The sequence below is a fragment of the Nocardioides sp. Z21_20 genome (genome assembly GCF_059766585.1).
Genome location: NZ_JCBAJX010000004.1, coordinates 54,717 through 110,470 on the forward strand (window position 1 = coordinate 54,717; position 55,754 = coordinate 110,470).

The 55,754-nt window shown below is 72.0% G+C and carries 58 protein-coding genes, 1 tRNA gene and 1 pseudogene (2 of these 60 cut by a window edge); 43 read left to right on the forward strand and 17 right to left on the reverse strand.

Features of this window, described 5'->3' with window-relative positions; genetic code table 11:
• The 3 genes from AC6EH9_RS08960 to sodN all read right to left on the reverse strand — a co-directional run.
• A protein-coding gene (locus tag AC6EH9_RS08960; RefSeq protein ID WP_498422370.1) for an RNA polymerase sigma factor SigF crosses the window boundary here: on the reverse strand, positions 1-41 show its start. Its footprint begins 820 nt before the window's first position; only the first 41 of its 861 coding nucleotides appear in the window; its start codon is at positions 39-41; the stop codon falls past the left edge of the window.
• Position 42: 1 nt separating this feature from the next.
• On the reverse strand, positions 43-438 hold the full coding sequence (locus tag AC6EH9_RS08965) for an anti-sigma factor (RefSeq protein WP_498422371.1): 396 nt from the start codon (positions 436-438) through the stop codon (positions 43-45).
• Positions 439-589: 151 nt separating this feature from the next.
• Positions 590-991 carry a superoxide dismutase, Ni gene (sodN, locus tag AC6EH9_RS08970; protein WP_498422373.1) on the reverse strand — a complete coding sequence of 134 codons (402 nt, stop codon included), beginning with the start codon at positions 989-991 and terminating at the stop codon, positions 590-592.
• 52 nt (positions 992-1,043) lie between these two features.
• Here sodN and AC6EH9_RS08975 point away from each other — a divergent pair, with 52 nt between their 5' ends.
• The 4 genes from AC6EH9_RS08975 to AC6EH9_RS08990 all read left to right on the forward strand — a co-directional run bounded on the left by AC6EH9_RS08975 (position 1,044) and on the right by AC6EH9_RS08990 (position 4,587).
• On the forward strand, positions 1,044-1,382 hold the full coding sequence (locus AC6EH9_RS08975; protein WP_498422374.1) for a S24/S26 family peptidase: 339 nt from the start codon (positions 1,044-1,046) through the stop codon (positions 1,380-1,382).
• Between the two features lie 194 nt (positions 1,383-1,576).
• Complete coding sequence (locus AC6EH9_RS08980) at positions 1,577-2,794, forward strand: NAD(P)-dependent malic enzyme (RefSeq protein ID WP_498422375.1); 1,218 nt, start codon at positions 1,577-1,579, stop codon at positions 2,792-2,794.
• A gap of 117 nt (positions 2,795-2,911) precedes the next feature.
• A complete protein-coding gene (locus AC6EH9_RS08985; protein ID WP_498422376.1) occupies positions 2,912-3,880 on the forward strand; it encodes a zinc-binding dehydrogenase in 969 nt (322 codons plus the stop codon).
• Positions 3,877-4,587, forward strand: a complete 711-nt coding sequence (locus AC6EH9_RS08990; RefSeq protein WP_498422377.1) for an SDR family oxidoreductase — start codon at positions 3,877-3,879, stop codon at positions 4,585-4,587. Before AC6EH9_RS08985 ends, AC6EH9_RS08990 begins: the two co-directional genes overlap by 4 nt.
• A 12-nt stretch (positions 4,588-4,599) precedes the next feature.
• Here AC6EH9_RS08990 and AC6EH9_RS08995 read toward each other — a convergent pair whose 3' ends face one another.
• From AC6EH9_RS08995 to AC6EH9_RS09010, 4 genes are all read right to left on the reverse strand, one after another.
• The gene (locus AC6EH9_RS08995) at positions 4,600-5,259 is read right to left on the reverse strand and encodes a TetR family transcriptional regulator (RefSeq protein WP_498422379.1); all 660 of its coding nucleotides are present in this window, start codon (positions 5,257-5,259) and stop codon (positions 4,600-4,602) included.
• Between the two features lie 36 nt (positions 5,260-5,295).
• Positions 5,296-5,880 carry an acetoacetate decarboxylase family protein gene (locus tag AC6EH9_RS09000; RefSeq protein ID WP_498422380.1) on the reverse strand — a complete coding sequence of 195 codons (585 nt, stop codon included), beginning with the start codon at positions 5,878-5,880 and terminating at the stop codon, positions 5,296-5,298.
• 73 nt (positions 5,881-5,953) lie between these two features.
• Positions 5,954-6,130 carry a DUF6104 family protein gene (locus AC6EH9_RS09005; protein WP_498422383.1) on the reverse strand — a complete coding sequence of 59 codons (177 nt, stop codon included), beginning with the start codon at positions 6,128-6,130 and terminating at the stop codon, positions 5,954-5,956.
• Positions 6,131-6,137: 7 nt separating this feature from the next.
• Positions 6,138-9,914 carry a multifunctional oxoglutarate decarboxylase/oxoglutarate dehydrogenase thiamine pyrophosphate-binding subunit/dihydrolipoyllysine-residue succinyltransferase subunit gene (locus AC6EH9_RS09010; protein WP_498422385.1) on the reverse strand — a complete coding sequence of 1,259 codons (3,777 nt, stop codon included), beginning with the start codon at positions 9,912-9,914 and terminating at the stop codon, positions 6,138-6,140.
• Between the two features lie 166 nt (positions 9,915-10,080).
• On the opposite strand from AC6EH9_RS09010, the gene AC6EH9_RS09015 reads away from it, so the two are divergent.
• Both AC6EH9_RS09015 and AC6EH9_RS09020 read left to right on the forward strand, forming a co-directional pair.
• The gene (locus AC6EH9_RS09015; protein WP_498422387.1) at positions 10,081-10,665 is read left to right on the forward strand and encodes a hypothetical protein; all 585 of its coding nucleotides are present in this window, start codon (positions 10,081-10,083) and stop codon (positions 10,663-10,665) included.
• Entirely contained in the window at positions 10,665-11,585 is a 921-nt protein-coding gene (locus tag AC6EH9_RS09020) for an LCP family protein (RefSeq protein ID WP_498422389.1), read from the forward strand. Before AC6EH9_RS09015 ends, AC6EH9_RS09020 begins: the two co-directional genes overlap by 1 nt.
• Positions 11,586-11,616: 31 nt before the next feature.
• Here the strand turns inward: AC6EH9_RS09020 and AC6EH9_RS09025 are convergent, their stop codons facing one another.
• The 4 genes from AC6EH9_RS09025 to AC6EH9_RS09040 are packed head-to-tail and all read right to left on the reverse strand — an operon-like array spanning position 11,617 to position 15,528.
• The gene (locus AC6EH9_RS09025) at positions 11,617-12,426 is read right to left on the reverse strand and encodes an ABC transporter ATP-binding protein (protein ID WP_498422390.1); all 810 of its coding nucleotides are present in this window, start codon (positions 12,424-12,426) and stop codon (positions 11,617-11,619) included.
• Complete coding sequence (locus tag AC6EH9_RS09030; protein WP_498422392.1) at positions 12,423-13,457, reverse strand: FecCD family ABC transporter permease; 1,035 nt, start codon at positions 13,455-13,457, stop codon at positions 12,423-12,425. Before AC6EH9_RS09030 ends, AC6EH9_RS09025 begins: the two co-directional genes overlap by 4 nt.
• Positions 13,454-14,506: a FecCD family ABC transporter permease gene (locus AC6EH9_RS09035; protein ID WP_498422394.1), complete on the reverse strand. Its 1,053-nt coding sequence runs from the start codon at positions 14,504-14,506 to the stop codon at positions 13,454-13,456. The genes AC6EH9_RS09030 and AC6EH9_RS09035 overlap by 4 nt, the downstream gene beginning before the upstream one ends.
• Positions 14,503-15,528, reverse strand: coding sequence for an iron-siderophore ABC transporter substrate-binding protein (locus AC6EH9_RS09040; protein ID WP_498422396.1), 1,026 nt, complete (start codon positions 15,526-15,528; stop codon positions 14,503-14,505). The genes AC6EH9_RS09035 and AC6EH9_RS09040 overlap by 4 nt, the downstream gene beginning before the upstream one ends.
• Before the next feature lie 148 nt (positions 15,529-15,676).
• Here AC6EH9_RS09040 and AC6EH9_RS09045 point away from each other — a divergent pair, with 148 nt between their 5' ends.
• From AC6EH9_RS09045 to AC6EH9_RS09055, 3 genes are read left to right on the forward strand one after another with little or no spacing between them, the layout of a single operon-like run.
• Positions 15,677-16,456 (forward strand): siderophore-interacting protein, encoded by a 780-nt coding sequence (locus tag AC6EH9_RS09045; protein ID WP_498422399.1) that lies wholly within the window; start codon positions 15,677-15,679, stop codon positions 16,454-16,456.
• Positions 16,453-18,249 carry an ABC transporter ATP-binding protein gene (locus AC6EH9_RS09050; protein WP_498422401.1) on the forward strand — a complete coding sequence of 599 codons (1,797 nt, stop codon included), beginning with the start codon at positions 16,453-16,455 and terminating at the stop codon, positions 18,247-18,249. The genes AC6EH9_RS09045 and AC6EH9_RS09050 overlap by 4 nt, the downstream gene beginning before the upstream one ends.
• Positions 18,246-19,988, forward strand: a complete 1,743-nt coding sequence (locus AC6EH9_RS09055; protein ID WP_498422403.1) for an ABC transporter ATP-binding protein — start codon at positions 18,246-18,248, stop codon at positions 19,986-19,988. Before AC6EH9_RS09050 ends, AC6EH9_RS09055 begins: the two co-directional genes overlap by 4 nt.
• Positions 19,989-20,057: 69 nt before the next feature.
• On the opposite strand, the gene AC6EH9_RS09060 is transcribed toward AC6EH9_RS09055, so the two are convergent.
• Positions 20,058-20,132, reverse strand: a tRNA-Arg gene (locus AC6EH9_RS09060).
• Between the two features lie 71 nt (positions 20,133-20,203).
• Here AC6EH9_RS09060 and argS point away from each other — a divergent pair.
• The 27 genes from argS (at position 20,204) to AC6EH9_RS09195 (ending at position 46,933) form a co-directional block, all read left to right on the forward strand.
• Positions 20,204-21,868 (forward strand): arginine--tRNA ligase, encoded by a 1,665-nt coding sequence (gene argS / locus AC6EH9_RS09065; RefSeq protein WP_498422405.1) that lies wholly within the window; start codon positions 20,204-20,206, stop codon positions 21,866-21,868.
• 7 nt (positions 21,869-21,875) lie between these two features.
• Positions 21,876-23,282, forward strand: coding sequence for a diaminopimelate decarboxylase (lysA, locus tag AC6EH9_RS09070; RefSeq protein ID WP_498422703.1), 1,407 nt, complete (start codon positions 21,876-21,878; stop codon positions 23,280-23,282).
• Positions 23,279-24,619 (forward strand): homoserine dehydrogenase, encoded by a 1,341-nt coding sequence (locus tag AC6EH9_RS09075; protein WP_498422406.1) that lies wholly within the window; start codon positions 23,279-23,281, stop codon positions 24,617-24,619. Before lysA ends, AC6EH9_RS09075 begins: the two co-directional genes overlap by 4 nt.
• Complete coding sequence (thrC, locus tag AC6EH9_RS09080; RefSeq protein ID WP_498422407.1) at positions 24,616-25,707, forward strand: threonine synthase; 1,092 nt, start codon at positions 24,616-24,618, stop codon at positions 25,705-25,707. The genes AC6EH9_RS09075 and thrC overlap by 4 nt, the downstream gene beginning before the upstream one ends.
• Before the next feature lie 17 nt (positions 25,708-25,724).
• A complete protein-coding gene (gene thrB, locus AC6EH9_RS09085; protein WP_498422408.1) occupies positions 25,725-26,657 on the forward strand; it encodes a homoserine kinase in 933 nt (310 codons plus the stop codon).
• A gap of 336 nt (positions 26,658-26,993) precedes the next feature.
• A complete protein-coding gene (gene rho / locus AC6EH9_RS09090; RefSeq protein ID WP_498422409.1) occupies positions 26,994-29,099 on the forward strand; it encodes a transcription termination factor Rho in 2,106 nt (701 codons plus the stop codon).
• A gap of 204 nt (positions 29,100-29,303) precedes the next feature.
• Entirely contained in the window at positions 29,304-29,672 is a 369-nt protein-coding gene (locus tag AC6EH9_RS09095; RefSeq protein WP_498422411.1) for a response regulator transcription factor, read from the forward strand.
• Positions 29,672-31,213 carry an ATP-binding protein gene (locus tag AC6EH9_RS09100; protein ID WP_498422412.1) on the forward strand — a complete coding sequence of 514 codons (1,542 nt, stop codon included), beginning with the start codon at positions 29,672-29,674 and terminating at the stop codon, positions 31,211-31,213. Before AC6EH9_RS09095 ends, AC6EH9_RS09100 begins: the two co-directional genes overlap by 1 nt.
• Positions 31,210-32,430 carry a multidrug effflux MFS transporter gene (locus tag AC6EH9_RS09105; protein WP_498422414.1) on the forward strand — a complete coding sequence of 407 codons (1,221 nt, stop codon included), beginning with the start codon at positions 31,210-31,212 and terminating at the stop codon, positions 32,428-32,430. The genes AC6EH9_RS09100 and AC6EH9_RS09105 overlap by 4 nt, the downstream gene beginning before the upstream one ends.
• Before the next feature lie 116 nt (positions 32,431-32,546).
• Entirely contained in the window at positions 32,547-32,765 is a 219-nt protein-coding gene (rpmE, locus tag AC6EH9_RS09110) for a 50S ribosomal protein L31 (protein ID WP_498422415.1), read from the forward strand.
• Positions 32,766-32,846: 81 nt separating this feature from the next.
• A complete protein-coding gene (gene prfA, locus AC6EH9_RS09115) occupies positions 32,847-33,920 on the forward strand; it encodes a peptide chain release factor 1 (protein WP_498422418.1) in 1,074 nt (357 codons plus the stop codon).
• Positions 33,917-34,774 carry a peptide chain release factor N(5)-glutamine methyltransferase gene (prmC, locus tag AC6EH9_RS09120; protein ID WP_498422420.1) on the forward strand — a complete coding sequence of 286 codons (858 nt, stop codon included), beginning with the start codon at positions 33,917-33,919 and terminating at the stop codon, positions 34,772-34,774. Before prfA ends, prmC begins: the two co-directional genes overlap by 4 nt.
• 29 nt (positions 34,775-34,803) lie before the next feature.
• The gene (locus AC6EH9_RS09125) at positions 34,804-35,463 is read left to right on the forward strand and encodes an L-threonylcarbamoyladenylate synthase (RefSeq protein WP_498422421.1); all 660 of its coding nucleotides are present in this window, start codon (positions 34,804-34,806) and stop codon (positions 35,461-35,463) included.
• Between the two features lie 4 nt (positions 35,464-35,467).
• Positions 35,468-36,649, forward strand: a complete 1,182-nt coding sequence (locus tag AC6EH9_RS09130; RefSeq protein ID WP_498422423.1) for a glycosyltransferase family 4 protein — start codon at positions 35,468-35,470, stop codon at positions 36,647-36,649.
• Between the two features lie 70 nt (positions 36,650-36,719).
• The gene (locus AC6EH9_RS09135; RefSeq protein WP_498422425.1) at positions 36,720-37,214 is read left to right on the forward strand and encodes a hypothetical protein; all 495 of its coding nucleotides are present in this window, start codon (positions 36,720-36,722) and stop codon (positions 37,212-37,214) included.
• 30 nt (positions 37,215-37,244) lie between these two features.
• On the forward strand, positions 37,245-37,526 hold the full coding sequence (locus AC6EH9_RS09140; RefSeq protein WP_498422427.1) for an AtpZ/AtpI family protein: 282 nt from the start codon (positions 37,245-37,247) through the stop codon (positions 37,524-37,526).
• A gap of 22 nt (positions 37,527-37,548) precedes the next feature.
• A complete protein-coding gene (gene atpB, locus AC6EH9_RS09145; RefSeq protein WP_498422429.1) occupies positions 37,549-38,373 on the forward strand; it encodes a F0F1 ATP synthase subunit A in 825 nt (274 codons plus the stop codon).
• 60 nt (positions 38,374-38,433) lie between these two features.
• A complete protein-coding gene (locus AC6EH9_RS09150; protein ID WP_275887100.1) occupies positions 38,434-38,637 on the forward strand; it encodes an ATP synthase F0 subunit C in 204 nt (67 codons plus the stop codon).
• 34 nt (positions 38,638-38,671) lie between these two features.
• On the forward strand, positions 38,672-39,220 hold the full coding sequence (locus AC6EH9_RS09155; RefSeq protein ID WP_498422431.1) for a F0F1 ATP synthase subunit B: 549 nt from the start codon (positions 38,672-38,674) through the stop codon (positions 39,218-39,220).
• Complete coding sequence (locus AC6EH9_RS09160; protein WP_498422433.1) at positions 39,220-40,035, forward strand: F0F1 ATP synthase subunit delta; 816 nt, start codon at positions 39,220-39,222, stop codon at positions 40,033-40,035. The genes AC6EH9_RS09155 and AC6EH9_RS09160 overlap by 1 nt, the downstream gene beginning before the upstream one ends.
• A gap of 53 nt (positions 40,036-40,088) precedes the next feature.
• Positions 40,089-41,729 (forward strand): F0F1 ATP synthase subunit alpha, encoded by a 1,641-nt coding sequence (gene atpA, locus AC6EH9_RS09165; RefSeq protein WP_498422434.1) that lies wholly within the window; start codon positions 40,089-40,091, stop codon positions 41,727-41,729.
• A gap of 2 nt (positions 41,730-41,731) precedes the next feature.
• Positions 41,732-42,664 (forward strand): F0F1 ATP synthase subunit gamma, encoded by a 933-nt coding sequence (locus AC6EH9_RS09170; RefSeq protein ID WP_498422437.1) that lies wholly within the window; start codon positions 41,732-41,734, stop codon positions 42,662-42,664.
• Positions 42,665-42,669: 5 nt separating this feature from the next.
• Positions 42,670-44,130, forward strand: a complete 1,461-nt coding sequence (gene atpD / locus AC6EH9_RS09175; protein WP_498422438.1) for a F0F1 ATP synthase subunit beta — start codon at positions 42,670-42,672, stop codon at positions 44,128-44,130.
• Positions 44,131-44,192: 62 nt separating this feature from the next.
• Complete coding sequence (locus tag AC6EH9_RS09180; protein WP_498422440.1) at positions 44,193-44,585, forward strand: F0F1 ATP synthase subunit epsilon; 393 nt, start codon at positions 44,193-44,195, stop codon at positions 44,583-44,585.
• Between the two features lie 79 nt (positions 44,586-44,664).
• Positions 44,665-45,105 (forward strand): DUF2550 domain-containing protein, encoded by a 441-nt coding sequence (locus tag AC6EH9_RS09185; RefSeq protein WP_498422442.1) that lies wholly within the window; start codon positions 44,665-44,667, stop codon positions 45,103-45,105.
• A gap of 92 nt (positions 45,106-45,197) precedes the next feature.
• Positions 45,198-46,124, forward strand: a complete 927-nt coding sequence (locus tag AC6EH9_RS09190; RefSeq protein ID WP_498422444.1) for an ATP-binding cassette domain-containing protein — start codon at positions 45,198-45,200, stop codon at positions 46,122-46,124.
• Positions 46,121-46,933 carry an ABC transporter permease gene (locus AC6EH9_RS09195; RefSeq protein WP_498422445.1) on the forward strand — a complete coding sequence of 271 codons (813 nt, stop codon included), beginning with the start codon at positions 46,121-46,123 and terminating at the stop codon, positions 46,931-46,933. The genes AC6EH9_RS09190 and AC6EH9_RS09195 overlap by 4 nt, the downstream gene beginning before the upstream one ends.
• Positions 46,934-46,936: 3 nt before the next feature.
• On the opposite strand, the gene AC6EH9_RS09200 is transcribed toward AC6EH9_RS09195, so the two are convergent.
• Positions 46,937-47,509, reverse strand: coding sequence for a cob(I)yrinic acid a,c-diamide adenosyltransferase (locus AC6EH9_RS09200; protein ID WP_498422447.1), 573 nt, complete (start codon positions 47,507-47,509; stop codon positions 46,937-46,939).
• A 237-nt stretch (positions 47,510-47,746) separates the two neighbouring features.
• Here AC6EH9_RS09200 and AC6EH9_RS09205 point away from each other — a divergent pair, with 237 nt between their 5' ends.
• The 6 genes from AC6EH9_RS09205 to AC6EH9_RS09230 all read left to right on the forward strand — a co-directional run bounded on the left by AC6EH9_RS09205 (position 47,747) and on the right by AC6EH9_RS09230 (position 53,519).
• Positions 47,747-48,049: an STAS domain-containing protein gene (locus tag AC6EH9_RS09205; protein ID WP_498422448.1), complete on the forward strand. Its 303-nt coding sequence runs from the start codon at positions 47,747-47,749 to the stop codon at positions 48,047-48,049.
• An 82-nt stretch (positions 48,050-48,131) separates the two neighbouring features.
• Positions 48,132-50,198 (forward strand): protein meaA, encoded by a 2,067-nt coding sequence (locus tag AC6EH9_RS09210; protein ID WP_498422449.1) that lies wholly within the window; start codon positions 48,132-48,134, stop codon positions 50,196-50,198.
• Positions 50,199-50,337: 139 nt separating this feature from the next.
• A complete protein-coding gene (locus AC6EH9_RS09215; protein WP_498422451.1) occupies positions 50,338-50,520 on the forward strand; it encodes a hypothetical protein in 183 nt (60 codons plus the stop codon).
• 24 nt (positions 50,521-50,544) lie between these two features.
• Entirely contained in the window at positions 50,545-51,069 is a 525-nt protein-coding gene (locus AC6EH9_RS09220) for a ferritin (RefSeq protein ID WP_498422453.1), read from the forward strand.
• A gap of 31 nt (positions 51,070-51,100) precedes the next feature.
• On the forward strand, positions 51,101-52,036 hold the full coding sequence (locus AC6EH9_RS09225) for an FAD-dependent oxidoreductase (RefSeq protein WP_498422456.1): 936 nt from the start codon (positions 51,101-51,103) through the stop codon (positions 52,034-52,036).
• A gap of 10 nt (positions 52,037-52,046) precedes the next feature.
• Complete coding sequence (locus tag AC6EH9_RS09230; RefSeq protein WP_498422458.1) at positions 52,047-53,519, forward strand: PAS domain S-box protein; 1,473 nt, start codon at positions 52,047-52,049, stop codon at positions 53,517-53,519.
• A gap of 6 nt (positions 53,520-53,525) precedes the next feature.
• Here AC6EH9_RS09230 and AC6EH9_RS09235 read toward each other — a convergent pair whose 3' ends face one another.
• The 4 genes and pseudogenes from AC6EH9_RS09235 to nucS all read right to left on the reverse strand — a co-directional run bounded on the left by AC6EH9_RS09235 (position 53,526) and on the right by nucS (position 55,139).
• A complete protein-coding gene (locus AC6EH9_RS09235) occupies positions 53,526-53,741 on the reverse strand; it encodes a hypothetical protein (RefSeq protein ID WP_498422459.1) in 216 nt (71 codons plus the stop codon).
• A 1-nt stretch (position 53,742) separates the two neighbouring features.
• A pseudogene (locus AC6EH9_RS09240) lies at positions 53,743-53,952 on the reverse strand (endonuclease NucS domain-containing protein); the annotation flags it as partial.
• A gap of 19 nt (positions 53,953-53,971) precedes the next feature.
• Positions 53,972-54,439: a WapI family immunity protein gene (locus AC6EH9_RS09245; RefSeq protein ID WP_498422460.1), complete on the reverse strand. Its 468-nt coding sequence runs from the start codon at positions 54,437-54,439 to the stop codon at positions 53,972-53,974.
• Between the two features lie 7 nt (positions 54,440-54,446).
• The gene (gene nucS / locus AC6EH9_RS09250) at positions 54,447-55,139 is read right to left on the reverse strand and encodes an endonuclease NucS (protein ID WP_498422462.1); all 693 of its coding nucleotides are present in this window, start codon (positions 55,137-55,139) and stop codon (positions 54,447-54,449) included.
• 102 nt (positions 55,140-55,241) lie between these two features.
• On the opposite strand from nucS, the gene AC6EH9_RS09255 reads away from it, so the two are divergent.
• Positions 55,242-55,754 carry the 5' portion of a 3-hydroxyacyl-CoA dehydrogenase family protein gene (locus AC6EH9_RS09255; protein ID WP_498422464.1) on the forward strand. Its footprint extends 1,290 nt past the window's final position, so 513 of the gene's 1,803 nt are visible here — the first part of the coding sequence; the start codon lies at positions 55,242-55,244; the stop codon falls past the right edge of the window.

A 55,754-nucleotide genomic window follows, 5' to 3' on the forward strand; every position in this document is an offset into this window, starting at 1 on the left:
GTCGAGGCGCCGGGCCGCCCGGCTACGGGATCGGGAGTCATCTCAGAGGCCGGATCCCGACCGCAGCGTGAGGCTGACGGTGAGCTGCTGGTCGTCGACCTCGGAGGAGGCCTCCGCGAGGGTGCTCAGCACCTGCCACGCGAAGCTGTCCTGGTCGATCGGGTGGGCGGATCCCTCGACGCTCACGCTGACGGTGAGCACGCCGGGAGCCAGGAAGAAGCGGCACAGCATCGAGGAGCCCGGGGCGGACTCGGGGAGCACCAGCGCGCTGGCCTCGCCGACCGCGATCCGCAGGTCCTCGATGTCGTCGATGGTGAAGTCCAGGCGTGCGGCCAGCCCGGCGGTGGTGGTGCGCAGCACCGAGACGTAGGCGCTGTCGGCCGGCAGGCGCAGCTCGACGTCCGCGAGGCGCTCGCGCTGTAGTCCACCCATAGCCATGTCTGCCCGTCCTTCGAGACCGAGTGTGTCACCTGCGGGGACAGGCTAGCGGCGAGACTAGTCGGGGCCGAGGCCCTGGTGTGTCACCAGGGCCCCGGCCCCGACCGTGTCGTTGCGCGAGCGCCGCTCCTGCCCGCGGGCAGGGGGTGGTTCAGGCCTTCTTGGTCGCCCAGAAGATCTCGGCGATCTCGTCGATCTTCGCGAGCAGCTTGTCGGCCACCTCGGCGTCCAGGACGCCCTTGGTGCCGGACGCACCGGCCAGCTTGGTGGCCTCGTTGAACAGCGTGTGCAGCTGCGGGTACTTCTCGAAGTGCGGAGCCTTGAAGTAGTCGGTCCACAGCACCCACAGGTGGTGCTTCACCAGCTCGGAGCGCTGCTCCTTGATGAGCACGGCACGCGTGCGGAAGTCGGGGTCGTCGTTGTCGGCGACCTTGGCGATGATGGCCTTGATCGACTCGGCCTCGATACGGGCCTGGGCCGGGTCGTACACGCCGCAGGGAAGGTCGCAGTGTGCGGAAACCTCGACGGTCGGTGCGATGAGTCGCGCGAGCATCCGGGGTCCTCTCGTTGTCATGGGTCGGTGATCGACTGCGACACTACTCCGCGTGGAAGAGGTGGCACAGACGGGCCGACCGCCCCTCGGTCTGGCGCGGGTGCGCGGACGATCCATGCAGCCGACGCTGCGTGAGGGCGATCTGCTGCTGGTGCGCCACCGAGCCGCGGTGCGGCCCGGCGCCCTGGTCGTCGCCCGGTTCGTGGACGGGACCGTCGCGGTCAAGCGCGCCGTCGAGCGTCGTACGACACGGACCGGGGCCCCGGCCTGGTGGCTGCTCAGCGACAACCCCGCGGAGGGCGTCGACTCGCGCCACCGCGGCCCGGTGCCCGACGACGAGGTCCGGGCGGTCGTGCTCGGGCGGCTCTGGCCGCGGCCCCGCCCGCTGTGAGCCTGCCCGGGCCGGCGGTTTTGTCTGCTGCGCCACATGGGCGGGCCGAACCGGACGCGGGGCGGCGGGCTGTGTCACACTTGCCCGCGGGAGACCCCCGGTCCATGTAGTTCCGCGACACACCTCTCGCGTCGAGCTGCGCCCACCCGTTCGCCGAACGGCCAGCTGGCCACCCAGGAGAGTTCTGATCCGTCATGTCTGCTGACGCCACCTCGCCCGACCTCGCCCCCGCTCCCGTCGTCCCCGCGCACCCGCATGCCGGGGACCCGGTCTTCGACCTCCACGTCGGCGGCAAGATGGAGATCCGCTCGCAGGTCGCGCTGGCCGGCAAGGACGAGCTCTCCCTCGCCTACACCCCGGGCGTGGCCCGGGTCTGCGAGGCGATCGCGGCCGACCCCGAGCTGACCCAGCACTACACCTGGGTGCCCAACACCGTCGCGGTCGTCACCGACGGCACCGCGGTGCTGGGCCTGGGCGACATCGGCCCCGCCGCCGCGATGCCGGTGATGGAGGGCAAGGCGGTGCTGTTCAAGCAGTTCGGCAACGTCGACGCCGTCCCGATCTGCCTGGCCACCACCGACGTCGAGGAGATCATCGAGACCGTCGCCCGGCTGGCCCCGAGCTTCGGTGGCATCAACCTCGAGGACATCTCGGCGCCGCGCTGCTTCGAGATCGAGGACCGGCTCAAGGCCATGCTCGACATCCCGGTCTTCCACGACGACCAGCACGGCACGGCGGTCGTCGCGCTGGCCGCGCTGAAGAACGCGCTGGTGATCACCGGCCGGGTCATGGAGACCACCCGCGTGGTGATCTCCGGGGCCGGCGCCGCCGGCGTCGCCGTCGCCAAGATCCTGCTCGCCGCGGGCGTGCGCGATCTCGCGGTCATCGACCGGCAGGGCGTGGTCACCTCCCAGCGCAGCGACCTGACGCCGGTCAAGCGCGCCCTGGCGGCCGAGACCGCCGACAAGACCGGCCGCGCCGGCTCGCTGGCCGACGCCCTGGACGGGGCGGACGTCTACATCGGCGTCTCCGGCGGCACCGTGCCCGAGGAGTACGTCGCCACGATGGCCGACGACGCGATCATCTTCGGCCTCGCCAACCCCACCCCCGAGGTGCTCCCCGAGGTCGCCCACCGCCACGCCCGTGTGGTGGCGACCGGCCGCTCCGACTTCCCCAACCAGATCAACAACGTGCTCGCCTTCCCGGGGATCTTCCGTGGCGCGTTCGACGTGCACGCCACCGCGATCACCGAGGGCATGAAGCTCGCCGCCGCCAACGCGCTGGCCGAGCTGGTGGGCGAGGAGCTGAGCGAGGAGATGATCATCCCCTCGCCGTTCGACCCCCGGGTCGGCACCGCCGTGGCCACCGCGGTCGCCGAGGCCGCTCGACGCGACGGGGTCGCCCGCCGCTGATCCGCCCCGCCGGCGCCGCGCCCCTCGGGTGCCCGCGCCGGTCCGGGTCGGCTCGCAGTGTGGACGTGCCGCGTCCGCACGCGCCCGAGGTTGTGCTCTGCCGCTAGCGTGAGCGTCATGTTCGCCGTCTACGCAGAGTCCTTCTCCTCCGACGACCCGCTGAGCGGCCTGGTGGTGGGGGAGCGCCCCGATCCGGTCGCCCCCGACGGGTGGACCACGGTCACCGTCAAGGCCGCCTCGCTCAACCACCACGACCTCTGGTCGCTGCGCGGGGTCGGGCTCAAGGAGGAGTCGCTGCCGATGATCCTCGGCTGCGACGCGGCCGGGCTCGACGAGGACGGCAACGAGGTCGTCGTGCACGCGGTCGTCAGCGACCCCTCGTGGACCGGCGACGAGACGCTGGACCCGCGACGCTCGCTGCTCTCCGAGCGCCACCAGGGCACCTTCGCCGACAAGGTCGTGGTGCCCCGGCGCAACGTCGTGGCCAAGCCGGCGTCGCTCTCCTTCGAGGAGGCCGCCTGCCTGCCGACCGCCTGGCTGACCGCCTACCGGATGCTGTTCGTGCAGGGCGGGCTCAAGGCCGGCGACTGCGTGCTGGTGCAGGGTGCCGGCGGCGGCGTGGCGACGGCGCTGATCGTGCTGGCCCGGGCCGCCGGGCTGCGGGTGCTCGCCACCAGCCGTGACGAGGCCAAGCGGGCCCGGGCGCTGGAGATCGGCGCCCACGAGGTGTACGAGAGCAACGCCCGGCTCCCGCGCAAGGTCGACGCGGTGATGGAGACCGTCGGGCGGGCCACCTGGTCGCACTCGGTGCGCGCGCTGCGTCCCGGCGGCGCGATCGTCATCTCCGGCACCACGTCCGGGCCCAAGCTCGACGACGCCGAGCTCACCCGGATCTTCTTCCTGCAGCTGCGGGTGATCGGCTCGACCATGGGGACCCGTGGCGAGCTGGCCTCGCTGGTGGAGATGCTGGACGCGACCGGCACCCGCCCGCTCGTCGACCGGACCCTGGCGATGACGGACGCGCGCGAGGGCTTCGCGGCGATGGCCTCCGGCGACCTCTTCGGCAAGGTCGTCTTCACCCGGTGAGCGCGCCGCGCACCCACCTGATCACCGGCGCGAGCTCCGGCATCGGGGCCGGCCTCGCCCGAGCCCTGCACGAGCGCGGCGACCGGCTGGTGCTGCTGGCGCGCTCGGCGGCGCGGGCCGACGAGCTGGCGGCCTGCTACCACGGCGCGCTCACCGTGGTGGCCGACCTGTCCGACGCCGACTCCCTCGACGACGCCGTCCTCGCCGGCCTGGCCCACCACGACATCGAGCTCCTGGACACCGTGCTGCAGGTGGCGGGCGTCGTCGAGCTGGGCACCGTCGGCGAGCTCTCCACCCGGGCCTGGCGCGCCCAGCTCGACGTCAACCTGCTGGCGCCGGCGGTGCTGACCCGGGCCTGCCTGCCGGCGCTGCGGGCGGCGAGGGGGCAGGTGCTGTTCGTGAACTCCGGCGCCGGGCTGAGCGCGAACCCGCAGTGGTCGGCCTACGCCGCCTCCAAGTTCGGGCTGCGGGCGCTGGCCGACGCGCTGCGCGCCGAGGAGCACGCGCACGGCGTACGGGTCACCAGCGTCTATCCCGGCCGCACCGCGACCCCGATGCAGGAGCTCGTGCACCGTCAGGAGGGCAAGGACTACGACCCCGGGCAGTGGATCGACCCGGCCTCGGTGGTCGCCACGGTGCTGCACTGCCTCGACCTGCCGCCCGACGCCACGATCCCGGACGTGACGGTGCGCCCCGGTCCCCGCTGAGGCCGCCCCCGGTCACCGCGCCGGGGCGTCCTCCGGGGGCGAGCGCCAGTGGGCGGCGCCGACCAGCATCATCCGCAGCTGGGTGCGGGCGTCGTCGGCGATCGTGCTCTCCGCCTCCGGGTCGCCGTCGGCGCGCAGGATCGCCTCCACGATGGCGACCATCGCGGTGACGATCAGGTTGGCGAGGACTCCGGCGTCGCGCGCGGAGTAGCGCCCGGTGCCGACGATCTCGACGACGTCGGCGGCGAGCTCCTGCTCGACGAGGTCGATCTGGTGGCGTACGGCGTCGCGCACGGCCGGCGGGCCCGCCGTGCGCTCGCGGGAGATGAAGCCGAAGTGTGCCCGGTGGGCGTGCACGTGCGCGAGCAGCACCGTCACCGAGCGGTCGGTGACGCCGAGCAGGTCGGTGTCGCCGCGGCGTACGTCGCGCAGCATCGCGCGCAGGGAGGCGAACGACTCGGTGACCAGCTCGAGGCCGAGGTCGTCGAGGGAGGCGAAGTGCCGGTAGAACGCCGTCGGCACGATCCCCACCTCGCGGGTGACCTGGCGCAGGGTCACCGTCGCGAACGTGTGCTGCTCGGAGAGGGTCAGGGCGGCCTCCAGCAGCGCCTGGCGGGTCAGCTCCTTGCGCTCGACCCGGGAGGCGCGCGGGGCGCTCTCGGTACCGCTCACCTGAGGATCGTAGCCCGCGCGCGGGCGCCGCTCTCCTCAGCGGAAGGACATCCGGAAGTCCACCATCCGCACCGTCGCCAGCGGTCGGCTCCCGTGCAGCCAGCCCAGCGGACCGTCAGCGGCGAACTCCCAGTGTCCCCGGGCCGGCAGCGAACGGGCCGACCCGGTGAGCTGGGCGACCACCGGGCGCCCGTCCTCGTGGCGCTGCCAGGTGCTGCCCGCGAACGGCACCCGCACCGCCAGTCGGGAGGCGTCGCGGAACGTCGCGGAGACGATCGGCCGCTCGCCCAGTGAGGCGGACCAGCGGGCGCTGACCAGCGGCCCCAGCCGGGTGGTCTCGTGGCGGAAGTCGGCCAGCTCCTTGGGGATCGCCCACAGCGCGCGCCCGCCCTGCATGGAGGCCGCCGAGTCGACCCAGATGTCGCTGATCGTCACCCGCCGGTGCCGCCCGTCCTTGACCAGCCGGGCCACCAGCAGCTCGTGGTAGGTGAGCGGGCTGCCCGGCCGGTAGTCGACCAGCGCCACGCCGCACACGCCGTCGGGACGACCCGCGACACCGCGCACGCGGAACAGCGAGAGCCACAGGTCGCCGACCATGTTCCAGGGGGGAGACGGAAACATGCCCGCAGCCTTGCGGCTGCGGGCATGTCCGGGCGAGGGGCCTTCTCAGATGCCGGGATCGGCTGGGGTGGAGCTAGTCGTCCGGATCGTCGAGGCGGGCCAGCCAGGTGGCGAAGCGCTCCACCGGCGTCTCGAACTCCGGGTGGGTGTCGGTGAACTCCTGCAGACGCGCCGCCACCCACGCCAGGGTGACCTCCTCGTCACCCCGGCGCTTCTCGAGCTCCTCGATCCCGCGATCGGTGAAGTACACGACCGACCTAGCCCGCGAACGCCCGGTCGAGCAGGTCGCGCTGCTCCTCCTGGTGGCGCTTGATCGTGCCGACCGACGGCGACGACGAGGCGGTGCGGGTGACCGGCTCGACGGTGACGTCCAGATCGGTCCACAGGTTCAGCTGGTAGTGCGGCCACGGGCCCATGTTGGCGGGCTCGTCCTGCACCCAGCGGACCCGCTTGAGGTTCGGGTACTTGGCGATCTCGGCGCGGATCTCCGCCTCGGGGCGCGGGTAGAGCTGCTCCACGCGACCCACGGCGAACGTCTCGGCGTTGTCGAGCTTGGCCCGCTGGACCATCAGGTCCCAGGTCACCCGGCCCGAGCACAGCAGCAGCGTCTCCACCTTGTCGGGGTCGGCGTTGTCGTCGCCGATGAAGGGCCGGAAGGAGGTCCCCTCGGTGAAGTCCGACGGCTTGGAGGCCGCCTCCTTGCGCTTGAGCATCGACTTCGGGGTGAAGACGATCAGCGGCTTGTGCTCCTCGCCCAGCGAGTGGCGACGCAGCAGGTGGAAGTACGACGCCGGCGTGGACGGCTGGGCCACCACGAAGGCCTCGTCGGCCGCCATCATCAGGAACCGCTCGATGCGCGCCGAGGAGTGGTCGGGTCCCTGACCCTCGTAGCCGTGCGGCAGCAGCAGCACGACACCCGACTGCTGGCGCCACTTGGTCTCGCTGGAGCTGATGAACTCGTCGATGATCGTCTGCGCGCCGTTGACGAAGTCGCCGAACTGCGCCTCCCACAGCACCAGCGCCTCGGGACGGGCCACGGAGTAGCCGTACTCGAAGCCGAGCGCGGCGTACTCGCTGAGCAGCGAGTCGTAGACGTGGAACTTCGCCTGGTCCTCGGTGAGGGTGGCCAGCGGGGTCCACTCGTCGGCGTTGGTGCGGTCGATGATCGTCGCGAAGCGCTGCACGAACGTGCCGCGGCGCGAGTCCTGGCCGGCCAGGCGCACCGGGCGCCCGTCCATCAGCAGCGCGCCGAAGGCGAGGATCTCGCCGGTGCCCCAGTCGATCGGGCCGTCGGTGATGGCGGCGGCCCGGCGCTGCAGCTGCGGCATCACCTTCGGGTGGACCGTGAAGCCCTCCGGCGGAGTGATGTAGGCGTCGGAGATGCGCTTGAGCACCTCGGCGGAGATGGCGGTCTTGGTCTCGCCGGCGGGCTTCTCCGGATAGTCCGGGACCGTGGTCCACTCCGAGGGCTGGCCGGTGGCCTCGCGGACCTCGGTGAAGACCCGCTCCAGCTGCTGCTGGTAGTCGCGCAGGACCTGCTCGGCCTCCTCGACGGTGATGTCGCCGCGACCGATCAGGGACTCGGTGTAGAGCTTGCGCACCGAGCGCTTCTGCTCGATCAGGTCGTACATCAGCGGCTGGGTGTACGACGGGTCGTCGCCCTCGTTGTGACCGCGCCGGCGGTAGCAGACCAGGTCGATGACGACGTCCTTGTTGAACGCCTGGCGGTACTCGAAGGCCAGCCGCGCCACTCGGATGCACGCCTCGGGGTCGTCGCCGTTGACGTGGAAGATCGGCGCCTGGACCATCCGGGCCACGTCGGTGCAGTACAGCGACGAGCGCGAGGAGCCGGGGGAGGTGGTGAACCCGACCTGGTTGTTGACCACCACGTGGATGGTGCCGCCGGTGCGGTAGCCGCGCAGCTGCGAGAGGTTGAGCGTCTCGGCGACCACGCCCTGGCCCGCGAAGGCCGCGTCGCCGTGCACGAGCAGCGGCAGGACGGGGTAGGCCGCGCCGCGGTCGAGCACGTCCTGCTTGGCGCGGGCGATGCCCTCCAGGACCGGGTCGACCGCCTCGAGGTGCGAGGGGTTCGCGGCCACGGAGACCTTGATCTTGTCGCCGGACCCGGCCACGAACTCGCCCTCGGCGCCGAGGTGGTACTTCACGTCGCCGGAGCCCTGGACGGTGCGCGGGTCGATGTTGCCCTCGAACTCGCGGAAGATCTGGGAATAGTTCTTGCCGACGATGTTGGCGAGCACGTTGAGCCGGCCGCGGTGGGCCATCCCGATCGCGACCTCGCTGAGCCGCGCCTCGGCGGCGGCCTCGCAGAGCTCGTCGAGCAGCGGGACGGTGGTCTCGCCGCCCTCGAGGCTGAACCGCTTCTGGCCGACGAACTTGGTCTGCAGGAACGTCTCGAAGGCCTCGGCCTGGTTGAGCTTGAGCAGGATCCGCAGCTGCTCCTCGCGCGGCGGCTTCACGTGCGGCTGCTCGACGCGCTCCTGGATCCAGCGGCGCTGCTCGGGGTCCTGGATGTGCATGTACTCGATGCCGGTGGTGCGGCAGTAGGAGTCGCGCAGGATGCCGAGGATGTCGCGCAGCTTGAGGAAGCGTCGGCCCTCGCCACCGAAGGAGCCGGTGGCGAACTCGCGGTCGAGGTCCCACAGGGTGAGCCCGTGCGTCTCCACCTCGAGGTCGGGGTGGCTGCGCTGGCGGTACTCCAGCGGGTCGGTGTCGGCCATCATGTGCCCGCGCACCCGGTAGGCGTGGATCAGCTCGAGGATCCGGGCCTGCTTGCTGATCTCGTCGTCGTGGGTGGCCGCGATGTCCTTGGCCCAGCGGATCGGCTCGTAGGGGATCCGCAGCGAGCGGAAGATCTCGTCGTAGAAGTCGTCCGCGCCGAGCAGCAGCTGGTGCACCTTGCGCAGGAACTCGCCCGAGAGCGCGCCCTGGATCACCCGGTGGTCGTAGGTGGACGTCAGCGTCATCACCTTGCTGACCGCGTTGCGGGTCAGCGTCTCGTCGGAGGCGCCCTGGTACTCCGCGGGGTACTCCATCGCGCCGACGCCGATGATCGCGCCCTGGCCCTTCATCAGCCGCGGCACGGAGTGCACGGTGCCGATGCCGCCGGGGTTGGTCAGCGACATCGTGGTGCCCTGGAAGTCGGCCACGGTCAGCTTGTTGTCGCGCGCCTTGCGCACGATGTCCTCGTAGGCGGTCCAGAAGGCCGCGAAGTCCATCGACTCGGCCGCCTTGATGGAGGGCACCAGCAGCTGGCGGCTGCCGTCGGGCTTGGGTACGTCGATGGCCAGGCCGAGGTTCACGTGGGCGGGCGTGATCAGGTTGGGCTTGCCGTCGACGGTGTCGAAGCCGACGTTCATCTCGGGGATCGCCTTGAGCGCCTGGACCAGGGCGTAGCCGATGATGTGGGTGAACGACACCTTGCCGCCGCGGGCGCGCGCGAGGTGGTTGTTGATCACGGTGCGGTTGTCCCACAGCAGCTTGACCGGGACCGAGCGCACCGAGGTCGCGGTGGGGACGCTCAGCGACTCGTCCATGTTCTTCGCGGTGCGGGCCGGGGCCCCGCGCATGACGGTGTACGTCGGCTGGTCGCTGGCCTCGCTGCGCGCGGCCGGGGCCGACTCCTTGGCGACCGGCGGGGTGTTGCTCCGAGCCGGCTCGGCGGCAGCGGCCGGCGGACGGGGCGTCGCCTTGGGGGCGGGCGCCGGGGCCTTGGCGGGAGCCTTGGCCGGAGCCGGTGCGGTGCTGGGCGCAGCGGCCGCGGGCTCGGCGGCCGGTGCGGCCGGGGGAGTCGCCGCGGGCTGGGCGGCGGGCGAGGAGGTCGCGCTGGCGGCGGTGCTACCGTTCCCGGCGGTTCGGCTCGGGTCGCCGTTGGCGGCGAAGAACTTCGCCCAGACCGGGTCGACGCTGTTGGGATCCTTGCGGAACTGCTCGTACATCTCGTCGACGAGCCACTCGTTGGCTCCGAAGTCGGCGGTGGGATTTTCGTGAGACTGGCTGCCTGGGGACTGCGGCACGGCTGTGTTCGCCCTCTTCCGGTACGCGCGCGGGGTGTGAGTACTAAGGCTCAAGGCTAGTCGCAGGGATCAACAATTGCAGGCTCCGGGGTCCGAACTGGCGCCGTGGCGTGGTGGCAGGGTCCCGCGCCGCTCCCCGGGGTCCTCGACGGAAGGAGGCACACGGATGAGGACGACACGACTCAGGCGGGTGTGCGTCGGCGCTCTGGCCCTCCTGGTGGGTGTGACCGGGGTCGCCTGCTCGGGTGACTCCGAGGAGCCCGACCGGGAGCCGGCGCCCTCCGCGAGCGCCGCGAGTGCGGAGCTCAGCACGCAGTCGCGACTCGGCGAGGTGGCCGGCAGGCTCCCCGCCCGCAGACGGGGCCCGGTGGTGCGTGCGGTCACCTCGGTGGTGGAGGACTGGACGGACGCGGCCTTCCTCGCCGGCGACTACCCGCGGGCGTCGTTCCGGGCCTTCTCCGGGTTCACGCCCGGGGCGCGCAAGCAGGCCGTGCGCGACGCCGCGCTGATGAGCAACGCCGACATCGGGGAGCGGATCGAGAGCGTCACCGGAGTGCGCCGGGTGGTGGCCGTCGACGTGCTCGCCAGCCGCTCGCGCGCCGTCGGCGCCACCGCGCGGGTGCTGCTGCGCTTCGACACCGCCGGCGAGGTGGAGCGCCGGGTCACGCTGCGGGGGCGGCTGATGCTCACCCGGGGCCGGGACGGCGCCTGGAAGGTCTTCGCCTACGACATGAGCAAGGGGAGCCGCTGATGAGGTCCAGGACGCGTGGGATGACCGGCCGGGCGCTGCGCGGGGTGGTGCTCGCCGTGGTGCTGGGCGTGACGGCGCTGGTGGTCCCGGACGCCTCGGTGCACCGCGCCGAGGTGGCCCTGGTCAAGGTGGAGCGGGCCTCCGGGGTCGACCTGAGCCCGGACGTGGTCTGGATCCTGGCGGTCGGCTCCGACGCCCGGCCGGGCCAGGACATGCTCCGCAGCCGGGGTGACGCGCTGCAGCTGGTCGGGGTCAACACCCGCACCGGCGCCGCCAGCGCGATCGGCATCCCGCGCGACTCGTGGGTGCCCATCCCCGGGCACGGCTCCAACCGGGTCAACGCCGCGCTGTACTTCGGCGGACCGCAGCTGATCGGGCGCACCGTCGGCGACATGATCGGCATCCAGCCCGACTACGTCTTCGTCACCCGGTTCCCGTTCTTCGAGGACATGGTGGACGCCATCGGCGGCATCGAGGTGCGCAACCCGCGTGCCTTCAGCGACGCCGACCTCAAGCAGGACGGCTTCAAGCGGGGCCGGATCAAGCTCGACGGGTACGGCGCGATGGCGTTCTCGCGGATCCGCAAGTCGCTGCCCGGTGGGGACTTCGAGCGCTCGGCCAACCAGCAGCGCACGCTGCGCGGCATCCACGCCAAGCTGCACGCCAAGGCCGCCCGGCCCGGGTTCCTGGAGAAGGGGGTGCTCAGCGCGATGCGGAACCTGCACACGAACCTCCCGCCTGCGGAGCTGTTCCGCATCGCCCAGGCGGTGGCCCAGGTCCAGCCGCGCCGGATCACCACCTGCGTCGTGCCGGGCAGCACCGGGATGGCCGGCAGCGCAAGCGTGGTCTTCGCCGACCTCGCCACGGCCCGCCGCTACGGCGACCTCGCCCGCAAGGACGCCACCATCGAGCGCTGCTGACGCCCCGGCGGCCCCGGCTCAGCCGGGGAGCTCAGCCGGGGACGCCGGCGTGGTGGCGCCCGATCGGCAACATCAGCGGGCGCCCGGAGACGGGGTCCTCGATGACGCTGCACTCCAGGCCGAAGACCGCGCGCACGGTGTCCTCGGTGAGCACGTCGTGGGGGTCGCCGGCGGCGTGCAGCCGGCCACCCGCCAGCGCGATCAGCCGGTCGGCGTAGCGGGCCGCGAGGTTGAGGTCGTGCAGGACCATCACGATCGTGGTGCCGCGCGCCCGGTTGAGGTCGGTGAGCAGGTCGAGGACCTCCACCTGGTGGCTCACGTCGAGGAACGTGGTCGGCTCGTCGAGCAGCAGGATGTCGGTCTGCTGCGCGAGCGCCATCGCGATCCACACCCGCTGACGCTGCCCGCCGGAGAGCTCGTCGACGGGGCGGTCGGCGAGCGCCACGGTGTCGGTGGCCTCGAGCGCGCCGGCCACCGCGGCGTCGTCCTCGGCGCTCCAGCGCGCGAGCATCCGCTGGTGGGGATGGCGCCCGCGCCCGACCAGGTCGCTGACGGTGATGCCCTCCGGTGCGAGCGGGGACTGGGGGAGCAGACCGAGGGTGCGGGCCAGCTCCTTGGCGGGCATCCGGTGCACCTGCTTGCCGTCGAGCAGCACGTGCCCGGCGCGGGGACGCAGCAGTCGCGACATCGAGCGCAGCAGCGTCGACTTGCCGCACGCGTTGGCGCCGACGATCGCGGTCACCGCGCCGCTGGGCACCAGCAGGTCGAGGGACTCGATGACGGTCCGCTCGCCGTAGCCGAGGGTGAGGTCCTCGACGGTGAGGGTGTGGTGGGCGGTCACAGTGAGCCTCCGACGCGGTTGGTGCGGACGATGAGGTAGACGAGGTACGGGGCACCGAGCACGCCGGTGACCACGCCGACCGGGTAGCGGTGGCCGAAGGCGTACTGGCCGCACAGGTCGGCGACCAGGACGAGCAGGGCCCCGACGAGCGCGGAGGGCACCAGCAGCGAGGCCCCGGGGCCGACCACGCGCGCCGCGATCGGGCCGGCGAGGAACGCGACGAAGGCGATCGGTCCGGCGGCCGCGGTGGCGAAGGCGACCAGGCCGACCGCGGCGACGATCACCACGAGCCGGGTGCGCTCCACGCGCACGCCGAGCGCCGAGGCGGCGTCGTCGCCGAGCTGGAGCATCTCCAGGTCGCGCATCCGCGAGAGCAGCAGCGGGCCGAGGACGACCAGTGCGAGCGCGGTGGGCACCACGTCGTCCCACCCGGAGCTGTTCAGGCTCCCGGTGAGCCAGCGGGTGGCCTCCTGCAGGTCCCACTGGGCGGCCCGGCTGAGGATGTAGGCGGTGACGCTCTCGAGCATCGCCGCGATGCCGATGCCGATCAGGATCAGCCGGGTCCCGGCGACGCCGTCGCGGAACGACAGCACGTAGATCAGCAGCGCGACGCCGAGCCCGGCGAGGATGGCGATGACCGAGACGTTCGGGCCGGACAGGCCCAGGGTGACGATCGCGAACGCCGCCGCGGCGCTCGAGCCGGCGCTGATCCCGATGATGTCGGGGCTGGCGAGGGGGTTGCGCAGCATGGTCTGGAAGGTGACGCCGGCCAGCCCGAAGCTGAGCCCGACCAGCAGCGCCAGCACCGCCCGGGGCAGCCGGAGCCGGCCCACCGTGAAGGACGCGCCGGGCACGTCGTGCCCGGCGATCACGGCGAGGACGTCGCCCGGCGGGTAGAACGTCCGTCCCACCATCAGGCTCGCCGCGAAGAAGGCGACGACCAGCAGGCCGAGCACGGCGACGACCGTACGGCGCCGGCGGCCGCGGCGGGCGCGACCGGCGCTCACCCGCTCGAGACTGGTGAGGCTCACAGCGCGCGCACCTTCTGACGACGGACGACGTGGATGAAGAACGGGGCGCCGACCAGCGCGGTGATGATCCCGACGTCGACCTCGCTCGGGCGGGCCACGATCCGCCCCACCACGTCCGCGGCGGTGAGCAGCCCGGCGCCGGTGATCGCCGAGAACGGCAGCAGCCAGCGGTGGTCGATGCCGACGAGCATCCGGCACAGGTGCGGCACGACGAGCCCGACGAAGCCGATCGGCCCGGCCGCCGCCGTGGCGGCGCCGCACAGCAGCACGGCGCCCAGCGCGGCCGTGCCGCGGGTCAGCGCCACCCGCTCGCCCAGGCCGGCGGCGACCTCGTCGCCGAGGGCCAGGGAGTTGAGGCCCTTCGCGCAGAGCAGGCAGATCGCCAGCCCGGCCAGCAGGAACGGCGCGACCAGGCGGATCGTCTCCGGCGACGCGCCGCCCACCCCGCCGACCTGCCAGGAGCGCACCGCCCCGGCGATGTCGCCGCGCGGCAGCGAGACCGCGGTGATGAAGGAGGCGAACGCCGCGGAGGTGGCGGTGCCGGCCAGGGCCAGCTTCAGCGGGGTCGCCCCGCCGCGGCCGAGCGAGCCGACGGCGTACACGAACGCCGCGGAGAGGCCGGCGCCGGCGATCGCGACCCAGACGTAGCCGGCGGCCGTGGAGAGGCCGAACCAGGCCATCGCGGTGATCACCGCCAGCGACGCGCCCATGTTGACGCCGAGGATGCCGGGGTCGGCGAGCGGGTTGCGGGTCACCCCCTGCATGACCGCGCCGGCCAGGCCGAGCGCGGCGCCCACGGCGAGGGCGAGCAGGGTGCGCGGGATGCGCTTGGTGACCGCCGCCTCCTCGAGGGTGTCGCTGGAGCCGCCCAGGGCGGCGACGATGTCGGCCCAGGCGACGTCGCGCGAGCCGATCGCCACCGACCAGGCCGCGAGCACGACGAGCACGCCGAGGGCGGCCAGGAGCCAGAGGGCGCGCAGCCGCCTCGGGCGCCGCACGACGGCGGCGCCCGAGGCGGTCTGCTTGCTCGCGGTGGCTGCGGGGCTCACTCGGCCCCGGCTGCCTCGGCGAGCATCGCGGCGTAGTCCTCCAGGACGTAGGAGATGGACAGCGGCGTCGGGTTCGCCGCGGTGCCCAGCGGGTTGTTCGGCAGCAGCACGATGGCGTCGTTCTTCACCGCGGGCATCTTCGAGAGCAGCGGGTCGCCCTTCAGTGCGTCGACCAGCTCCTGGTCGCCGTAGGTCACGATGATCTCGACGTCGTCGAGGGCGTCGATCTGCTCGGCGCTGAGCGTGCCCGAGAACTCCTCGGACTCCGCGGAGGCGGTCGCGATGCTCTGCGGGGTGCCCAGGCCCAGGTCGGCGAAGAACTTCGCCCGGGTGTCGTGGGTGGTGTAGTAGCTGACCTCGCTGAGGTCGCTGGTGTCGACGTGGGTGAGGAACATCGCCGACTTGCCCTCGAGCTCGGGGTGCTCCGCGACGGTCTCGCTGATCTCGCTCTCGAGGTCGGCGACGAGCTTCTCGCCCTCCTCGGCCATCCCCATCGCCTCGCTGCTGAGCGTGATCATGTCGCGCCACTCGGTCGCCCACGGCGCCTCGGGGTAGGCGACCACGGGAGCGATCTCGCTCAGCGTCTTGTAGTCCTCCTGGGTCAGTCCGGAGTAAGCGGCCAGGATGACGTCGGGCGCGGTGTCCGCGACGGCCTCGAAGTCGATGCCGTCGGTCTCGTCGAAGAGCACCGGCGTCTCGGCGTCGAGCTCCTCGAGCTTGTCGGCCACCCACGGCAGCACGCCGTCGCCGTCGTCGTCGCCGAAGTTGGCGGCGGCCATGCCCACCGGCACCACGCCGAGGGCCAGCGGCACCTCGTGGTTGGCCCAGTTGACCGTGGCGACCCGCTCCGGGGCCTTCTCGATGACGGTCTTGCCGAGCGCGTGCTCGATGGTGATCGGGAACTGCGTCGACGAGGAGTCGTCGGCGGCGGCTGCCTTCGGCTCCGAGTCGTCGGTGCCGCAGCCGGAGAGCAGGAGGCCGGCGACGGCGGCGGAGCCGGCCAGGAGGCGCAGAGAACGCACGGGGGTTGTCCTTTCAGCGGGGAGGGCGCGCAGACAGGCGCCCGCGCCGGGGCGGGAACGGACCCCGTTCGGAGCCCAGGCGAGGGAAGGCTAACCTAAGCGCATGTCGCCAGAGCGCAGCGGTCCCCAGTTCGGCCGAGTGCACACCGTGAGTCGGCTCACCCCGGCCATGATCCGGGTGGTGCTGGGCGGAGAGGGCCTCGCCGGGTTCGCGACCCCGCTCGGTGCCGACGCCTACGTGAACATCGCGGTGCCGCCCCCGGGTGCGCCGTACGGGCCGGTCTTCGACCCGGCTGCGGTGAGCGCCGAGCACGAGCGCCGCTGGTGGCCGGCGCGCCGGCGCTACACGGTGCGCGCCTGGGACCCCACCCGCCGTCTGCTCACCCTCGACTTCGTCGTCCACGGCGACGCCGGCGCGGCCGGCCCCTGGGCGGCTCACGCGCAGCCCGGCGACGTGCTGGTCCTCGACGGCCCGGCCGGCGGCTACCGCCCGGACGCCGACGCGGACTGGCACCTGATGCTCGGCGACGAGTCCGCCCTGCCGGCGATCGCGGCCTGCCTCGAGCAGGTGCCGGCCGGCCGGCGGGTCGTGGTGCGGCTGGTGTGCGACAGCGCCGAGCACGAGGTGCCCCTGGAGACGCCGGGGAGCCTGGACCTGCGGTGGCTGCACCGCGTCGGGGCCGAGGAGCCCGCGGGGCTGCTGCTCGCGGCGCTCGAGGAGCTGGACTTCGCGCCCGGTCGGGTGGACGCCTTCGTGCACGGAGAGGCCGACGAGATCCGCGCGATCCGCCGCCACCTGCTCGTCGGGCGCGGTCTGGAGCGCGCCGCGATGTCGTGCTCGCCGTACTGGCGGCGCACGATGACCGACGAGGACTGGCGCCGGGTCAAGGCGGACTTCGTCGCCGCCATGGATGCCGACGTCGCTTGAGCGAGGTCGCGCAGGAGCAGCCCCCCGCACTCGCCCCCCGTACGGCGGTGCCGCGCACGCCCGGAGCGCTGATCCGCAGCACCCTGGCTCGCGAGTGGCGCGCGGTCACGCTCGCCGCCGCCCTGATCACGGTGTGGCAGGTCGCCGAGCTGATGGTGCCGGTGCTGATCGCGGTCTTCATCGACCGCGCGGTCACCACCGGTGACGCCGCCGAGCTCGGTTGGTGGGCCGGGGTGCTCGTGGTGCACTTCGTGGTGCTGAGCCTGTCGTACCGGTTCGGGGCCCGGGCCGGGCTGCGGGCCCTGCAGACCCAGGCGCACGCGCTGCGCTGCGAGATCTCCGCCCGCGTGCTCTCCGCGCGCGGCGTCCGCTCCGAGCGGCTGCCGGGCGATGTGCTGACGATCGCGACCACGGATGCGGAGATGGTCGCGACGGTGATCCGCCAGCTGGCCTTCGCCGTGGCCGGCGTCGTGGGGCTGCTGGTCAGCGCCGTGGTCCTGGCCGCCATCGACGTGGTGCTGGCCGCGCTGGTGCTCCTCGGCGTGCCCACGGTGCTGGTGGTGACCCAGCTGCTGTCGCCGAGGTTGGCGCGCCGCAGCGGGGTCCGGCAGGAGTCGCTGGGCGCCGCGGCGGGCATCGCCGGCGACTTCGTGCGCGGCCTGCGACCGCTCAAGGGCATCGGAGCCGAGGACGCCGCCCTGGCCCGCTACCGCCGCGAGAGCCAGCAGGCGGTGCGCGCGAGCGTCGGCGCAGCCTGGTGGGAGGGGCTGATGCACGCGGTCACCGCGGGGCTCAGCGGCGTGTTCCTGGCGGTGGTGGCCCTGGTGGCCGGGGTGCGCGCGGCCCAGGGGGACATCGGGGTGGGGGAGTTCGTGGCGGTCGTCGGGATCAGCCAGTTCCTCTCCGAGCCGATGCACACCCTCACCTTCATGCTCACCCAGCTGGCCCAGTCGCGCGCCTCGGCGGCGCGCGTCGTCTCGTTCCTGAGCAGCGGCCCGCTGGTCGTCGCGGCGGCCGAGCCGGACGACGAGCCGGGCGACGAGCCGGCCGGCGCGCACGAGCAGCCGCCCGCGGTGGGCCTCGAGCTGCGCTCGGTCACCGCAGGCCCGCTGCGCGACCTGTCCTTGGTCGCGGACCCGGGACGCTGGCTGGGCATCGTCGCCGAGAGCCCGGCCGAGGCCGCCGCGCTGCTCGGGCTGCTGCGCGGCGAGGCCGAGCCCGAGTCGGGGTTGGTCCTGCTCGACGCGGTCGCGCTGAGGTCGTGGGAGATCGACGCGCTGCACGCCACGATGCTGGTCAGCGACCACCACGTCGATCTCCTGGCCGGCACGCTGATCGACAACATCGACCCGCGCGCTCGCCTCGACGACGCCGCGCTGGCCCGGGTGCTGACCGCGTCCGCGGCCGACGAGGTCGTCGCCCATGTCGGGGCCGGGCGCGGCGCGGACGCGGACGCGGAGCAGGAGGGTCCGGGCGTGCCGGCGCTGTCCGGCGGCCAGCGCCAGCGCGTCGGACTGGCCCGGGCGCTGGCGGCCGATCCGGCCGTCCTGGTGCTGCACGACCCGACCACCGCCGTGGACGCCGTCACCGAGGCGCGGGTCGCCGACGGCCTGCGCCGGCTGCGGCACGGGCCCGGCCCGGGGGCGCGCACCACCGTCGTCCTGACCAGCAGCCCGGTGCTGCTCGCGTCGGCCGACTGCGTGGCCCACGTGCGGGCCGGCCGGGTGGTGGCGCGCGGGACCCACGCCGAGCTGCTGGCTCGCGACGACTACCGAGCGGCGGTACTGCGATGAGTCGGCTTCCGGTGTCGAGCGCGGGGGAGGCCGCGGGCCTGGCCCTGAGGCTGCTGAGCCGGCGGCGAGCGGCGTTCGTGCTGAGCGCCACTGCCTTCGCCGTCGCCGGCGTCGCCGGCCTGGTCGCGCCCTGGCAGCTGGGGCGCATCGTCGACCTCGTCGGCCAGGCCGAGAGCGGCGGCGACACCCGCGGCATCGTGGTGGCGGCGCTGTGGATCGGCGCGGCGGCGCTGGTGGGGTCCGTCTGCACGCTGGTCTCGGTCGGCGCCCTGGCCCAGACCGCGGAGCCCGCGCTCGCCGAGCTGCGCGAGCAGGTGCTCTCCCGAGCGCTGCACCTGGAGACCGAGGAGCTCGAGCGCACCGGCACCGGGGACCTGATGTCGCGCGTCAGCGACGACGTCCGGGTGGTGGCGGGGTCGCTGACCGACGCGGTGCCGCTGGTGGTGAACTCGACGCTGGCGATCGTGCTCACCGTCGGGGGCCTGCTCGCCCTCGACTGGCGCCTGGGGGTGGCGGGGCTGCTGGCGGCCCCCTTCTACGCGCTCGCGCTGCGCTGGTACCTGCCGCGCTCGGGCCCCTACTACCGGCGCGAGCGCGTGGCGAACGGCGAGCGCGCCGAGGCCCTGCTCACCGGGATCCACGCCAGCCGCACCCTGCGCGGCCTCGGCCTGGGCGACGCCCACAGCGCGCAGGTCGCGGAGGCCTCCTGGCGCTCGGCCCGGCTCTCCATCGACGTCTTCGACCTGCTGATGCGCTTCGGCGGCCGGACCAACCGTGCGGAGGCGATCGGGCTCCTGCTGGTGCTCAGCGCCGGGTTCGTCCTGGTGCGCGAGCACGGGGTCACCGTGGGGGCGGTGACGGCGGCCGCGCTGTACTTCCACCGCCTCTTCAACCCCGTCGGCGCGATCCTCTTCCTCTTCGACGAGGTCCAGTCGGCCGGGGCGTCGCTGACCCGGCTCGCCGGCATCGCGCTGCTGCCGGCGGCGCGGAGCACGGCCGGCACCGCCCCGCGCGACGGCGGGGTCTCGCTGAGCGAGGTCTCGCACCAGTACGCGCCCGGCGAGAGCGCCCTGCGCGGCGTCAGCCTGGAGATCGCGTCCGGCGAGCGGCTGGCCGTGGTGGGCGCCAGCGGCGCCGGCAAGAGCACCCTCGGGCTGGCCGTGGCCGGTGGCCTGGTCCCCACCGGCGGGACGGTCTGCATCGGCGGCGTGCCGGTGCGCGAGGCCCGGCTCGAGGGCCGCCGGGTGGTCGCCACGGTCAGCCAGGAGCTGCACGTCTTCGCCGGGAGCGTGCGCGACAACCTGCTGCTCGCGCGCCCCGACGCCACGCTCGAGCAGGTGGACGCGGCCCTGGCCACGGTGGGCGCGCACTGGGTGGCTGCGCTCGCCGACGGTGCCGACACCGTGGTGGGGGAGGGCGCGCTGGCGCTGACCCCGGCGCAGACCCAGCAGCTCGCCCTGGCCCGGGTGGTGCTGGCCGACCCGTGGGTCGTGGTCCTGGACGAGGCGACGGCGGAGGCCGGCTCGGCCGGCGCCCGCGACCTGGAGGCGGCGGCCCTGGCCGCCACCCGGGGGCGCACCACGATCACCATCGCCCACCGGCTGGTGCAGGCCAGCACGGCCGACCGGGTGCTGGTGCTGGAGGAGGGCCGGCCCGTCGAGCTGGGCACCCACCAGGAGCTGCTCGCCTCCGGCGGGCGCTACGCCCGGCTGTGGGCGGCCTGGTCGAGTCAGGCCTGAGACGGGGCCGACGGCCGCACGAGTGCGGCCTGAGGCGGCGGGGCCGACGGCCACACGCTGGTTTCTTGCTGGTGCCCCCGGAAGGATTCGAACCTTCGCTCCCGCCTCCGGAGGGCGGTGCTCTATCCCCTGAGCTACGGGGGCTCAAGGTGCGGGGTTGACCATACAGGCGGGCGGTGGCTGAGGGGAAACCGGTACGCCGATAGGCTTGCCTGGTGACCCCCGAGCAGCTCTCCTCCGCCATCGTCGACGTCCTGACCCAGCTGGTCGAGGAGGGCGCTCTCGCGTTGCCGGACGGGCCGCCCCAGACGGTCACCGTCGAGCGGCCCCGCCAGAAGGGCCACGGGGACTACGCCACCAACGTGGCGCTCCAGCTGGCCAAGAAGGCCGGCACCAACCCGCGCGCCCTCGCCGAGCTGGTCAGTGCCCGACTGGGCGCCGTGGACGGCATCGCGGGCATCGAGATCGCCGGCCCCGGCTTCCTCAACATCACCGTCGACGCGGGCGCCCAGGGCGCGGTCGCGGCCCAGGTGGTCGCCGCCGGCGCGGCGTACGGCCACACCGAGACGCTGAGCGGGAACCGGATCAACGTCGAGTTCATCTCCGCCAACCCGACCGGTCCGCTGCACCTGGGACACACCCGCTGGGCCGTGGTCGGCGACGCGATCGGCCGGGTCCTCGAGGCCGCCGGTGCCGAGGTGACGCGCGAGTTCTACATCAACGACCGCGGCAACCAGATGAACCTCTTCGCCGCCTCCCTCGAGGCGGTCGCGCTGGGCCGCGAGGTCCCCGAGGACGGCTACCGCGGCGCCTACATCGTCGACCTGGCCCACAAGATCGTGGCCGCGCAGCCCGGCATCGTGGACCTGCCCGCCGACGAGCGGCTGGTCGCGTTCCGGGAGGCCGGCTACCAGCTGCAGCTGCAGGAGCAGCGGGACCAGCTGGAGATGTTCCAGACCCACTTCGACGTGTGGTTCTCCGAGCGCTCCCTGCACGAGAGCAACGACGTGGCGGCCGGGCTGGACAAGCTGCGCGCCCAGGGCCACCTCTACGACGCCGACGGTGCGCTGTGGATGCGCACCACCGACTTCGACGACGACAAGGACCGGGTGCTGATCCGGTCCAACGGCGAGCTGACCTACTTCGCCAGCGACACGGCGTACTACGTCAACAAGCGCGAGCGCGGCTTCGACCGGTGCCTGTACCTGCTCGGCGCCGACCACCACGGCTACGTCAACCGGCTGCGGGCGATGGCCGCCTGCGCCGGCGACGACCCGGACAAGACCCTCGAGGTGCTGATCGGCCAGCTGGTCAAGATCATGCGCGGCGAGCACGAGGTGCGGCTCTCGAAGCGCTCCGGCGAGATGGTCACCCTCAACGAGCTGGTCGACGAGATCGGAGTCGACGCGCTGCGCTACCACCTGGCGCGCTACCCCGCCGACTCGCCGCTGACCCTCGACATCGAGGAGATCACCCGCGCCTCGAGCGACAACCCGGTCTTCTACGTCCAGTACGCCCACGCCCGGGTCGCGTCGATCCTGCGCAACGCCGCCGACATGGGCCTGGCGCCGGCCGGTGACGACTTCGAGCCCGGCCTGCTCACCCACGAGAAGGAGGGCGAGCTGCTGCGCGGGCTCGCCGAGTTCCCGCGGGTCGTGGCCGCCGCCGCCCAGCTCCGCGAGCCGCACCGGGTGGCGCGCTACCTGGAGGAGACGGCCGCCTCCTACCACCGCTTCTACGACAACTGCCGCGTCCTGCCCCAGGGCGACGAGGAGCCCGGCGACCTGCACCGGGCCCGGCTGCTGCTGGTCGCCGCCACCCGCACGGTCCTCGCCAACGGGCTGGCTCTGCTCGGGGTCTCCGCCCCCGAGCGGATGTGAGAGGACGCTGATGCGCGCACACGAAGCAGGCTGGGCCCACGCGGAGGGCGCCATGCGGGGCCCCTCCTGGCTGCGCCCGCCCAGCGACCCCAACGAGCTGGTCACGCAGCTGTGGTCCACCACGGCCCGCAAGGTCGACGGCGTCCTGCAGGTGGGTGGCGTCGACATGCCCGACCTCGTCGCCGAGCACGGCTCCCCGGCCTACGTCCTCGACGAGCTCGACTTCCGCACCCGCGCCCGCGCCTTCCGTGACGCCTTCTCCGGCTACGACGTCTACTACGCCGGCAAGGCGTTCCTGTGCACGGCCGTGGCCGGCTGGATCGCCGAGGAGGGGCTGCACCTCGACGTCTGCTCGGGCGGCGAGCTGACCGTGGCGCTGCGCGGCGGCATGGACCCGGCCCGGATCGGATACCACGGCAACAACAAGACCCCGGCCGAGCTGCGCCGCGCGGTCGAGGCCGGGGTGGGTCGGATCATCGTCGACTCCTTCCACGAGATCGCCCGCCTGGACCAGATCACCGCGGAGACCGGGGCCCGGGTCCGGGTGATGGTGCGGGTCACCGCCGGGGTCGAGGCACACACCCACGAGTACATCGCCACCGCGCACGAGGACCAGAAGTTCGGCTTCTCGATCACCTCCGGTGACGCCCTGGAGGCGGTGCGCCGCGTCGAGCGGGCTGCGGGACTTCAGCTGCAGGGGCTGCACAGCCACATCGGCTCGCAGATCTTCGACTCCTCCGGCTTCGAGGTGGCCGCGCGCCGGGTCCTCGCCCTGCACGCCCAGGTCAGCCGCGAGCTGGGCGTGACGATGCCCGAGATGGACCTCGGCGGCGGGTTCGGCATCGCCTACACCACCCAGGACGACCCCGCGGACCCCTTCCAGCTGGCCACCGAGATGACCAAGATCGTCGAGCACGAGTGCCGCGCCCTCGGTGTGGCCCAGCCGCGGCTCTCGATCGAGCCCGGGCGGGCCATCGCCGGCCCGGCGATGTGCACCGTCTACGAGGTCGGGACCGTCAAGGAGGTCGCCCTCGACGGCGGCGCGCGACGCACCTACGTCTCGGTCGACGGAGGGATGAGCGACAACATCCGCACCGCGCTCTACGACGCCGACTACTCCTGCACGCTGGCCTCGCGCCGCTCGGAGTCGGCGCCGGCCCTGGCCCGCGTCGTCGGCAAGCACTGCGAGGCCGGCGACATCGTGGTCAAGGACGAGTTCCTGCCCGGAGACCTCGCGCCCGGAGACCTCCTGGCGGTGCCCGGCACGGGTGCCTACTGCCGCTCGATGGCCTCCAACTACAACCACGCGCTGCGGCCGCCGGTGATCGCGGTGCGGGACGGCGCCGCGCGCGTCGTCGTACGACGAGAGACTGAGGACGACCTGTTGGCAACCGATGTGGGAGCAGACGCGTGAGTGAGGGTCTCGAACCGGGCCAGGACGGCGGCGCCCCGCGCCCCCTCCGGGTCGCCGTGCTGGGCTGCGGATCCGTGGGGTCGCAGGTCGTCCGGCTGCTGAGCGAGCAGGCCGACGACCTCGCCGCACGGGTCGGCGCGCCCGTCGAGCTGGCCGGGGTGGCCGTGCGCCGCCTCGAGGCCGAGCGCGAGGTCGAGGTGCCGGCCGAGCTGCTGACCACCGACGCGCTCGCGCTGGCCAGCCGTGCCGACGTCGACCTGGTGGTCGAGGTGATCGGCGGCATCGAGCCGGCCCGCTCGTTGATCCTGGCGGCGCTGGAGAACGGCGCGTCGGTGGTCACCGCCAACAAGGCGCTGCTGGCCGAGGACGGCTCGACGCTGTTCGAGGCGGCCGCCAAGGCCCAGCGCGACCTCTACTACGAGGCCGCGGTGGCCGGCGCGATCCCGATCCTGCGCCCGCTGCGCGAGTCGCTGGCCGGCGACCGGGTGACCCGGGTGCTGGGCATCGTCAACGGCACCACCAACTTCATCCTGGACCGGATGGACACCTCCGGGGCCGGCTTCGCCGAGGCCCTGCAGGAGGCCCAGGACCTCGGCTACGCCGAGGCCGACCCGACCGCCGACGTCGAGGGCTTCGACGCCGCGGCCAAGGCCGCGATCCTCGCCTCGCTGGCGTTCCACAGCCGGGTCACCGCCGCCGACGTGCACCGCGAGGGCATCTCGGAGGTCACCGCCGGGGACATCGCCTCGGCGCGGGAGATGGGCGCGGTGGTCAAGCTGCTCGCGATCTGCGAGCTGCGCCGCGACCCGGCCGGTGAGGACGCGGTGGCCGTGCGCGTGCACCCCGCGATGATCCCGCGCTCGCACCCGCTGGCGTCGGTGCGCGAGGCCTACAACGCTGTCTTCGTCGAGTCCGAGGCCGCCGGCCAGCTGATGTTCTACGGGCCCGGCGCCGGTGGCTCGCCCACCGCCTCGGCCGTGCTCGGCGACCTGGTCACGGTGGCCCGCAACCGGATCGCCGGCACCTGCGGCCCCGGCGAGTCGGCGTACGCCGCGCACGACGTGCTGCCGATGGGCGAGACGATGACGCGCTACCACGTGGCGATCGACGTCGAGGACCGTGCAGGGGTGCTGGCCAGCGTCGCCACCGCCTTCGCCGAGCACGACGTGTCGATCCAGACGGTGCGTCAGGAGGGGCGTGGCGCGGACGCCCAGCTGGTCGTGGTCTCGCACCGCGCCAGCGACGCCCAGCTGTCGGCGACCGTGGAGACCCTGCGAGACATGGACATCGTGCGCGAGGTCACCTCGGTGATGCGCGTCGAAGGAGAGAGCGAATGAGCGCCAGCATCCAGGCCGGGCCCGGCACCCACCAGTGGCGCGGGGTGATCGAGGAGTACCGCGACCTGATGGAGATCCCCGCCGACACCGTCGCGGTGACGCTGGGGGAGGGCGGCACCCCGCTGGTCGCCTCCGAGTGGCTCTCCGAGCTCACCGGGGCCGAGGTCTGGCTCAAGGTCGAGGGCGACAACCCGACCGGCTCGTTCAAGGACCGCGGGATGACCGCCGCGATCTCGGTGGCGCGCCACGAGGGCGCCCAGGCCGTGGTCTGCGCGTCGACCGGCAACACCTCGGCGTCGATGGCCGCCTACGCCGCCAAGGCCCGGCTCAAGCCGCTCGTGCTGGTGCCCGAGGGCAAGATCTCCGCGGGCAAGATGGCCCAGGCGATCATGCACGGCGCCCAGGTGATCATGGTGCGCGGCAACTTCGACGACTGCCTGCGCCTCTCGCGCGGGCTCGCCGACCACTACCCGGTGGCGCTGGTGAACTCGGTCAACCCGGTGCGCCTGGAGGGGCAGAAGACCGCCGCCTTCGAGGTCGTCGACCGGCTCGGTGACGCCCCGGACTACCACCTGCTGCCGGTGGGCAACGCCGGCAACATCTCGGCGTACTGGCTCGGCTACCAGCAGTACGCGGCACTGGGCCGCAGCACCCGCAAGCCGGTGATGCGCGCCTTCCAGGCCGAGGGCGCCGCGCCGCTGGTGACCGGCGAGCCGTTCCCCAACCCCGAGACCAAGGCGACCGCCATCCGGATCGGCAACCCCGCCTCGTGGAAGCTCGCGGTGGCCGCGGCCGAGGAGTCCGGCGGCCGGTTCGCCTCGCTGAGCGACCGGCAGATCCTGTCGGCCCAGCACGACCTGGCCCGCCGCGACGGCGTCTTCGTGGAGCCGGCCTCCGCGGTGGGCATCGCCGGGCTGCTCCAGGAGCTGGAGCAGGGCGAGTCCTACGCGGGCAGCCGGGTGGTCATCACGGTCACCGGCCATGGCCTCAAGGACACCGCCACGGCGCTCGAGGGGGTCGGCCCGATGGTCGACACCGTCATCGACGCCGAGGTCGACGCGGCCGCGCACGCCGCCGGCCTCGGCTGAGGCCTGATGCTCTCGTGGTGAGCTTCGTCGAGGGGCCGGTGCGCGTCAGCGTGCCGGCCACCTCCGCCAACCTCGGCCCCGGCTTCGACTCCCTGGGCCTCGCCCTGGGCCTGCGCGACCGCGTCGAGGCGCAGGTCGGCGGCGCCGGCGCCGCGCCGGGGGTACGGGTCGAGGTGGAGGGCGAGGGGGCCGGGACGGTCCCGCTCGACGAGTCGCACCTGGTGGTGCGCTCGATGCACGCCGCCTTCGACGCGATGGGCGGGCGCCCGGACTCGCTGCGCGTGGCCTGTCGCAACGTCGTACCGCACGGGCGTGGGCTCGGCTCGTCGTCCTCGGCGATCGTGGCCGGGGTCTGCCTGGCGCGTGCGCTGGTCGCCGGCGGCTCGCTGCTGCTCGACGACCGCGCGCTCCTCTCGCTCGCCGCCGACCTGGAGGGCCACCCCGACAACGTCGCCCCCGCGCTCCTCGGCGGCTTCGTCGTCTCCGGGCGCGAGGACGACACCTGGTACGCCGCGTCCTCCCCGGTCGACCCGCGGATCTCGGTGGTGGTGTTCGTCCCGACCCAGCCGGTGGAGACGAAGGTGGCCCGCTCCCTGCTGCCCGCCTCGGTGCCGCACCAGGACGCCGCGGCGAACGCCGGTCGCGCGGCGCTGCTCGTCGCCGCACTGGCCGGCCAGCCCGAGCACCTGCTCGCGGCGACCCGGGACTACCTGCACCAGGACTACCGCGAGCCGGCCATGCCGCAGACGCTGGAGCTGGTCCGCGCGCTGCGACGCGACTCGGTGCCGGCGATCGTGTCGGGGGCCGGGCCCACCGCCCTGGCCTTCGCCGACTCCTCGCCCGCCGCCGGCTCCTCGCCCGCCTCGGTCGCCGCCCTGCTCGCCCGGTGCCCGAGCGGGTGGACCGCGCGCCACCTCGAGGTCGACCACGCCGGGGCGGTGCTCTGCTGAGACCGCGCCAGGTGTGGCGTGTGGGTTGACCACGTACCCGATCTCGGGTGGTACCGTGGCCGCGCGTCGCATTCTCGACGCAGCACTCGGGCGACACGCGTCGCACCCGGTGCGAACCTCCTCCTTGATCCCTCTGCGGATTCCTTTGCGTGAACCCGTCGGCACACCTGCCGGGTCCTCGTGTCGGTGAGGAGACATCGACCAGGAGGCCGACGGCATCTCCGCCGGATCGGCACTGATACGTGGGAAGGACCTCACGTGACGGAAACGACCGAATCCACCACAGCTCCGCAGGCGTCTGCCGGGGCACCCAAGAAGCGTGGTGGACTCAGCACCATGCTGCTCGCTGACCTGAGGGCGATGGCGGGTGGCATGGGGATCGCCGGAGCAGGCGGGATGAAGAAGGCCCAGCTCGTCGAGGCGATCCGCGCACAGCAGTCCGGGGGCGCCGCCCCGCGGGCCGCGGTGAAGAGGTCGGCGCCGGCTGCCGAGGCGCCCGCGAAGGCCGAGGCGCCTGCGAAGGCTGAGGCGCCTGCGAAGGCTGAGGCGCCCGCGAAGGCCGCCGAGCCCGGCGCGAGCGATGCCCCTGCCGGCGACACCGCTGCGCAGGAGGCTCCGCGCCGGCCCCGGACCCGCCAGCGGGCCGGTCGAGAGACCACCGCCGAGAGCCAGGGGAACGCGGCTGGGGACAAGCCCAGCTCGGACAAGCCCGGCTCGGACAGGTCGGGCGCCGGACAGTCGGCGTCCGAGTCGGCCGACCGCGCGGAGGGCCGCGACGCTCAGGGCAACCGGAATCGGGACCGCGCCGAGGCCCGGGGTCGGTCCGAGGGGCGCGACAAGCGCGAGCGCTCCGAGGGCAGGGACGGCCAGGCACCCGCGGCCCGCGAGCAGGACCGGGACCGCCAGGACCGCGACGGTCAGGACCGCGACCGTCAGGACCGCGACCGTCAGGACCGGGACCGTCAGGACCGCGACCGGGACCGGCAGGACCGCGCGCGTCAGGACCGCGACCAGGACCGGGACCGCCAGGACCGCGACCAGGACCGCGACCGCCAGGACCGCGACCAGGACCGCGAGGGCCAGTCCCGCGACAACCGGTCGGAGGAGGAGGGCGGCAGCCGCCGCAACCGCCGCCGCCGGGGCCGCGACCGCGACGGCCGCGACGGTCGTGACACCCGCGACGGGCGCGACGGTCGTGACACCCGCGACGGGCGCGACGGCGCCCGCGACACCCGTGAGCCGCGCGGCGAGCGCGGTGGCCGGGGCGGGCGCAACGAGCCCGACACCACGGTCCTCGAGGACGACGTGCTGGTGCCCGCCGCGGGCATCCTCGACGTGCTGGACAACTACGCCTTCGTCCGGACCAGCGGCTACCTGCCCGGCACCGAGGACGTCTACGTCTCGCTGTCGATGGTGCGCAAGTACGGTCTGCGCCGCGGCGACGCCATCGTCGGGCAGGTGCGCCAGCCCCGGGAGGGCGAGCGCAAGGAGAAGTTCAACCCGATGGTGCGCATCGAGAGCGTCAACGGGGGCGACCCGGAGACCTCCCGCTCGCGCGTGGAGTTCGCGAAGCTGACCCCGCTCTACCCCTCGGAGCGGCTGCGGATGGAGACGACACCGGACAACCTGATCGGGCGCGTCATCGACATCGCCGCGCCGATCGGCAAGGGACAGCGCGGTCTGATCGTCTCCCCGGCCAAGGCCGGCAAGACGATGGTGATGCAGTCGATCGCCAACTCGATCACCGCCAACAACCCCGAGTGCCACCTGATGGTGGTGCTGGTGGACGAGCGTCCCGAGGAGGTCACCGACTTCGAGCGCTCGGTGAAGGGCGAGGTCATCTCCTCGACCTTCGACCGGCCGGCCGTCGACCACACGACGGTCGCCGAGCTGGCCATCGAGCGTGCCAAGCGGCTCGTCGAGCTGGGCCACGACGTGGTGGTGCTGCTCGACGGCATCACCCGGCTGGGACGCGCGTACAACCTCGCCGCGCCGCCGAGCGGCCGGATCCTGTCCGGCGGCGTCGACTCCGCGGCCCTGTACCCGCCGAAGCGCTTCTTCGGCGCCGCGCGCAACATCGAGAACGGCGGCTCGCTCACCATCCTGGCGACCGCGCTGATCGAGAGCGGCTCGAAGATGGACGAGGTGATCTTCGAGGAGTTCAAGGGCACCGGCAACATGGAGCTGCGGTTGCGCCGCGACTTCGCCGACAAGCGGATCTTCCCGGCCATCGACGCGGTCCAGTCCGGTACCCGCCGCGAGGAGCTCCTGATGAGCCAGGAGGAGACCGCGATCGTGTGGAAGCTGCGACGCGTGCTCTCCGCCCTGGACGGGCAGCAGGCGCTCGAGCTGCTGCTGGGCAAGCTGCGCAAGTCGCACACCAACATCGAGTTCCTCACCGAGGTCCAGAAGACCACCCACATGGCCCCCAACGCCGACTGACCCCCCGCGAGTCGGCGCGAACTCGCACCCCCACCCCGCCGAGTCGGCGTGAACTCCTGAGTTCGCGCCGACTCGGCGTCGTACGGGGGCGAGTTCGCGCCGACTCGGCGGTTGGGCGGGGGTACCGGTCTGGTCCGAGTGCGAGTGGGGTGGTGGTTGCGGCTAGGCTCCGCGTGGGACGGACGAGGAAGCAAGGGGTGAAGTGTGGCGCGCATCGTGGTCGCCGACGACGACGTCGACATTCGTGAGCTCGTGGAGTTCAAGCTGTCGACCATGGGGCACGAGATCGTCGCCGTGGGTGATGGTGCAGCCGCGCTGGAGGCCTGCCGCGCGCAGCGTCCCGACCTGGCGATCCTCGACGTGATGATGCCGGGGATGTCCGGGCTCGAGGCGATGAAGGCGATCCGCGAGGAGCCCACGCTGGTCGGTCTCCCGGTCATCCTGCTCACCGCGCGCGCCCAGGAGTCCGACGTCGAGAGCGGCCTGGGCAGTGGCGCGGACGACTACATCACCAAGCCGTTCAGCCCTCGCGAGCTGGCGGCTCGCGTCGATGCGCTGGTGACCGGAAGCTGATGGCCCGACGCCTCCCCGAGGCCGTCGCTCAGACCCCCGCCGGGGAGGCCAGTTCGGTCGCGCGGGCGGTCGCGCCCACACTCGCGACGCTCGCGACGCTGGTCTTCCTGGTCTCGCTCATCGGTGTCGGAGGGCTGGTGCTCTCCGAGCGCGCCGTGCACGAGCTGACCGACCACCTCCAGCCGGCCTCCCTCGCCAACGAGCGCGTCCTGCGGGCGTGGACCGACGCCGAGACCGGCGTGCGCGCCTGGTCGCTCAGCGGCCAGCAGGTGGCGGTCGAGCCCTACCGCAAGGCACGCAGCCGCCTGCCCCGGCTGGAGGAGGAGCTGCGCGCCTACGCGGCCGACGACCCGGCGATGGCCGAGCTGGTCCGCGCCCAGGAGAAGGCCGGCGCCGCCTGGCTCGAGCAGTACGCCGAGATCCGGATGTCGCGGCCTGGTGGCGCCAAGACCTACGACGCCGAGCTCTTCGCCCAGGGCCGTACCCGCTTCGACGAGCTGCGCGAGGCGCACGCCCGGGTCGCCCGCAGCCTGGGCGCCCGGATGGAGGAGGCTCGCGACGAGGCCGCGGACCGCAGGCGGATGATCGGTGCCGCCCTGCTCCTGGTCGGGCTGCTCGGCGCCCTGTTGGCGCTGGGGGGCGGGCGTCGGGCGATGGCCCGCGTCGCGGACCCCCTCGTCGCGCTGCACGCGACCGTGGCCCGGCTGCGCAGCGGCGACGAGTCCGCCCGCGCCGAGATCGAGGGGCCCCGCGAGGTCCGCTCGGTGGCGCAGGCCATCAACGAGATGGCCGAGTCCCAGCAGCGTGCGCGGGCGATGGAGCAGCAGGTGCTGGCCGAGCTGCGCCGCCTGGACAACGCGAAGGGCGACTTCGTCTCCAACGTCTCGCACGAGCTGCGCACCCCGCTGACCACCATCGCCGGCTACGTCGACCTGGCCGGCGAGGAGTTCGAGGGACGCCTCGACGAGCGCCATCAGCGGATGCTGCACGCGGTCCAGCGCAACGTGAAGCGGCTGCAGGTGCTGATCGAGGACCTGCTGGCGCTCTCGCGCGCAGAGCAGCATTCCACCGACCTCCATCAGGTCGACCTCGTGGAGCTGCTGCACGACGTGGTCGCCGACCTGCGGATGACCGCGGCCCGGCGCGACATCCAGGTCACCCTGTCGAGCGTGGAGGCCCCGGCGCTCGTCCTGGCCGACCGCGGCCAGCTCGCCCGCGTGTTCGTCAACCTGCTCTCCAACGCCGTGAAGTTCAGCCACGACGGCGGCGCGGTGGCGGTGTCGGTGGAGCGCACCGCCGACGAGGTGCTGGTGGTGGTGGCCGACCGGGGGATCGGGGTGCCGGCCAGCGACCTGGACCAGCTGGGCTCGCGCTTCTACCGGGCCTCCAACGCGGTGGCCAGCCACGTCCCCGGCACCGGCCTGGGGCTGCGCATCGTGCAGACCATCGTCGACAACCACGCCGGGTCCCTGCAGCTGGAGTCGGTCGAGGGGGAGGGCACCACGGTCACCGTGCGGCTGCCCGGTCAGGCCCGGTCGTGAGCGCCCCGGACCTGCCCGCGACCGGCAAGCCCGCCCTCGACGGGCGCGGCTACGTCCGGCTGGTGCTCAGCCTCGGCTGCCTGATCGCGCTCGGGCCGCTGACCATCGACATGTACCTCCCGGCGTTCCCCGAGATCGCCCGCGACCTCGACGCCACCCAGTCGCAGGTGCAGCTCACGGTCACCGGCATCCTGATCGGGCTCGGCCTGGGGCAGCTGATCGTCGGGCCGCTCTCCGACGCCCTGGGCCGGCGTCGTCCGCTGCTGGTCGGGCTGTGCCTGCACGCGATCGCCTCGCTGGGCTGCGTGCTGGCCCCCACCGTCGAGACGCTGGCCGCGGTGCGGGTGCTGCAGGGGCTCGCCGGCGCCGCGGTCTCGGTGACGGTGATGGCGATGGTGCGCGACCAGTTCTCCGGCAAGGCGATGGCCGGGCTGATGGCTCGGCTGATGCTGGTGATGGGCCTCGCGCCGATGCTGGCCCCCAGCCTGGGCGGCCTGGTCCTGGAGTGGTCGAGCTGGCGCACCATCTTCGCGGTGCTGGCGGTCACGGCCCTGGCGCTCGCGGTCTTCGCCGGCCTCGGGCTGCGCGAGACCCTGCCCGCCGCGCGGCGCCACCCGGCCCGGGGCCGGGCCGTGCTCGCGGCGTACGCCCGGCTGGTCCGCGACCCCTACTTCATGTCGCTGGCGGTCATCGGGGGCTCGATGATGGCGACGATCTTCGCCTACGTGGCCGGGGGCTCCTTCGTGCTGCAGGAGGGCTACGGCCTCTCGGAGGGGACCTTCGCGGTCGTCTTCGGCGTCAACGCCCTGGGCCTGGTGCTGGGCTCGCAGGCCAACCCCGTGCTGCTGCGTCGCTTCTCGCTCGCCCAGGTGCTCACCGGCGGGATCTGCCTCGCCTTCGCATCGGCGACGGTGCTGGTGGTGCTGGCGGCGCTGGGGATCGGCGGCCTGGCGGGCCTGCTGGTGCCGCTGTTCGTGATGCTCTCCGCGGCGGGGCTGTCGATGGCCAACACCCCGGCGCTCGCGCTCGAGCGCCAGGGCGGGGCCGCGGGTACGGCGGCGGCCGTCCTCGGCTGTCTGCAGTTCGCGGTGGGCGGGCTCGTGGCGCCGGTGGTGGGCGCCTTCGACACCGTCAGCGCGGTGCCGATGGCCGCGGTGATGGCCGCGGTGAGCGGGCTCTCGCTGCTGTTGGTGACCACCGTCGTACGGCGCGGCTGAGCGCGGGAATACCCGGATTCGCGCGCACGTTGCGGCAGGTGGCACACTTGTGCGCTGGTTCCGGTTCACGTCTTCCTCGCTGGGAGGAGACGACCCGGCGGCTGAGAGGACACCCCATGCAGAAGGACATCCACCCCGCTTACGTCGAGACCCAGGTGACCTGCACCTGTGGCGCGACGTTCACGACTCGCAGCACCGCGACCTCCGGCACCCTCAAGGCCGACGTCTGCTCGCAGTGCCACCCCTTCTACACCGGCAAGCAGAAGATCCTCGACACCGGCGGTCGCGTGGCCCGCTTCGAGGCGCGCTACGCCAAGGCTGGTCAGAAGAAGTAGCTCTCCTCACTGCGCCGGTCCCCGCCCTGTGGCGGGGGCCGGCGTTCGTGGTTTCCGTCCACTGACCACCGAGGAGCCCCCATGTTCGAGGCCGTCACCGGACTCGTCGCCGAGCACGCCGAGCTCGAGACCAGGCTGTCCGAGCCCGAGACCCACGCCGACCAGGCGCTGGCCAAGCGGCTGAACCAGCGCTACGCCGAGCTGAGTGCCGTGGTGCGCGCCTGGCACACCTGGCGCGAGCTGGGTGACGACATCGAGGCCGCCCGCGAGCTCGCGGGGGAGGACGCCTCCTTCCTGGAGGAGGCCGCCGAGCTGGTCGTCCGGCAGGAGGCGGTCGCCGAGCGGCTGCGCCTGCTGCTGGTGCCCCGCGACCCGGCCGACGCCAAGGACGCGATCCTCGAGGTCAAGTCCGGGGAGGGCGGCGAGGAGTCGGCGCTCTTCGCCGCGGACCTGCTGCGGATGTACACCCGCTACGCCGAGAACCGCGGCTGGCGCACCGAGGTGCTGGACTCGACGCCCTCGGACCTGGGCGGCTTCAAGAGCGTGACGCTCGCGGTCAAGGCGAAGGGGACCCCCGAGCCGGGGGAGGCCCCCTACGGCCTGCTCAAGTTCGAGGGGGGCGTGCACCGCGTCCAGCGGGTGCCGGTCACGGAGTCGCAGGGGCGGGTGCACACCTCCGCGGCGGGCGTGCTGGTGATGCCCGAGGCCGAGCAGGTCGACGTGCAGGTCGACGACAACGACCTGCGCATCGATGTCTACCGCTCGTCGGGTCCCGGCGGGCAGAGCGTGAACACCACCGACTCGGCCGTGCGGATCACCCACCTGCCGACCGGGATCGTGGCCAGCTGCCAGAACGAGAAGAGCCAGCTGCAGAACAAGGAGCAGGCGATGCGGATCCTGCGCGCGCGGCTGCTCGCCGCGGCCCAGGACGCCCGCGACGCCGAGGACAGCGAGGCGCGACGCAGCCAGATCCGCACCGTGGACCGCTCCGAGCGGATCCGCACCTACAACTTCCCGGAGAACCGGATCTCCGACCACCGCACCGGCTACAAGTCCCACAACCTCGACCAGGTGCTGGACGGCGCCCTCGAGCCGGTGATCGAGGCCTGCGTGCGCTCGGACGTGGAGGCCCGGATGGAGGCGCTGGAGTCGTGAGCGCCGCACGCCGGGCACTGCGCGAGGCGGCCGAGCGCCTGGAGCGTGCCGGGGTCGTCTCCGCGCGCCGCGAGGCCGAGCTGTTGCTGGCCCACGTCCTCGGCATCACCCTCGGGCGCCTGCCCCTGGTCGACGACGTCACGCCCGAGCAGCTCGCGGCCTACGAGGAGCTCGTGGCTCGGCGCGCCACCCGGGTGCCCCTGCAGCACCTCACCGGGACCGCCGCGTTCCGCCACGTCGAGCTGGCGGTCGGCCCCGGGGTGTTCGTGCCGCGGCCCGAGACCGAGCTGCTCGCCGGCTGGGCCGTCGAGCAGGCCCGCGCCGTCGCGCAGGAGCGCGGCGAGGAGCCGGTCGTGGTGGACCTGTGCACCGGCTCCGGGGCGATCGCCCGCGCCCTGGCCGACGAGGTGCCCGGCGCGCGCATCCACGCCGTGGAGCTCGACGACGCGGCGTACCCCTGGGCCCAGCGCAACCTGTCGGGCACCGGGGTGGACCTGCGCCACGGCGACATGGAGACCGCCTTCCCCGAGCTCGCCGGCTGCGTCGACGTGGTCGTGTGCAACCCGCCGTACATCCCCCTCACCGCCTGGGAGGGCGTCGCCGTCGAGGCGCGCGACCACGACCCGCACCTGGCGCTGTTCTCCGGCGACGACGGGCTGGACGCGATGCGGGTGCTCGAGCGCCGTGCGGCGCTGCTGCTGCGTCCCGGAGGCGTGCTCGGCGCCGAGCACGCCGACCAGCAGGGCGAGTCCGCTCCGGCCGTGCTCACCGCCACCGGCCGGTGGCGTGAGGTGCGCGACCACCACGACTTGGCGGGCCGTCCGCGCTTCCTGACGGCGCGACTGGCACGATGAGCAACGGCCATGACGAGGAAAGGCAGCTCGTGAGCACGCGATACCCCACGGACACCGACGAGCAGCGTGAGGAGGCCGTCTCCGCGGCCAGCCTGGCGGTACGCCGCGGCCGGCTCGTGGTGCTGCCGACCGACACCGTCTACGGGATCGGCGCCGACGCCTTCGACCCCGCCGCGGTCCGCGCGCTGCTGGCGGCGAAGGGACGCGGCCGGGAGATGCCTCCGCCGGTGCTGATCAGCGCCGTCACCACCGTCGATGCGCTCGCCGTGGGGCTGCCGGGCTACGCACGGGCGCTGATCGAGGAGTTCTGGCCGGGAGCGCTGACGCTGGTCTGCCGGCAGCAGAGCTCGCTGCAGTGGGACCTCGGCGACACCCGGGGCACGGTGGCGGTGCGGATGCCCGATCACGAGCTCGCGCTCTCCATCCTGGAGCGCACCGGGCCGCTGGCGGTCAGCTCGGCCAACCGGACCGGGATGGCGGCGGCCGTGAACGCGGACGAGGCCGAGGAGATGCTGGGCGAGAAGGTCACCGCGATCGTCGACGGGGGACCGGTCCCCGGCAAGCAGGCCAGCACGATCGTCGACGTCACCGGCGCGCAGCCGCGCCTGCTGCGTCGCGGCGCGCTGAGCGTGGAGCAGCTCAACGCGGTCCTCGAGCCGCTCGGGGTCACCGTCACGGACGAAGGCTGACCCTGTGCGCGAGTACGTCCTGGTCTTCCTCGTGGCGGCGGCGGTCACCTACCTGCTGACGGTGATCGCCCGTGAGATCGCGCTGCGCACCGGAGCGGTGGCGCGGGTGCGCGACCGGGACGTCCACGCCGAGCCGATCCCGTACCTGGGTGGGCTGGCCATGCTGGGCGGCCTGGTGGCGGCGTACCTGGTGGCGCGCGAGCTGCCCTTCCTCTCCCGCAGCCAGGACTTCGTGTTCCGCGACGCGGCGGTGGTGCTCGCGGCGGGGGCGCTGATCTGCGCGGTGGGAGTGCTCGATGACATCTTCGAGCTGGACGCGCTGACCAAGCTCGGCGGGCAGGTGCTCGCCTCGGGGTTCCTGATCGCCTTCGGGGTGCAGTACTTCTTCTTCCCCCAGCCCGGGGACGCCCAGTTCGCCGTGGACCCGGTCCAGGGGGCCCTGCTCACCGTGCTGGTGGTGGTCGCGACGGTCAACGCGGTGAACTTCGTCGACGGCCTGGACGGCCTGGCCGCCGGCGTGGTCGGCATCGGCGCGATCGCGTTCTTCGTGTTCAGCTACAAGATCGCCGACCTCAACGGTCTCGCGCTGGCGTCCACCGGTGCGCTGCTCAGCGCCTCGCTGGCCGGTGCCTGCTTCGGCTTCGTGGCACACAACTTCCACCCGGCGCGGCTGTTCATGGGCGACAGCGGCTCGATGCTGATCGGGCTGGTGCTCTCGGCCAGCGCGCTGACGCTGACCGGGCAGTTCTCCGGCACGGACCTGAGCCAGGGCAACAGCCTGCTGCCCACGCTGCTGCCGGTGCTGCTGCCGGTGTCGATCATGATCGTGCCGTTCGCGGACCTGGTGCTGGCGGTGGTGCGCCGGACCAGGGCGGGCCGCTCGCCGTTCGCCCCGGACAAGCAGCACCTGCACCACCGCCTGCTCGAGATCGGGCACTCGCACCGTCGCGCGGTGCTGATCATGTGGCTGTGGGCCGGCCTGATCGGGTTCGGCACGGTGACCGCCAGCCTGTACAGCGGCCGGCTGATGTGGCTGGCGCTGGCCTTCATGGTGGTGTTCACGATCGCTGCGACGTTCGTCCTTCCGGTCGTCAAGAAGCCGCGGATCCCGGTGGTCGACGACCTGGTCGAGGAGCTCACCAGGGGCGATGATCCCGCGGGTTTCGAGCCCCCGGGGACCTTGTGATAACTTTCACGAGCGTCGCTGGACCAGTCCGGTGACACCCACTAGCTCCCTCAGAGGACGGCCGCCGAGCATGACGACCGAGTCGAAGACAGACCGCCGCGCCAGCGGTGGGCTCGTCCTCCTCGGAGCCGGCGTGGCCTCGCTGGGGGTCGCCGCCGTCGGGACCGGGCTCGGCGCCCTCGTCGCCGGTGGTCCGGGCGCGCTCGGCGCCCTGGCCGGGTCGCTGCTGGCCACCGTGGTGCTCGCCTTCGGGCTCCAGGTCACCCACGTGGTCACCATGCTGCAGCCGGCCCTCTCGCTGATCGTGGCGCTGATGACCTACGGGCTGCAGATCGCCATGGTCACCGCCGTCCTGGCCGGCCTCTCCCGTTCCGGTGCGCTCGGCTCGCAGCTCGACGCGTCGTGGACCGTCGGGGGAGTGGTCGCCGCGGTCCTGGTGTGGACATGTGTCCAGGTGGTGCTCTTCATGCGCCTGCGGATCCCGCTCTACGACCTCCCCGACGCGACTGACAGCACGTCGCGCGCCTCCGCGGCGTCCGTCCCCGCGAAGGCGGGTGAACGATGACCTCGTCCGACTGCTATTGTCCGGGGCGCGATGGCTCAGAAGAAACCACCTACTGGCCGCGTCGGCGACACCTCGGGGGTGCCTGGACCGGACCCCTGGCGGGCGTTCAGCTACCTGGTGACCGGCGTGCTGATGTACGGACTCATCGGCTGGGCGCTGGACCTCTGGCTGGGCACCACCTTCCTGGTCGGGATCGGCGTCGTCTTCGGTGCGGTCCTGGGGTTGTACCTGACTTTCAAGATCTTCAAACAGCCACGGGCGGACTCCTCGCAGGAGCCGCCGGGCGATACGCAGCAGAACAGGCATCCGTAGTGCGGCAGACACAGGAGACAGCGTGAGTGCGATCGCGATGAACGCGGTCCGGGCCGAGGGGTTCACTCCCCCCGGGCCGGGAGACTTCAACCTCCCCCCGATCGGCCCGGACAAGACGTTCGAGTTCCTGGGCGAGACCATGTACCTCGGCGTCACCAAGCCGATGCTGCAGATGGTGCTGGCCGCGATCCTCGTCTTCGGTCTGCTCTACGCCGCGGGCCGCAAGCGCGCCATGGTGCCGGGCAAGTTCCAGTACGTCGGCGAGGCCGGCTACGGCTTCGTGCGCAACTCCCTGGGCCGCGACATCATCGGCAGCCACGACTTCATGAAGTTCGTGCCCTACCTGGTCGCGCTGTTCTTCTTCATCCTGGTGAACAACCTGATGGCCGCGGTCCCGTTCTTCCAGTTCCCGACGTTCTCGCGCGCCGGCATCGCCTACGCCCTGGCGCTGCTCAGCTGGCTGGTCTACAACGGCGTCGGGATCAAGCGGCACGGGTTCGGCGGCTACTTCAAGCTGCAGACCGTCCCGAACGGGATCAAGGGCCCGGTGCTCCTGCTGCTGATCCCGCTGGAGTTCTTCTCCAACATCCTGGTCCGCCCGGTCACGCTGGCCCTGCGACTGTTCGCGAACATGTTCGCCGGCCACCTGCTGCTGATCCTCTTCGCCCTGGGCGGCGAGTACCTCCTCCTGCACGGTGAGGGCCTGGTGAAGCTCGCCGGTCCCATCGCGTGGCTCATGTTCGTCCTGATCAGCTTCCTCGAGCTGCTGGTTCAGGTCCTTCAGGCGTACGTCTTCGTGCTCCTGACCTCCATGTACATCTCGGGTGCTCTCGCAGACGAGCACTGAGATCCCGCAAGACTGCACCACCGCACGACCCCTCCGTAGGAACAACGAAAGGAAGAAGCCGTGGACGGCTCTCTGAACATGCTCGGCTACGGTCTCGCCACCGTGGGCCCCGGTCTGGCTGTCGGCCTGATCTTCGCCGCCTACATCAACGGCGTTGCTCGCCAGCCCGAGGCACAGGGTCGCCTGCAGCCGATCGCGATTCTGGGCTTCGCCCTTGCCGAGGCGCTCGCCATCATCGGCATCGCCCTCGCGTTCGTGCTCTGACCCTCCTGACCAGCACTGACGAAGGACCACGCCCATGAACTCGATCACCCTCGCGGCAGGGGGGGACCTCAATCCCCTCATCCCGCACCCGGTGGAGATCGTCCTGTCGCTGGTTGTCTTCGGCCTGCTCTGGTTCGCCGTCAAGAAGTGGGTTGTCCCCAACTTCGAGGCGACGTTCGCGGAGCGCACGTCTGCTATCGAAGGCGGCCTCCACGCCGCCGAGACCAAGCAGGCTGAGGCCGACGCCAAGCTGGCCGAGCTCGAGCAGCAGCTCGCGCAGGCACGCCACGAAGCGGCGCGCATCCGTGAGGAAGCGCGCGAGCAGGGCGCAGCCATCGTGGCCGAGATGCGGGACCAGGCCCAGGCCGAGTCCTCCCGCATCGTGGAGCACGGCAAGACCCAGATCGAGGCGGAGCGCCAGCAGGCCGTCGCCTCGCTGCGGGCCGAGGTCGGCACCCTGGCCACCAGCCTGGCCGGTCGTATCGTGGGCGAGAGCCTCGACGACGAGGCTCGCCAGAGCCGCGTGGTCGAGCGGTTCCTCGCCGAGCTCGAGACCGAGCGGCCGCAGAGCGGAGTCAACTGATGACCTTCCGCGGAGCATCGAAGGACGCCGTCGCGACCCTGTCCGAGGAGCTGAGCAGCACGCTCACCCTCGAGCAGGACGCTGCGGCGGTCGGCGCCGACCTGTTCTCGCTGGCAGCGGTGCTGCGCAGCGAGCCGGGGCTGCGCCGGGTCGCGACCGACGTGTCGATCCAGCCTGGTGCCAAGTCCGACCTGGTCCAGCAGATCTTCGCGGGCAAGGTGCACGGCGCGGCACTCACGCTGTTGGCCAGTGCCGTGACCCGTCGGTGGACCTCGACGCGGGACCTCCCCGACGCTCTCGAGCGTCTCGGTGTGGTCGCGGTCGTGCGCTCCGCCGGTAGCGGGGACGGCGCGGCTCGTCTCTCCGACGAGCTGTTCGCCTTCGGGCAGGTCGTGAAGGACAACCCGGACCTCCGGGACGCCCTCTCCGACCCGTCGCGCTCCGCGCAGGACAAGCAGGCACTGGTCCGCGGCCTCCTCGACGGCAAGGCGCTGCCGGCAACGGCGGCGCTCGTCGAGCAGGCCCTGGCCGGTACCTACCGCACCATCGGTGTCGCCCTGCGTGAGTTCCAGCAGATCGCCGCCGAGGTCCACCAGGAGACGGTGGCCACCGTTCGCGTGGCACGTCCGCTCTCCGACGGTGACCGCCAGCGGTTGACCGACGCTCTCTCCCGCCAGTACGGCCGCGACATCCACCTGGACGTCGTCGTCGACCCGCAGGTGATCGGCGGCATCCGTGTGGAGATCCGCGACGATGTGATCGACGGGACGGTCTCGAGCCGTCTCGACGACGCACGTCGCAAGCTGGCCGGCTGAGACCGTCCTTCGTAACGTATGAACCCGAGCAGACTTAGAGAACAGGAAGACGTATGACGGAGCTTTCGATCCGTCCGGACGAGATCCGCGACGCGCTGACGCGCTTCGTGTCGGACTACAAGCCCGAGACCGCCAGCCGTGAAGAGGTCGGCACCGTTGCCGAAGCAGGCGACGGCATCGCCCGCGTCAGCGGTCTGCCGTCGGTCATGGCCAACGAGCTGCTCGAGTTCGAGGACGGCACCCTGGGCCTGGCCCTGAACCTCGACACCCGCGAGATCGGTGTCGTCGTGCTCGGCGACTTCGACAAGATCGAGGAGGGCCAGGCGGTCCGCCGTACCGGCGAGATCCTCTCGGTCCCCGTCGGTGACGGCTACCTCGGTCGGGTCGTCGACCCGCTGGGCAAGCCGATCGACGGCCTCGGCGAGGTCGAGACGGTCGGGCGCCGCGCCCTGGAGCTCCAGGCTCCGTCGGTGGTCCAGCGCAAGTCGGTGCACGAGCCCCTCGCCACCGGCATCAAGGCGATCGACGCGATGACCCCGATCGGCCGTGGCCAGCGTCAGCTGATCATCGGCGACCGCGCGACCGGCAAGACCACGGTCGCCATCGACACGATTATCAACCAGAAGCAGTACTGGGAGACCGGCGACCCGAGCAAGCAGGTTCGCTGCATCTACGTCGCCATCGGCCAGAAGGGCTCGACCATCGCCTCCGTGCGTGGCGCCCTCGAGGAGGCCGGCGCGCTGGAGTACACCACGATCGTGGCGTCGCCCGCGTCCGACTCCGCCGGCTTCAAGTACCTGGCGCCGTACACCGGCTCGGCCATCGGCCAGCACTGGATGTACGAGGGCAAGCACGTCCTCATCGTGTTCGACGACCTCACCAAGCAGGCCGAGGCCTACCGCGCGGTGTCGCTGCTGCTGCGCCGCCCGCCGGGCCGTGAGGCGTACCCCGGTGACGTGTTCTACCTGCACAGCCGGCTGCTCGAGCGTTGCGCGAAGCTCTCCGACGAGCTGGGCGCGGGCTCGATGACCGGTCTGCCGATCATCGAGACCAAGGCCAACGACGTCTCGGCGTTCATCCCGACCAACGTCATCTCGATCACCGACGGTCAGATCTTCCTGCAGTCCGACCTGTTCGCGGCCAACCAGCGCCCGGCCATCGACGTCGGCGTCTCGGTGTCCCGAGTCGGCGGCGCGGCGATGACCAAGGCGATGAAGGCCGTCACCGGCTCGCTCAAGGTCGACCTGGCGCAGTTCCGCGCCATGGAGGCGTTCGCGATGTTCGCCTCCGACCTCGACGCCGCCTCGCGTCAGCAGCTCGACCGCGGTCAGCGGCTGATGGCGCTGCTCAAGCAGCCCGCCTACAGCCCGTACCCGGTCGAGGAGATGACCGTGTCGCTGTGGACCGGCACAAGTGGTCGCCTCGACCGCGTGCCGGCCGAGGACGTGCTCCGCTTCGAGAACGAGTTCCTCGACTTCCTGCGGCGTCAGCACTCCGGCATCCTGTCGGCGATCCGCGAGTCGCTGAAGTTCGAGAGTGAGACCGAGACGTCGCTTGAGGACGCCTACGACTCGTTCCTGGACCAGTTCGAGACCTCCGACGGCCAGTCGATCAAGCCTGGCAAGGAAGAGCACGTCGCGCTCGAGGACGCGGACATCGAGCAGGAGCAGATCGTCAAGCAGAAGCGGGGCTGACGATGGCACTGTCGCTGCGTGAGTACCGCGCGCGGATCAAGTCGACGGAGTCGATGAAGAAGATCACGCGCGCCATGGAGCTCATTGCTGCGTCCCGGATCATCAAGGCGCAGCAGCGGGCGCAGGCGGCCGCGCCGTACGCCCGCGAGCTGACCCGTGCGGTGTCGGCCGTGGCGACGTTCTCGAACGTCGAGCACGCCCTCACCACCGAGCCCGAGAACCCGCGCCGCGCCGCGGTCCTGGTCGTGACCAGTGACCGCGGCCTGGCGGGGGCCTACTCCTCCAACGTTCTCAAGGAGGCCGAGCGCCTCGTCGAGAAGCTGAAGGAAGAGGGCAAGGAGGCCGACCTGTACGTCGCCGGCCGCAAGGGCGAGGCGTACTTCAAGTTCCGCCAGCGGCCGATCCAGCGGGCGTGGACGGGCTTCTCCGACCAGCCGACCTACGACAAGGCCGACGAGATCGGCGCGACGCTGATCCAGGCGTTCCTCGCCGACGACGACACCGAGCTGGCCGAGGGCGACCCGCGTCCGGTGGACGAGGTGCACGTGATCTACACGCGCTTCCGTTCCATGCTTCTGCAGGAGCCCACCGCCAACCGTCTGCTGCCCCTCGAGGTCGTGGAGGGCACGGAGGCGCCTGAGGAGTCGGAGCTGCTTCCGCTCTACGAGTTCGAGCCCTCGGCAGAAGAGGTGCTCGACCTGCTGCTGCCTCGCTACGTCCAGAGCCGGATCTTCTTCTCCCTGCTGCAGTCGGCCGCCTCCGAGCTGGCCGCCCGTCAGAAGGCGATGAAGTCCGCGACGGACAACGCCGACGAGCTGATCAAGAAGTACAAGCGCATCGCCAACCAGGCTCGCCAGGCTGGCATTACCCAGGAAATCAGCGAGATCGTCGGTGGCGTCAACGCCCTCGCCGACGCCAACGCCGGGAATGAGTGAGAGATATGACTGCCACTGTTGCTGAAACGACCGACCGGGGCGGCTCGGCCCGCGGGGTCGGCCGTATCGCCCGCGTCATCGGTCCGGTCGTGGACATCGAGTTCCCGACCGACGCGATGCCCGAGATCTACAACGCCCTCAAGGTCGACATCGAGCTGGGCGGTGAGACCAACGAGATCACCCTCGAGGTCTCGCAGCACATCGGTGACGGCATGGTCCGCGCCATCTCCATGCGCCCGACCGACGGCCTGGTCCGTGGCACCCAGGTGCGCGACACCGGCGAGTCGATCAGCGTCCCCGTCGGCGACGTCACGCTCGGCAAGGTGTTCAACACCACCGGCGAGTGCCTGAACCTCGAGCCCGGCCAGACCCTCGACGTCAAGGAGCGGTGGGGCATCCACCGCAAGGCGCCGGCCTTCGACCAGCTGGAGTCGAAGACCCAGATGTTCGAGACGGGCATCAAGGTCATCGACCTGCTCACGCCGTACGTGACCGGTGGAAAGATCGGTCTGTTCGGTGGCGCCGGGGTCGGCAAGACCGTGCTGATCCAGGAGATGATCGCCCGCGTCGCCAAGAACCACGGTGGTGTGTCGGTGTTCGCCGGCGTCGGTGAGCGCACCCGTGAGGGCAACGACCTGATCGTGGAGATGGAGGAGGCCGGGGTCCTCGGTCAGACCGCCCTCGTCTTCGGTCAGATGGACGAGCCGCCGGGCACGCGTCTGCGCGTCGCCCTGTCCGCCCTGACGATGGCGGAGTACTTCCGCGACGTGCAGAAGCAGGACGTGCTGCTGTTCATCGACAACATCTTCCGGTTCACGCAGGCCGGCTCGGAGGTCTCCACGCTGCTCGGCCGGATGCCGTCCGCGGTGGGCTACCAGCCGAACCTGGCCGACGAGATGGGTCAGCTCCAGGAGCGGATCACCTCGACGCGCGGTCACTCGATCACCTCGATGCAGGCGATCTACGTGCCCGCCGACGACTACACCGACCCGGCGCCGGCCACGACGTTCGCGCACCTCGACGCGACGACCGAGCTGTCGCGTGACATCGCGTCGATGGGCATCTACCCCGCCGTCGACCCGCTGACCTCGACCTCGCGGATCCTCGACCCGCAGTACATCGGTCAGGCGCACTACGACTGCGCCATCCGGGTCAAGGGGATCCTGCAGCGCAACAAGGAGCTGCAGGACATCATCGCGATCCTCGGTGTCGACGAGCTGTCGGAGGAGGACAAGATCGTCGTCCACCGTGCGCGTCGCATCCAGCGGTTCCTGTCGCAGAACACCTACGTCGCCAAGCAGTTCACCGGCATCGAGGGCTCCACGGTTCCCGTGGCCGACACGATCGAGGCGTTCGACAAGATCGCCGCGGGCGAGTACGACCACGTGGCCGAGCAGGCCTTCTTCATGTGTGGTGGGCTCGACGACGTCGAGGCCAAGTGGGCCGAAATCCAGAAGAGCCTGTGAGCGGACGGTGGCCCCGGTCCTGCCGGGGCCACCACCTCTCGTGACACCAGAAAGGAGTCACCATGAGTGACCTGCTGCAGGTCGAACTCGTCGCGGCGGACCGCTTGGTCTGGTCCGGCGAGGCGAAGATGGTCATCGCGCGCACCACGGAGGGCGACGTCGGCATCCTGCCGGGGCACGCGCCGCTGCTGTCGCTGCTCGTCCACGGCGTGGTCGACGTCCAGACGAGCGAGGGCGAGACCTGGGTCGCGGCCGTCGACGCCGGCTTCCTGTCGGTGGCCGACAACCGCGTCTCGATCCTTTCCGAGCGTGCGGAGATGTCGCACGAGATCGACCTCGAGAAGGCGCGTCACGAGCTCGACCGGGCTCGCGAGGTCGGCGAGGTCAACGACGAGGCTCTCGACAACGTCAACCGCCTCGAGGCACGCGTGCGGGCGGTCGAGAAGGCCTCCTGACACCACGCCGGGAGGCGCCCGCTAGGGTGTGCCCACTGACGTGAATGGCGGGCCCCGGGGCCCGGCGGAGGAGGGATGGATGCCGCTGTGGCTCTGGCTGCTCGATGCGGCCGGCATCCTGCTCCTGCTCGTCCTGGCCTACGGCTTCTGCCTGGTCGTCCGCCGTCGTCTGCTCTCCCGTAACCGGGGGACCTTCGAGCTCAGCTACCGCGTCCGGTCCGAGAGGGCCGGACGCGGTTGGCTTCTCGGGCTCGGCCGCTACTCGGGTGACTCCCTGGAGTGGTTCCGCATCTTCTCGCTGTCGCCGCGGCCCAAGCGGGTCTGGCGTCGTACGGGGCTCTCCTACGTCGGCCAGCGCGCGCCCGCCGGCGTCGAGCAGGTCTCCCTCTACGCCGACCACGTGGTCGTCGTGTGCTCCACCCCCGAGGGCGAGATCGAGCTGGCGATGAGCCGCTCCTCGCTCACCGGCTTCCAGTCCTGGCTGGAGGCCGGACCACCCGGTTCGAGACGGGTGCGCTGAACCCTGGCCGGGCGGCCGGGAACGTTGCGCCGCCCCCTCGTGGGCTAGACCCCCGCAGGCACGGTGTCGGAGCCCTTCGATACGGTGCGGCGATGAGTGCGACGATCGAGGTCTCCGGCCTCACCAAGACCTTCCGCGGGGTGCGGGCGGTCGACGACCTGTCCTTCACCGCGCGACCCGGGGTGGTCACCGGCTTCCTGGGGCCCAACGGCGCCGGCAAGACGACCACCCTACGGATGCTGCTCGGGCTGGTGCGCCCCGACGCCGGCAGCGCCACCATCGGCGGAAAGGCCTACGCCGAGCTCAGGCGCCCGGGCGCCGTCGTCGGCGCCGACCTCGACGCCGCCAGCTACCACCCCGGGCGCACCGCACGCGACCACCTCCGGGTCTACGCCCCGCTGGTGGGGGCGGGCGACGCGCGCTGCGACGAGGTGCTCGCGCTGGTCGGCCTGGCCGAAGCCGCCAGGCGCCGGGTCGGCGGGTTCTCGCTGGGCATGCGTCAGCGACTGGGTCTGGCCACCACCCTGCTCGGCGACCCCAGCGTGCTGCTCCTCGACGAGCCGGCCAACGGGCTGGACCCCGAGGGCATCGTCTGGCTGCGCGGGTTCCTGCGCCACCTCGCCGCCGAGGGCCGCACGGTCCTCGTCTCCAGCCACGTGCTGGGGGAGGTCCAGGCCACCGTGGACGACGTGGTGATCATCGCCCGCGGCCGGCTGGTGCACTCCTCGCCGCTGGCGGAGCTCGTGGCGCTGGCCGCGCCCCAGGTCCGCGTGGTCACCCCCGACGTACCGGGCTTCGAGCGACTCGCGCTCGAGCAGGGCTGGGGGATCACGCCGACGTCCGACGGGCTGCTGATGGCCGGGCCGACCTCGGCCGCGGTCGGCGCGGCGGCACACCGCGCAGGCCTGGAGATCCACGGCCTGGCGGGGGACGGCGTCTCCCTCGAGGAGGTCTTCCTGCGGCTCACCGCGGCCCCGGACCCCAGCGACGTCGCGGCCGGCCGGGAGGTGGCGGCATGATGGCCCCGCTCGTCTCGGAGCTGCGCAAGATCACCAGCACCCGGATCTGGTGGATCATGGCGCTGCTGCTGTTTGCCTACATGGCCTTCCTGGGCGCGGTGATGGCGCTGAGCCTCACCATCGACGGCGGTGCGGAGGCGATGACCGGCCAGCCGGGCGCCGCGCAGCTGCCGGCGGTGGACGTCGCGCTGTCGGCGTACACGCTGGCCGCCGCGCTGGGCTACGTGTTCCCGTTGGTGGTCGGCGCGCTGGCGATGACCGGCGAGTTCCGGCACAAGACGATCACCCCCTCCCTGCTGGCCGAGCCGCGCCGCGGCGTCCTGCTCGGCGCCAAGCTGGCAGCGGGTCTGCTGGTGGGTCTGCTGCACGGCGTGCTGGGGACCCTCGGCGGGGTGGTCGGGGCCGCCCCGGTCCTCGCGCTGAGGGACGAGCCGGTGCTGCTCGGGGACGGCGAGGTGCTCACCGCGCTGCTGCTGTGCGTGGTGGCGCTGGCGATCTGGGCGGTGATCGGCGTCGGACTCGGCACGATGCTCACCAACCAGGTGGCCGCCGTCGTGGTGATCCTGGCGTTCACGCAGTTCGTGGAGCCGATCCTGCGGGTGGGCTTCGCCGCCTTCGACGCCCTCGAGGGCGTGTCCCGATTCTTCCCCGGCGCCGCCGCCGAGGCGCTGATCGGGACGAGCCTGTACAGCACCACCGGGCTGGCCACCCTGCTCTCGCGCTGGGAGGGCGGGCTGGTGCTCCTCGGCTACGCCGCGCTGTTCGCGCTGATCGGGCGCTACACCACCCTGCGCCGCGACGTCACCTGATCCTCAGCGCTCGCCGCCGGGCACCCAGAGCACGTCGCCCTGGGCCCGGTTGGCGTGCCGGGCCAGGATGAACAGCAGGTCCGAGAGCCGGTTGAGGTAGGTCAGGGCCACGACGTTCATCGTCTCGGCATGCTCGGCGTACGCCGCCCAGCCCGAGCGCTCTGCACGCCGTACGACGGTGCGCGCGACGTGCAGCAGGGCCGCGCCGGGCGTGCCGCCGTTGAGGATGAACGAGCGCAGGTTGGGCAGCTGCTCGTTGTACTCGTCGCACCAGGCCTCGAGGCGGTCGACGTAGGACTGCTCGATGCGCAGCGGCGGGTACTGCGGATCGGGCACCACGGGGGTGCAGAAGTCGGCACCGACGTCGAAGAGGTCGTTCTGCACGCGCGTCACGATCGCGGCCACGTCCTCGGCCAGGTCGCCCTGGGCGAGGGCCACGCCGAGGTGGGCGTTGGCCTCGTCGACGTCGGCGTACGCGTGCAGCCGCAGGTCGTTCTTCGACGTCTCGCTCATGTCGCCCAGGCGGGTGGTGCCGGCGTCGCCGGTGCGGGTGTAGATGCGGGTGAGGTTGACCATGGGGCCCAGCCTAGGTGCCGCCGCGTGGCGCTGAGCGGGCGCTCACCCGGATACCGGACGAGGCGCGCACGCCTCGGGCGGTATGTGACCTGGATCACGACACGCGGAAAACCTGTGGCGCAGGTGCAACGAAACGGCGTACTCAGGCGTCAGTGTGAGTAGCGGACAAGCAATCGCCTGGACCCGGCCGGGTCAGCGGGCATCTGGCGGCCGGCGCCGGGGGACGGGGTGGGTCACGTGATTCAGGTGCAGGGCAGCACCCTCAGGCTGCAGGGTGACGTGGACGTCCGCAGCACCGCCTCCGTGCGCGACGCGCTCTACGAGCTGCTGGAGCTGCACGGCGAGATCGTCGTCGACCTCACCGACGTGGTCTCCGTGGACCTCACCGCGCTGCGGATGCTGGCCGTGGCCACCCGTCGCGCGGCGCAGGGCGGGGGACACGTGACCCTGCGCGGCGCCCGCCCCACGGTGCGCCGACTGCTGCACCTCTCGCACCTGATCCGGCTCGTCGAGATCGAGCGGAGCCGCGCGCTCGTGTGAGCTCGCGCCCCGCCCGACGGTGTCGTCTGCGCCACACGGCGGCGGCGTTTACGCCCCGGTAACTTGGCACTATGTTCAGCCCATGACTGTCTCCGCCGAGAACCGGCCGCCCCACGACGAGGCCGACGCGAAGCAGGCCGCCCTGCGAGGCCCCGCCGCGAAGGACCGCCCCTGGGTGATGCGCACCTACGCCGGCCACTCCACGGCCGAGGCGTCGAACGCGCTCTACCGCACCAATCTCGCGAAGGGGCAGACCGGTCTCTCGGTGGCCTTCGACCTGCCCACCCAGACCGGCTACGACCCGGACTCCCCGCTGGCCCGCGGCGAGGTCGGCAAGGTGGGGGTCCCGGTCCAGCACCTCGGCGAGATGCGCAAGCTCTTCGCCGACATCCCCCTTGTCGAGATGAACACCTCGATGACGATCAACGCCACCGCGATGTGGCTGCTGGCGCTCTACCAGGTGGTGGCCGAGGAGCAGAACCCCGACCTCGAGCCCAGCGAGGTCGCCGCCCAGCTCGCGGGCACGACGCAGAACGACATCATCAAGGAGTACCTCTCCCGCGGGACCTACGTGTTCGGCCCCGACCACTCGCTGCGCCTGATCAGCGACGTCATCGCCTACACCGTGCACCAGATCCCCAAGTGGAACCCGATCAACATCTGCAGCTACCACCTGCAGGAGGCCGGCGCCACGCCCACCCAGGAGCTGGCCTACTCGCTGTGCACCGCGATCGCCGTACTGGACCAGGTCAAGGCCTCCGGACAGGTCTCCGAGGAGGACTTCGGCAAGGTCGTCGGCCGGATCTCCTTCTTCGTCAACGCCGGTGTGCGGTTCGTCGAGGAGACCTGCAAGATGCGGGCCTTCGTGCGGCTGTGGGACGAGATCACCCGGGAGCGCTACGGCGTCACCGACCCCAAGATGCGGCGCTTCCGCTACGGGGTGCAGGTGAACTCGCTCGGCCTCACCGAGGCGCAGCCGGAGAACAACGTCCAGCGCATCGTGCTGGAGATGCTCGGGGTCACCCTGTCCAAGAACGCCCGCGCGCGCGCCGTACAGCTGCCCGCCTGGAACGAGGCGCTCGGTCTGCCGCGGCCCTGGGACCAGCAGTGGTCGCTGCGCCTGCAGCAGGTCCTCGCCTTCGAGTCCGACCTGCTCGAGTACGACGACATCTTCGAGGGCTCGACGGTGATCGAGGCCAAGGTCGCCGAGCTCGTCGAAGGGGCCAAGGCCGAGATCGACCGGGTGCAGGCGATGGGCGGGGCGATCGCCGCGGTGGATTCCGGCTACATGAAGCAGGCGCTGGTCTCCGCCCACGCCGCGCGCCGCGCGCGCATCGAGGAGGGCGTCGAGAAGATCGTCGGCGTCAACGTCTTCGAGACCACCGAGCCGTCGCCGCTCACCGCGGACCTGGACGCCGCGATCATGGCCGCCGACCCGCTGGCCGAGCAGTCTGCCCTGGACTCGCTCGCGCAGTGGAAGGCGCAGCGCGACGAGACCGAGGTCGCCGAGGCGCTGGCCCGGCTGGCCGCGGACGCCAAGACCGACACCAACCTGATGCCGGCCACCCTCGCCGCCGCCCGCGCCGGCGTCACCACGGGGGAGTGGGCCGGCGCGCTGCGCGAGGTCTTCGGCGAGTTCCGGGCGCCCACCGGCGTCTCGGGCGCCGTCGGCGTGGCCGACGCCGGTGCGGAGCTGACCCAGGTGCGCGAGCGGGTCCGGGCCACCGGCGAGGAGCTCGGCGGCCGGCTGCGCCTGCTGGTCGGCAAGCCCGGGCTCGACGGTCACTCCAACGGCGCCGAGCAGGTCGCCGTCCGGGCGCGTGACGCCGGCTTCGAGGTGATCTACCAGGGGATCCGGCTGACTCCGGAGCAGATCGTGGCGGCGGCGGTCGCCGAGGACGTGCACTGCGTCGGTCTCTCGATCCTGTCCGGCTCGCACATGGAGCTGGTCCCGGCCGTGCTCGAGGGGCTGCGCAGCGCGGGACTGGGCGACGTCCCGGTGATCGTAGGCGGGATCATCCCCGACTCCGACGCCCGCGCCCTGGCCAAGGCGGGCGTCGCGGCCGTCTACACCCCCAAGGACTTCGGGCTCACCGAGATCATGGGCGGCATCGTGGACGTCATTCGCCGGGCCAACGGGCTGGACTGAGCCGGCGAGCGGCGCCGACCCGTCACTGCCTCCGCCGTGCACGGCGTGTCTGGTCGAGGCAGTGACGGGTCGCGGGATTGGGGTGGGATGGGGTGGGAAAGTCAGGTTAGGCACGCCTTAGTTCTGGTACGGTGCTGGGGTGGGCAAGAAGGTGAAGCCGCCGAAGTCGAAGTGCTGCGTGTCCAAGGACAGGTGCAAGCGCTGCCCGATTCGGATGCTCAAGGAGGGCACGCTGCCCGAGGGGTATACGGTCAAGAAGCGCAAGCTCGTGAAGGTGGACGCCGAGAAGTCCCCCACGAAGAAGCTGCCGAAGGCAGCCTGACCCCCAACTCACCAGGAGTCACCGGTGCCCGCAGCACGCTTCGTGGAGCAGCTCAACGCCCAGATCGGCAACGAGCTCGCCGCCCACAACCAGTACCTCGCCTGCGCTGTGCACTACGACGCGCTGACGATGCCGCGGATGGCCGCGTTCTTCTACGGCCAGGCGCTCGAGGAGCGCGAGCACGCGATGATGATGGTGCAGTACCTGCTCGACACCGACGCCGAGGTGATCATCCCCGGCGTCGAGGCCCCGGTCACCGGCTTCGCGGACATCGCCGCTCCGGTGGCGCTCGCGCTCGAGCAGGAGAAGCGGGTCACCGAGCAGGTCAACGCGCTGCTGCGGGTGGCGCGCGAGGAGCACGACTACGCCTCCGAGCAGTTCATGGCCTGGTTCATCAAGGAGCAGGTCGAGGAGGTCGCCACGATGAGCGACCTGCTCACCGTGGTGACCCGCAACGCCGACGACGTCGAGGACATCGAGGAGTACGTCGCCCGCGAGCAGGGCGGCGCGGACGCGGATCCGACCGCGCCGCGCGTCGCCGGAGCCTGACGCCACGCCGCACACGCGGCAGACTCCTCCCATGAGTCGAGTTCTCGTCGTCGGTGCCGGGGTGGTGGGGCTGACCTGCGCGGTGCGCCTGCTCGAGGCCGGGCACCGGGTGGACGTCGTCGCGCGCGACCTGCCGCTGGAGACCACCTCGGCCGTCGCCGGCGGGTTCTGGTACCCCTACCGGGCGCTGCCCCAGGACCGGGTGACCGCCTGGTCGGCGACGACCTACGCCGTGCTCGACGCGCTCTCCGACACCGACCCCGAGGCCGGCGTGCGGATGGTCGAGGGCACCGAGGTGTTCCGGGCGCCCGAGCGCGATCCGTGGTGGCTGCCCGCGGTGCCCGCCCTGGCCCGTCCGGCGGCGCTCCCACCCGGCTACGCCGACGGGTGGACGTTCGTCAGCCCCGTGGTCGAGATGCCGGTGCACCTGCGCTGGCTGGTCGCGCGCATCGACGAGCTGGGCGGGACGCTGACCCGGATGAACCTCTCGGCGCTCCCGGAGACCGACGAGGCGGTGGTGGTCAACTGCTCCGCGATCGGCTCGCGCCTGCTCGCCGGTGACCGCACGGTGGTCCCGGTGCGGGGACAGGTGCTGTACCTGGAGCAGGTCGGCCTGCGCAGGTGGTGGCTCGACAGCGCGGTCCCGACCTACGTCATCCCGCGCACGCACGACATCGTGGTGGGCGGCACCGACGAGGAGGGCGAGTGGAGCCGGACGCCGGATCCGCGCACGGCGGAGCAGCTGCTGGAGCGCGCCCGCGCGCTCGTCTGGGAGCTGCGCGACGCCCGGGTGCTGCGGCATCGGGTGGGGCTGCGCCCGGTGCGCCCCGCCGTCCGTCTGGAGCGGGTCGGGCGGCTGGTCCACTGCTACGGGCACGGAGGTGCCGGGGTGACGCTGGCCTGGGGTTGCGCCGACGAGGTGGTCGCCCACGTGGAGGATGCGCTCAGAGTCGATGCCCGCCGCTAGCATGCGCTCCATGCCCGAGCCGCTCTCGGCCGACGGCTCCCTGTTCCGGGAGATCGTCGAGTCCGCCCCCGACGCGATGGTGGTCGTGGACGGCGAGGCGAGGATCGTGCTGGTCAACACGCAGACCGAGCGGATCTTCGGCTACTCCCGCGCGGAGCTCCTCGGGCAGCCCCTGGAGATCCTCGTCCCGGATCGGGTCCGCGCTGCTCACCTGGAGCACCGGGCGCGGTTCGCCGCGGATCCGAAGGCTCGCCCGATGGGGATCGCCCGCGAGCTCGTCGGCGTACGTCGCGACGGCAGCGAGTTCCCGGTCGAGATCTCGCTGTCCCCGGTCCACGGCGCCCAGGGTCCGCTGATCTCCGCGGCGGTGCGTGACGTCACCGAGCGCAAGCGCGGCGAGGACCGGTTCCGCAAGCTGCTCGAAGCCGCCCCCGACGCGATGGTGATCGTGGACGACGCCGCCACCATCGTCCTGGTCAACCGCCAGGTCGAGCGGGTCTTCGGCTACCGCCGCGAGGAGCTGATCGGCCGGGAGATCGAGATGCTCGTGCCCGAGCGCTTCCGCCGCGGTCACCGCGCCCGCCGCGACGGGTTCCTGCGGACCGCGTCCGACGCCCGGCCGATGGCCAACGGCGTGGAGCTGGCCGGCCTGCGCAAGGACGGCACCGAGTTTCCCGCCGAGATCTCGCTGTCCCCCCTCGACACCGAGGAGGGGGTGCTGGTCTCGGCCGCGGTGCGGGACATGTCCGACCGCCTGCAGCTGCGCGAGCAGCACCACCGGATGCGCGAGCAGGTGATCGCCACGGTCTCCCACGAGCTGCGCACCCCACTGACCTCGATCCTGGGCTACGCCGAGCTGATGGGGGACCTCGGCGACGACGAGCTGGGCCCGGCGGCACGCCGCCTCCTCGAGATCGTCTCGCGCAACGCCTCGCGCGAGCTCCAGCTCGTCGAGGACCTGCTCACGCTGGCCTTCATCGGCGAGGAACGGATGACGATCGATGCGGTCCCCATCGACCTGGGCGACATCGCGCGGCAGGCGGTCATCGCCAGCCGGGAGCGGGCCGAGCGGGCCGCGATCGAGGTGCGCGTCATCGACGACGCGTCGAGCCCGGTGCTGGGGGACGCCCACCGGCTGCGGCAGGTGGTGGAGCAGCTGCTCGGCAACGCCCTGAAGTTCACCCCGGCCGGTGGCCGGGTCGAGATCCGCCTGCGCGACGTCGCCTCGATGGCCGTGCTCGAGGTCGAGGACACCGGGATGGGGGTCCCACCCGAGGAGCTCCCCCAGGTCTTCGAGCGGCTCTACCGGGCCGCCGGCGCGGTGGACGCACACATCCCCGGCGCGGGCCTGGGGCTGCCGATCACCAAGGCCATCGTGGAGGCCCACGGCGGCTGGATCGACGTCGAGAGCGAGCCGGGCCGGGGCACCGTCTTCCGGGTGGGGCTGCCCTACGCCGAGCGGCGGGTGCTGGACGGGGCCTGAGTCGGCTCAGCGCTTGAACAGGGCGGTCAGCATGGCGCCGATCGAGCCGATCGCGATCACCAGGCCCCACAGCAGCAGCCCGAGCACCGCTCCGGTCCGCGCGGAGACGCCCAGCCCGGCGTCGGTGTCCACCAGCGGCCACAGCACGGCGCCGAGCACAGCGCCCACGGCGATGAAGAGCAGCGCCACCCGGACGCCGTCGAAGGCAGGAGTGCGCGCCACGTCAGAAGAGCCTGTGCTCTGAGTCGTCCATGCCGCGCAGGAGGTTGTAGTCCACCACCGCGCAGGCGATGCCGCGGTCGGTGGCCAGCACCCGCGCCTGGGGCTTGATCTCCTGGGCGGCGAAGATGCCCCGCACCGGGCCCTTGCGGGTGAGCGCGGGATCGCGGTTGAGCAGCTCCAGGTAGCGGGTCAGCTGCTCCACGCCGTCGATGCAGTCGATACCCGCCGCTTCAAGCGCGGCTCGGGAACGGGGCGATCTGGCGACGCCAAGACTTGACCTCGCCGTGAAGTTCATCGGTTGGAATCGTAAGCAGAACCGGATACCCGTCCCCCAAGCGAACATCATCTGGCTCGGCGGGCGGGCAGGCTTCCTGGGACATCAGGAATCGAAGCTGAGTGTCGTTGGCAGTTTGTGCGACAACCTCGATCACAAGGATCGGTTCGGTGAATGCGATCCGTGTTTCGTCTGGCCGCTGGCGGGCAACTGCTTCGAGCCAGTTGCCGAGTTCTATCGCCTCGTCGGAATAGAGACATGGGAATGCCCACTCCCACGTCCGGCCGTCCACGGCGACGCGACCTTCGATGTTGAGCCAGTCGGGTTCTACGTGTCGGCCCGAAGGAAGATCGAGCCCATTCGGAAACTGGTAGCCGGTGACGTTGACTTCGACGAACGAAGCGTCGCTGCTTGTGAGACGCACGTTGTGACTAGAACAGACGCTCGGTCGGGTCGTCCAGACCCCGGAGCGCGTCGTAGTCGACCAGCGCGCACGAGATGCCCTTGTCGGTTGCGAGTACCCGCGCCTGTGGCTTGATCTCCTGGGCCGCAAAAATCCCTCGCACCGGACCCTTGCTCGTCAGCAGGGGATCGCGGTTGAGTAGTTCCAAATATCTTTCCAACTGGAGGACGCCGTCGATCTCGCCGCGTCTCTTGATCTCCACCGCCACCGACGCGCCCTCGGGGTCGCGGCACATCAGGTCGACGGGGCCGATCGCCGTGGGGAACTCGCGCCGGACCAGCGTCAGCCCCTCGGCCAGCGTGCCGGGATGCTCGGCGAGCAGCTCCTGCAGGTGCTTCTCCACCCCGTCCTTGCGCAGGCCGGGGTCGATGCCGAGGTCGTGGCTGGAGTCGTGCAGGATCTCCTCGATCAGGATGCGCAGGGTGTCGTCGGTCTTGCTGGTGACCGTCCACTCCACCCGCTGCGCGCCGTCCTCGTCGACGACCGACTCGCGCACCGTGCACGGCGGCGACATCCAGTTGAGCGGCTTGTAGGAGCCCCCGTCGGAGTGCACCAGCACCGAGCCGTCGCCCTTGATCATCAGCACCCGGGTGGCCATCGGCAGGTGGGCGGTCAGCCGGCCTGCGTAGTCGACCTGGCAACGGGCTACGACGAGTCTCACGGGGCGGCAATCTACCCGCCCGGCAGCCCGGGCGCCCATCGCCGCGACCTGGGTGGCTTAGGTCACTGTTACCGGAGGGTAGATACGTGCCATGATCCGGACATGACGAGCACCCCCACTGAGAGCCAGCGCGAGTTCCGCACCATCGGCGTCATCGGTCTGGGCACCATGGGTGCCGGAATCGCCGAGGTGTTCTCCCGCAACGGCTACACCGTCATCGGCGTGGAGCGCGACGAGGACGGCATCGCCCGCGGCCGCCAGCACCTCCAGGCCTCCACCAACCGTGCGGTGAAGCGTGGCAAGCTCAGCGAGGACGACGCCCAGGCGCTGCTCGACCGGATCACGCTGACCAGCGAGATGAAGGACCTGGCCCCCGCCGACCTCGTGGTCGAGGCCGTGGTGGAGTCGCTGCCGGTCAAGAAGGAGCTCTTCTCCGCCCTCGACGAGATCGTCTCGCCCGACGCGATCCTGGCGACCAACACCTCCTCGCTCTCGGTCACCGAGATCTCCACCGCCAACGCGCGCCCCGGCCGGGTCATCGGCGTGCACTTCTTCAACCCCGCCCCGGTCCAGAACCTCGTCGAGATCGTCCGCACGGTGGTCACCGAGCCCGCG

What these genes read in the sequence shown, in the direction of transcription:
- AC6EH9_RS08965 (WP_498422371.1), bottom strand. Translation starts at nt 438, where the DNA reads ATGGCTATGGGTGGACTACAGCGCGAGCGCCTCGCGGACGTCGAGCTG.
- sodN (WP_498422373.1), bottom strand. Translation starts at nt 991, where the DNA reads ATGCTCGCGCGACTCATCGCACCGACCGTCGAGGTTTCCGCACACTGC.
- AC6EH9_RS08980 (WP_498422375.1), top strand. Translation starts at nt 1,577, where the DNA reads ATGTCTGCTGACGCCACCTCGCCCGACCTCGCCCCCGCTCCCGTCGTC.
- AC6EH9_RS08985 (WP_498422376.1), top strand. Translation starts at nt 2,912, where the DNA reads ATGTTCGCCGTCTACGCAGAGTCCTTCTCCTCCGACGACCCGCTGAGC.
- AC6EH9_RS09000 (WP_498422380.1), bottom strand. Translation starts at nt 5,880, where the DNA reads ATGTTTCCGTCTCCCCCCTGGAACATGGTCGGCGACCTGTGGCTCTCG.
- AC6EH9_RS09015 (WP_498422387.1), top strand. Translation starts at nt 10,081, where the DNA reads ATGAGGACGACACGACTCAGGCGGGTGTGCGTCGGCGCTCTGGCCCTC.
- AC6EH9_RS09020 (WP_498422389.1), top strand. Translation starts at nt 10,665, where the DNA reads ATGAGGTCCAGGACGCGTGGGATGACCGGCCGGGCGCTGCGCGGGGTG.
- AC6EH9_RS09055 (WP_498422403.1), top strand. Translation starts at nt 18,246, where the DNA reads ATGAGTCGGCTTCCGGTGTCGAGCGCGGGGGAGGCCGCGGGCCTGGCC.
- thrC (WP_498422407.1), top strand. Translation starts at nt 24,616, where the DNA reads ATGAGCGCCAGCATCCAGGCCGGGCCCGGCACCCACCAGTGGCGCGGG.
- rho (WP_498422409.1), top strand. Translation starts at nt 26,994, where the DNA reads ATGCTGCTCGCTGACCTGAGGGCGATGGCGGGTGGCATGGGGATCGCC.
- AC6EH9_RS09100 (WP_498422412.1), top strand. Translation starts at nt 29,672, where the DNA reads ATGGCCCGACGCCTCCCCGAGGCCGTCGCTCAGACCCCCGCCGGGGAG.
- rpmE (WP_498422415.1), top strand. Translation starts at nt 32,547, where the DNA reads ATGCAGAAGGACATCCACCCCGCTTACGTCGAGACCCAGGTGACCTGC.
- prfA (WP_498422418.1), top strand. Translation starts at nt 32,847, where the DNA reads ATGTTCGAGGCCGTCACCGGACTCGTCGCCGAGCACGCCGAGCTCGAG.
- AC6EH9_RS09135 (WP_498422425.1), top strand. Translation starts at nt 36,720, where the DNA reads ATGACGACCGAGTCGAAGACAGACCGCCGCGCCAGCGGTGGGCTCGTC.
- AC6EH9_RS09140 (WP_498422427.1), top strand. Translation starts at nt 37,245, where the DNA reads ATGGCTCAGAAGAAACCACCTACTGGCCGCGTCGGCGACACCTCGGGG.
- AC6EH9_RS09155 (WP_498422431.1), top strand. Translation starts at nt 38,672, where the DNA reads ATGAACTCGATCACCCTCGCGGCAGGGGGGGACCTCAATCCCCTCATC.
- AC6EH9_RS09160 (WP_498422433.1), top strand. Translation starts at nt 39,220, where the DNA reads ATGACCTTCCGCGGAGCATCGAAGGACGCCGTCGCGACCCTGTCCGAG.
- atpA (WP_498422434.1), top strand. Translation starts at nt 40,089, where the DNA reads ATGACGGAGCTTTCGATCCGTCCGGACGAGATCCGCGACGCGCTGACG.
- AC6EH9_RS09170 (WP_498422437.1), top strand. Translation starts at nt 41,732, where the DNA reads ATGGCACTGTCGCTGCGTGAGTACCGCGCGCGGATCAAGTCGACGGAG.
- atpD (WP_498422438.1), top strand. Translation starts at nt 42,670, where the DNA reads ATGACTGCCACTGTTGCTGAAACGACCGACCGGGGCGGCTCGGCCCGC.
- AC6EH9_RS09180 (WP_498422440.1), top strand. Translation starts at nt 44,193, where the DNA reads ATGAGTGACCTGCTGCAGGTCGAACTCGTCGCGGCGGACCGCTTGGTC.
- AC6EH9_RS09185 (WP_498422442.1), top strand. Translation starts at nt 44,665, where the DNA reads ATGCCGCTGTGGCTCTGGCTGCTCGATGCGGCCGGCATCCTGCTCCTG.
- AC6EH9_RS09190 (WP_498422444.1), top strand. Translation starts at nt 45,198, where the DNA reads ATGAGTGCGACGATCGAGGTCTCCGGCCTCACCAAGACCTTCCGCGGG.
- AC6EH9_RS09195 (WP_498422445.1), top strand. Translation starts at nt 46,121, where the DNA reads ATGATGGCCCCGCTCGTCTCGGAGCTGCGCAAGATCACCAGCACCCGG.
- AC6EH9_RS09200 (WP_498422447.1), bottom strand. Translation starts at nt 47,509, where the DNA reads ATGGTCAACCTCACCCGCATCTACACCCGCACCGGCGACGCCGGCACC.
- AC6EH9_RS09210 (WP_498422449.1), top strand. Translation starts at nt 48,132, where the DNA reads ATGACTGTCTCCGCCGAGAACCGGCCGCCCCACGACGAGGCCGACGCG.
- AC6EH9_RS09225 (WP_498422456.1), top strand. Translation starts at nt 51,101, where the DNA reads ATGAGTCGAGTTCTCGTCGTCGGTGCCGGGGTGGTGGGGCTGACCTGC.
- AC6EH9_RS09230 (WP_498422458.1), top strand. Translation starts at nt 52,047, where the DNA reads ATGCCCGAGCCGCTCTCGGCCGACGGCTCCCTGTTCCGGGAGATCGTC.